The organism is Verrucomicrobiaceae bacterium (assembly GCA_016713035.1).
Taxonomy (GTDB): domain Bacteria; phylum Verrucomicrobiota; class Verrucomicrobiia; order Verrucomicrobiales; family Verrucomicrobiaceae; genus Prosthecobacter.
On sequence record JADJPW010000001.1, the window covers coordinates 1,094,287 to 1,151,125 of the forward strand.

A 56,839-nucleotide genomic window follows, 5' to 3' on the forward strand; every position below is an offset into this window, starting at 1 on the left:
TTCCACTGCCCACCGTCGATGCCGACCAAGCGCAGCCCGGCGAAAAAACACGCTGGATGCCGCTGCTCACAGGCTAGCGGCACCAGGGAGTGGCGCATGCAGGCATCGAAAGCTTGGGTGGATATCTTCAAACGACGCTGGCTTAGCGCCGCGGGAGCCTGATGCGCACAGCAAAATAACGACCGATGATCTGCTGTAGGCCGCCGCAAGCGTGCAGACTTTGGGCGACCATGCCGGCGATGAGTTGCCAACCGAGAAGTTTGCGTCGCGGCCCTTGGTGCGTTGGCTCTGCCCGCAGTTCCTCGGGCAACTGCTCGACGCCGAGTTTTTTGCGGATGCGTGCAGAGAGATGATGTTCGTATCGCGGTGGGCTGGATGGCTTTACCATCTACCGCTAGTTGACTCAGCTACTCAGTTGTACAGCACTCTTTTCGCTCCTCTTCGCTTTTTTGCTTAGCGGCATTGGGTCTAGACCGGTTCTCAAAAAGAATGTCATAAACGCGTCTTTGGGCGGCACTGGGACTGAAGGATGGATGGCTGGTCGAACAAAGAGCGTAGGGACTCGATGATACGGTCCTGAAGTTGCTCGGAAGTCTTGGCGATCCAGCCGTTGAACCAGTCGGCCTTCCTGCGCAGCCAGAGACGCTCGATGGCCTTGAGATCGGGCGAGCGTGGTGGCAGATACTCGGGCTCAAAGTGGTGCCAGTTAAGACTCTTGGTCTTGTGCCATGAGGCGTTGTCGAGCACCAGGATGGCGCGGCGTCCTGCCACGTGCGGATTCTCTTCGGCCAGAGTGTCGAGGAACACCTGAAAAGTGACGCTGTCGCATAGGTTGAAGAGCAGTGCGCCGAGCCTTCCATCTTTGGGCCGCACGGCACCAAACACATTGTAGCGGATGTGCTCACCGAGATACGGGGAGTGGCGCACCTTGCCGATCTTGGTCCAGGTGCGGCGCGGGCGCGGATCGCCTTCAAAGCCGCTTTCGTCGCTGAACCACAGGTCGACGCTCGGATCGGCCACCCAGCGCTGGAGCTTTTGGCAGAAGGCTTGGCGCTTGTCCTCATCCTGGTTGAGCGGCCAGGGGCGCGGAACTTTGAGGCGGTAATCGTGCTCGTGGAGATAGCGCACGGTGGTGCTGTAGCCGAGCTGCGTTTGCAGGTTCTGCTTGATCCAGCCGTGCAACTTCACCGCAGTCCAGTGGCTCTATCCAGCCAGCGACGGATCTTCGATGAGAGGTAGGATTTTACCGCTCACTTGTTCCTTGGGCAGGATTCGGCGACGGCCGCTGCTACACCCGGGAATGAGACCATCAAGGCCGGCGAGATTGAAGGCTTGGATGAAGCGCAAAACCTGCCGCAGGCTGAAGCCTGAGAGGTCAGCGACTTGCTCGCGGCTCTTGCCTTCATAAAGCCAGCGCAGCGCTTGAAGCCGACGAAAGCCCTTCTTCGTGGGTGAGCAATCCATCGCCACGCCGACCTCTTCCAAGGTCGCGTTTTCGAGATTGAGTGTGATGCACGGGCGGGCCACCGCCGCCTATTATTAATCCGGCACTAAGATAGCACATCAAGCTGCATATTGGGTTGAGGCAGATTTAAAGAAGGCACGGACTTGTTCTGGCAGCCTCTGGCATGAGCGCATCTGGCCGATGATCTGCTTTTGCAGCTCCCGCTCACTCCGGGCGGCGGGTAGCACTCCCAGTTTGCTTTTCAGCGCACGGTTGAGCCTCTCGTCGGGATTGAGCTCTGGACTGTAGCTGGGCAGGTGATGCACCGCGATCTGCTCCTGATGCTGCTCCAGCCACTCCTTCACCGGCTTGCTGTGATGCACCCGCAGGTTGTCGAGGATGAGATACACTTTGCGCCCCTGCATCGAGCGAACCATCCGCTCCAAAAAGCGGATGAGAAGCCGCGCGTCCAGTGCCCCTTTGTAAACCATCCACCGCGAACTCCCCCGGTTGCTCACCGCGCTCATCATCGAGCTACCAAAGCGCTTGGACATCTGCTTGATCTCGGGCGTCTCTCCGCGTGGTGCGTAGCCTCTCACGGCATTGGGCTGGTTGTTGACCCCGGTCTGGTCACCCCAATAGATCTCGGCCCCTTCCGCCTTGGCCTGAGCTGCGATCTGCGGATACTTCTGCTCCAGCCACGCCTGGACTTCCTTGGGTCGCTGCTCGTAGGCCTTCTTCAATGGCTTCTGGGGTGTGAACCCCCAGCGCTTCAAATACAGCCCCATGGTGCGCACGGGCAGCTTGAACCCGAAGCGCTTGTCCAGCAGTTGGGCGACAGCTTTGCGGGTCCATAGTGCAAAGGGCAGCTTCAACTGCTCGGGCAACCTGTCGGTGATGAGCCTGCGCACTTCCTTCTCCTGCTCGGCGCTCATGAGCCGTTTATCCCCATGTTTCCTGCCGCGCTCGTCGCACAGCAGGGCTGCGGTGCCGTGTTGGCGCTGGTGCCGCTTCCACTGCTGGACAGTGCGGGGATGCACCCCCACCGCCTCGGCAATGTCATGTTCACTCCAGCCTTTTTTGGCCAGCAGCATCGCCCGGCGACGTGCTTCCACCTGTTGTTCCTTGCTTAGTTTGCGTCCGTCTTCTTTCATGCGGACGCACCATTACCACATCCTCATAATGCGTGCTATCTATTTACCGGATTAATAATTACCGCAATTCTAAAAAGTACAGCCTCAATATGACATTATTTTTGAGAACCGGTCTAGCTGCAATGCCGCTAAGCAAAAAAGCGAAGAGGAGCGTAAAGAGTGCTGTACAACTGAGTAGCTGAGTCAACTAGCGGTAGATGGTAAAGCCATCCAGCCCACCGCGATACGAACATCATCTCTCTGCACGCATCCGCAAAAAACTCGGCGTCGAGCAGTTGCCCGAGGAACTGCGGGCAGAGCCAACGCACCAAGGGCCGCGACGCAAACTTCTCGGTTGGCAACTCATCGCCGGCATGGTCGCCCAAAGTCTGCACGCTTGCGGCAGCCTACAGCAGATCATCGGTCGTTATTTTGCTGTGCGCATCAGGCTCCCGCGGCGCTAAGCCAGCGTCGTTTGAAGATATCCACCCAAGCTTTCGATGCCTGCATGCGCCACTCCCTGGTGCCGCTAGCCTGTGAGCAGCGGCATCCAGCGTGTTTTTCGCCGGGCTGCGCTTGGTCGGCATCGACGGTGGGCAGTGGAACCTGCTTAACACCGTGCAGATCAACGCCCAAGTGCCCAAAAGCCGCAGTCGTCGTGCGCAGGCAGCCTTTGCCAAGCTCTCCATGAGCACGCTGGTCGAGCTCGGCACCCATGCACCGCTGGCCGTATCGATGTCACTGGGTGCGCTCAATGAGAAATCGCTGGCCGATCCGTTGCTCGCCGCGCTACCAACCTCGCAGCCTGCTCATCGCCGACCGCTATTACGGGCAGGCTCCGATGCTCAAAGAACTGCAAAAACATTCGCAGCGCACGCAGAGTCACTTTTGGTCCGAGTGCGGCAAAAGCTCTCCGTGCGAGTGCAAAGCGTGCATGCCGATGGCAGTGCGGAGGTGGTGGTGAGTCTGCGCGAGCGTGAGAGCCCATGCGCAGACTCGTCAACAACAGCTCCGTCCAAAGCTGACGAGAAGCAGACACCCGAGGCGAACAAAGCGCGAGGCCGCCCGCGCAAACATCCGCCGATGCGCCAGAGCGAGTTGCCAGTGCGCGAGATCGTGGGGCGAGTGCGCAACGCCGCTGGAGAGTGGGTGAAGGTGCGGCTGTGGACGAGCCTGAGCGTGCAGCAGGGCAGTGCGCGTGAGTTGTTGACGTTGTATGCGAAGCGCTGGGAACAGGAAGTCTTTTACAAAGAACTCAAGCTCGTGCTTCACGGAGGGCATTTGCTCAGCGCACAACGCACTGAGACAGCACAGCAAGAACTCGCCGCGCTCCTCATCGCCAGCTCACTGGTGGCTGAGGAGCGACTAGCCTGCGCACAGAGCAGTGAGGATGAAGAAGTCCGGCAGGCAGGAGCGCTGCGCATCAGCATGAGCCACTGTTTGGAGCACACCGTAGCGCTGCTACTGGTGCTGGAGGCAGCGCAGGGCCTCATGGACGAGGCGGCACAAGGAGTGCTGGTGCGCCGAGCGCGAGAGCAAATCGCCCAAGCCGCGTTGCCAGCGCGACGAAGACGTAGTTGCCAGCGCAAGGTGCGACAGCCCGTGAGCAAATGGCCACGCCTGCTCTCGACCTCTTCTCTCCAAGCCAGCGACGATCTCATCATCGACCCTTTTGCTTAGCGGCATTGGGTCTAGCTGGAAACAGTTGCAGCAGGTTTGCTTGATGACCTGAAGAAGCAAATAAGCAAAGGATTGCGCCCGGATTTGGTTTGCATAACCGGAGATATCATCAACCAAGGCCAGAACAATGAAGAGGAGTTCAAGCTGGCCAGAGAGCTTTTTCTTCTGCCTCTCGCAAACTTTTTGGACATCACCCCGAGCGATTTCTTCTACGTGCCTTGCAATCATGAGGTTGACTGGTCGAAAACGTCAGAAATCTTCGAAAAGGGACTCGCATCAACTGGAGGAAACCTCTGGATAGGGGGTGTTTTTTGAAGTCCGTTTTTGGGAGCGAAAAAACGATTTTTCGACCTTCCTGTCTTGTTTTGCAGAGGGCTTATTTCGCTTCGGGGCGCTGGGATTGGGTGGTTCTGGAGGCTTTGTAGGTGCCTTTTCTGGCTTTGATCACCTTTTACGGGTGCTTTCGCATGCTTTAGCGAACCAAACAGGCATAGCGGTCCATGTTGTAGACCAGATTGCTGAGGTGGTTGTGCTGTGTGGCTCGTTTCAATCCGATGCTTCGACATAGATCGGCTCCCATTTGCGCCATCCGCGCGAAGATGTGCTCTACCCTCACACGCATCCGGCTGATCGTATGGTTGGCGCGCATTTCTTTCTCGCTCAACGGGTGGCCTCGCGTGGCTTTGCGCATCAGGAACTCCTGCGCGTTGATCTTGATGAGATGCGCCTCGTGCTCCTCGCTGTGATAGGCCGAGTCGGCGAGCACGGCCTGATCTTTGTCATCAAGCAGTCCTTCAAACACCTGACTGTCGTGCACGCTGGCTGGCGTGGTGGTGGAGTTCAGGATGATCTTGGTTTTCAAGTCGGCCTTCACATGGTTCTTCCAGCCGTAGTGCGACTCGTTGTTCTTCTTCGTCCAGCGTGCTTCGCTGTCTTTCTGGCGGCCCACGGCGGGGTTCTCGTCGAACTCTTCAGGGCGTTCGCCCTGCTTGATGCGCTGGTTCGCCTCGCGGCTGTTGCGCTGGCGTGGGGCTTCCGTGAAGCTGGCGTCCACGATGCTGCCTTCTCGCGCGACGATGCCTTTGCTTTCGAGCATCTGGCCGAAGGTGTCGAAGAGTTTGCGACCGCCTTCGCGACCGTCCTCTTCGATGCGTTGCTTGAAGTCCCAGAGTGTTTTGGCGTCGTCGCTGAGGCCGTGGAACTTCTGTAGCACAAGGACTTTGAACATCAGCACCGGGTCGAACGGGGGCTTGCCGCCCTTGGTCCAGTCGCGGGTGGCGTAGCCAGTGAGATCTTCGAGCAGCGGGCGGAAACTTTCCCAAGAGATAACGTCGCGCAGCTTGAGGATGCCGAGGGTTTTGGCGGCGACGGCCTGCTCATGTTCAATGGCGGAGAACAGTCCGCCGCCTCGTTCTGTCTTGCGGTAGCGCTTCATGGCCCCTTTTATGGCCTATGTTTGCTCTCAATCAATGAATTGCCTGGGGAAAGGAGGTTTCCAGAGGTGCCCTTAACTCTTTCGGTTATAGTATTATTTAAATTGCTCTAGCCGTTAGGCAGCTTGCTCACGACACATTGCCATCGCCGTCTCTGCAGCAAGAAGCGACGGCGAAGGCGGGCTTCACACAGAATATTGACTTTAGGACGAAAATCTGCGCAAATAATCCACTTTCCATCCTCTCACCTCATGTCCTCACGCCGCACATTCATCACTCAATCTCTCGCTTTCACCGCGCTCTCGGCCAGCCGCGTTCTCGGTGCCAATGACAAAATCCGACTCGCTAGCATCGGCCTCGGCGGCCAGGGTAGTGGCAATGCGGCACGCATGGCAGCATTGCCCGGGGTGGAGATCGCATGGCTCTGTGATCCAGACACCGCCGCACTCGACCGTGCAAAGCTGAAATACCCGAATGCACAGACCACGCAGGACCTGCGCAAGGTGCTGGAGGACAAGTCCATCGACGGCGTCATCGTCTCAACGGGGAATCATTGGCATGTCCTCGCCGCGATCTGGGCCATGGAGGCCGGAAAAGACGTGTACGTCGAAAAACCCGTGTCGCATACCATCTGGGAAGGCCGCCAGCTCGTCCGTGCCGCTCGCAAACACAACCGCATTGTCCAAGGCGGCACGCAGCAGCGCAGTGACCCACTTCAAGACGAGATCAAAGCCTACCTGGACAGCGGCGTGCTGGGAAAAATCAAATACGTGCGCTGCAATCACTACAGCATGCGCAAGACCATCGGCAAACGCGACACACCGCTCACGCCACCGCCGACCGTGAATTACGATCTATGGCTCGGGCCTGCGAAGGATGAGCCGCTCTTCCGCGACAAATTCCACTACGACTGGCATTGGGACTGGAACACCGGCAACGGCGAAATGGGCAACTGGGGCCCGCACATTCTCGATGACCTGCGCAATGTGGTCTTCCGTGACCAAGTGCCTCTGCCAAAGCGTGTCATCGCCGGTGGTGGCCGCTTCGGCTGGAATGATGCTGGCGAGACACCGAACACGCACTTTGCCTACATGGACACGGGGGCTATCCCTGTGATCGTCGATTTCCACAATCTCCCACGCCAGAAGGGCATGAATGCGCCTGATGTGTATCTGCGCCGCCGCACGGCAGCCTTCCTGGTCATCGAGTGTGAAGACGGTTACTACACCGGCAATCGCGGCGGTGGCAGCGCCTTCGATGCCGAAGGCAAAAAGCTCCACACCTTCAAAGGCGATGGCGGCAAGACCCACGCGGCCAATTTCATCGCCGCCATGCGCAGCCGCAAGCCAACGGACCTGAAGGCCGAAGTCGAGGCCATCCACTACTCCAGCGCCTGGTGCCACCTGGCAAACATCAGCTACCGTCTCGGTCAGAAATTCAATCGGGAGCAAGCGGAGGCCGCTTTGAAAGACTTCCAGCCCTGGAATGACGTCATCGCTGACTTCCATGATCACCTCGGTCGCAATGAACTCGATGCCGCCACACTCGACATCAAAATGGGTCCCATGCTCGAGATCGACTCTGCCGCAGAGACCTTCACGGGTCCCACCGCGACACCCGAGGCTCTGGCCCTGCTCACTCGCGAATACCGCGCTGGTTTTGAAGTGAAGGCTCTTTCCTAAAGCCCACCTTTGCACGCACTACTTGGCCCGGCGTGATGATGTCCATCACGCCGCCACAGAGTGTAACCCGTAGCGGATAGCCTGCGTAATGCAGCGCAGCGATGACCAGCGTCGCGCAGGTGTAGCGTGGAGAGATATTATCGCCTTCATCGGGCTTCAGACCACGATTGCGCAGCCCCAGCGTGGCGGTCATGTCGTAGGCGGCCGCTTTTTCATCCGTCACGATTTGGCAAAATGCCCTGAGCCGCCCCAGATCAATATCCCCTGCCCTGGGACGAAATAGCGACCACGATTTATCCTTCAAATACTCACGCCCAGAGTTCATGTCCGCCTTTTGGCCCATGGCGATCTGTAGCAGCCGCCACTCGCCACCGCTCGGCACTACCAGCGCCACATGGCCATAGCGAAAGAGCTCGTATGGCAGCTTCTGGATCGTTCCGCGTCGCAAATAGGCCCGCGCTTCCGCATGGCTCATGTGAAAAGCCACCACATCCCCCGCACGCACAGCGGCGATCATCTCCTGCGAGCCTTTGTGCCCCGGCAAATGCATCCCGCAAAGCGAGAAAGCCGCTTCGCCGCCCGCTGGCACCGACTCCATCCAGCGGAAAGGCACACGACCATCATGCAGTGGTGCATCCGAAGAGCGACAGCTCGCTAAGCACACACACATGAGTGAAAAGAGGATGATCAAATGGTCACGAGACAGTTGGGTGCGTTTCATAGAGAAAAAGGAATCGGTAACCGCTGGTGGCACGCCACCGAGCAGGCACCCAGGCGGCATCAAAGACGAACAAATGCACCATCAGCATCCCCAGCGTCAGGTCAGCAAAATCAACCAGCATCAAAATGCCCAAGTGCATGCTCACCGCAGCGATCCAGGCCCATTTTCTCCCATTGGCAAAAGTGCATAGCGGCAGAAAAAGCAACTCCAGCGCCAAGGTGCCCCAAGTCAGCATTTGCAGCATCCACGCAGGCAGCGCCATCATCCAGACACGCGGAGACCAATCACGAACTAGTGGATTCTCCATCAGCCGTATCATCGCACTACCATCGATCCAGCTCGCACTCTCCAGCTTGGTGATGCCGCTAAAAGTATAGCCCACCGCCAGCAGCACCCAGGCACACACCAGCGCCATGCGCGGCAATGAACCATCTCGCCGCGCCAAAGCACATAACACCAGCATGAGCCCCAAGTAAGCCAGAGATGGGTTCGCCGTCAGATTATTGCGATGAAACAACGCTGTACTGCCAAACCACATCAATAGCGCCGCCATACGCGGCCACCAACCAAGCATAAAGCAGCCAGCCAACAGCGTCAGCGCCACGCACCACGGCGTCGCAATGTCCCACACCGCGAGCGGATTCGGAAACAGTCCATGCAATGGATTCAGCACGGGATCGGGGACCAATCCCGCAGAGCCAAATAACTCCGCAGCATATGGCACCAGCATACCAAAGTGCAGCACCAAATAAGCACCAAACACCACGCGAAAAACTGAATTGCCTCGTGCGTTCATGACTTTGGAGTGATGGAAAAATCCCATTCTTGGCCCTCACGGTCGTGTATGCGGATCGTTGCACTGATCCAGTCCTCCGGCAGCCCCAGCTCCCGCCACATCGTCGAGTGCGGACGCAAAGCATTCGCGTGCAGACTCTCACGCAGCGGTTGCGGCAGCTTGGGCGCAAAGACCAATGCCGCACCATACACATTCCTTCGCATGTAGGGACCTCGCAGCCGTGCATAGCGCTCTGGCGTCATTTCCAGCTCCTCGGTGCTACCATCTGCTTTTTGACCTCGCAGCCAAAAACGAGCCGTAAAGGCCTCATACCCATCTGCGGAGCAAAAAACCTTCGTAAACGGCGCAACACCGCTCACAGCCCCGATGCCCTGTAGCACCTGATTTCCCAAAAAGTAGCCTGTCATGCGAGTCAGGCCGATCATCAGCACCACCGCTGAAGCGACCTCCCTGAGTGAAAAGTATCGTTTCATGATTCAGTGGTCATTTTTTGCATCATGCAGGCTGTGCGCTTGCCACAGCCCATGCAGGTCGGCGGCAGCGGCAACTTATGAACATCTTTGAAAGCCAGCATCTCCGTGAACATCTGCTCTCTAGGCATCTCGAAACCGCACTCCGTCGGGTTTTCACGCGGATTTTCAAAAGTACCGAATAGCATGTCCCACACTGGGAGGTCTGCGTAATTACCGCTATGCCGCGCACGCTGATGATGCACCCGGTGCGACTCTGGCCTCTGGATGAAATGACCGATCCAGCGCGGCGTGCGGATGTTCCAATGGTAAAAATACTCTGCCACCGCCGTCAGAGCCGTATAGATGGCACCAGCCGTCGCATCACAGCCTAATAGACAATAAATCAGCGCCGCGCTGATGACCGAATTGATCCCAATCTCCAACGGGTGCTTATAAAAGCTCGTCAGCACCTCGATCCGCGATGCGGAGTGATGGAGCTGGTGGCACAAGCGCCAGAATAAAGCCGACTCATGCCGCAAACGATGCCATCCATAATAAACCAACGTGGAAATCACATACGCAATCCCAGCCGCCACCGGCGCAGAGAACTCCCGGGATAGATGCAGCACGCTGAACTCCTGAAACCAGCGATCCCAAGCCACACCTGCCAGCACCACGATCCCGGCCTGCACCGCATTGATGATCACGATCCTGCGCCACCACCCACGCACCACCGGCAGTTCCGCCCCAGGAAAAGGCGTTCCACAACAATGAAAAAAGCAGCGATAGCGATGAGGATGGCGATGAGCATGCACCATTTCTCGCGCTCCAGAGTCCAAAACGCGCATTGATAAAACAAAGTGCAGCATCAAGATCGTCAATAAGTGAAAAGGAGGAGGTTTCGTGAGCTTCGGCGACTTTTTTAGGCCATCAGGTTCTCTGAAATGCCTCCCACAGCACCCACGTTGCCATTGCCATCATGCTTACACGCCGCCATTTCCTCCACACTGCCGCTCTTAGCGCCATCGCATCGCCGAACATTCTGCGTGCGCAAGATTCGAAACAAAAAATCCGCGTCGCGTGCGTGGGCATCGGCCAGATGGGCAATGGCGCGGTGAAAGGCTCGCTCAAGGAGGAAATCGTCGCCTTTTGCGATGTCGATTGGCGCGATCTCGGTGCACGCAGCGCAGGAGCCATCGCCAAAGAGCACCCGAGCGTGCCGAAGTTCACCGACTTCCGCGAGATGCTCGACAAAAAGGGCTCCGAGATCGACGCCGTGCTCATCTCCACGCCGGATCACACCCACTTCGCCGCCGCCATGGCTGCGATGGAAGCAAAGAAGCACGTCTTTGTGCAGAAGCCGCTCGCCCACAACATCTGGCAAGTACGCACGCTGCAAAAAGCCGCGCACAAATACGGCGTGCAGACTGTCATGGGCAATCAAGGCCACTGCTGGGAGGGCATTCGCTTGGTCAAAGAATGGTTCGAAGCTGGCGTGCTCGGTGAGGTGAAGGAAGTGCATTGCTGGACGGATCGCCCCCTCGGCCACATGGGATTCATCCAGCCACCGCCCACCACCACGCCCCAGTCACAAGCTGTGCCCGAAGGCTTATCATGGGACCTCTGGCAAGGCCCAGTGGCCCCTCGCGACTACTCCGAACAATACATGCCCCAGCGCTGGCGCGGCTGGTGGGACTACGGCTGCGGTGGACTCGGCGACATCGGCTGCCATTGCCTCGATGCGCCATTTTGGGCACTTCAGCTTGGTTTGCCGGAAAAAGTCGAAATCATCGAACAACAGCCCACCACGCTCAAAGGCTACACGTCAAACAAATCGCACATCATCTTCCATTTCGCTGCACGCGGCACTTTGCCGCCCGTACAGATTCACTGGTATGAAGGCGGCTTGCAGCCCGAGCGTCTGCCAGGCATGGACAAGCCGCTGCCCTCCAACGGCATGATCATGAAAGGCAGCAAAGAAACCCTCTACTCCGACGGCATGCGTGTCCAAAGCCCACAACTCTGGCCCCGCGAGCGCATGACGCCTCTCCTGGACATCCTCCGCCGCAAGCCACTGCCGCGCTCTGTGGCTGGCGATCCGATTGGTGAGCTCTTTGCAGCCATTCGCGGCGAAATCCCACACGCAGGCTCCCACTTCGACTATGCCTGCCCATTGACCGAACTCGTGAACGTCGGCGTCTTGGCCATCCGCAGCGGCAAAACCATCGAATGGGACGCCGCTGCCATGAAAGTCAAAAACGCCCCCGATTTTGACACCTGGATCAAAGAACCCGTCCGCGATGGCTGGAACTACGGCGAGGACCTCTGGAAGGCCTAAGTCTTACTTCTTAAAGCGGGCGTTGTACTGAGCCTCCAGCTCACGGAACCTAGTTTCGAGGGCGGAAATTTCCATATCCATCAGCACAGAAGTGCCAGAAGACTGAAGTCCTAAAAACTGCTCGATCTTCCCAGACCAGACACCAAGATCCTGGCCTTCCAGTCGGCCTTCTTGGCGACCTTCGACACGGCCTTCGACGCGACCTTCGTTGCGGAGTTTTTGAGCGAGTGACATGGCTTCGTTTTTGAGTTCAGGTAATGCGGAAAGGGTATGAGAGATGCTCTCCACGTCAAGGTTGATGTCGATATGCACAGCGTAGAGCAGGCAGGGGAAAGGGTTCCTCAATAGAAGCGTGAGCCCACATTACCGGCCAAAAACCCATCAGGCGTTTTCCATTGCAAAATGCCGCATCTGAGGACGCGTTGCTCGGATCAAACTGGCTCAGACGGGAGCGGCGGAAACTGGGCAAAAACGGCCCAGCAGACTCTCCAGATCAGGCGGAAGACGAAAGCGCTCACCAAGGCAAGCGGAACGCTTTCTGAGCCAACAGAAGATACGCTTCACTGTGAGAGTAGTCCGGGATTGTTGGAGATTCTGCCGAACAAACGAAGCGGGCTGCAACGCCAACGTGCTCCAATCCGCAGCGGCGACGATGTCTGCCGGCAAATGCCCCTGGAAGAATTCCATCGCTTTTTTGGGATCGGAAAGCATGCACCGCGCAAAGGCGTCGTGCGGCTGTGAGGCCAATTCTTGCTCGAAATCACTCATTACCGCATCCAAATCTCTCTTCGGCATCTTTCAACCACTCTTCCATATGCATCGTTTCTTGATCCTCCTTTCGTCGCTCGTGCTCCTGCATTCGTCGTTGGTGGCAAAGCAGCCCAACATTCTCTGGCTCATCGGCGAGAACCTCAGTCACGATCTCGGGTGCTACGGAGCGAAGGGCGTCCACACGCCTCATCTCGACAAGCTCGCGGCTGAAGGAGTGCGCTACACGCGGGTGTTCTCGACCAATCCTGCCTGCGCACCGAGTCGCTCGGCGTTTTTCACCGGCATGTATCAGACCACGATCGATACGCATCCGATGCGATCACATCGCAGTGACGCCTTTCGACTACCCGCAGGTGTGAGACCAATAACGCAGCGCTTGCGTGATGCGGGCTTTTTCACGGCCAATATCAAGACCGCCAATGGCGAAAGCGTCGGCACGGGCAAGCTCGACCTCAACTTCGTCAATGAAGGCCCCATCTATGATGAAAACTCGCAGGACTGGAGCACGCTGAAGTCTCACCAGCCCTTCTTCGCGGTCGTGAACAGCGAGGAAAACGAATACGACATCTATGACCGCAAAAGTGCCGAGAAGGACCGCGTGAAATGGGTGGGCGAGGATATCCATGTGCAGCATGCCAAGCCGGAAACCGTCACACCGCCGCCTTACTACCCGGATCATCCAGTGGTGCGGCAGGAGTGGTCTAGATACCTGAATTCCGTCTCCGGCATGGATCTGCGTTTTGGCAAAGTGCTGGCGGAACTCCGTGCTGATGGCCTGGAGGAAGACACGATCATCATTTTCTTCGGTGACAATGGTCGCTTGGAGCCACGCGGCATTCATTGGTGCTACGATAATGGCCTGCGTGTGCCCATGATCATCCGGTGGCCGAAAAATCATGCCGCACCGCCAAAATGGAGACTAGGCAGCGTCGATGACCGCCTGCTGAGCCTCATCGACGTCACCGCTACCACGCTCGATCTCGTGGGCATTGAGCATCCGTCGCTCATGCAGGGCCGCGTTTTCCTCGGTGATCACACTGCTCCACCCCGCCGCTTCGTATTCGCCGCACGCGACCGCATTGATGAGGCCGTACAGCGTATTCGCAGCGTGCACGACGAGCGTTTCCACTACATCCGCACTTTTACCTCCGGCCCCACCTTTGCCTCTCTGAATCGCTACAAAGAAAAATGCTTCCCCATTCAGTCCCTCATGCGCAAACTTCACTCCGAGGGCAAGCTCAGTGGCTCGCCGCTCGCCCTCATGCAGCGCACGGGTCCATGTGAGGAGCTGTTCGACACGCAAGCTGATCCGCATGAAATCCACGATCTCTCCAAGTCCACCGCCCCAGAGCACCGCGAGGCGCTCACTCGCCTGCGTGCTGCGCTAGACACCTGGATCATCGAAACCAATGACCGTGGTGCCATACCGGAGCCACCTGGGATCATCGCACCGTTTGAAAAGGAAATGCACGATTGGTTCGGCACGCCCTCTTGGGTGACGAGGCCATAAGACTTGATACCGTAGTGCGAATCACGCCTTCCGTGCCCAGCGCAGCTTCGCAGGTGCTGAGCGTGGATTGGAGCGTAATTCGTCTGCGGATGGGCGAATGACCTCATCGTTGGTCTCGCTAAATATGCCCCCACGTAGGCCATCGCGAAACAGGTGCTTCACGCGACGATCTTCGCCACTGTGAAAGGTCAAGATGGCGACTCTGCCGCCGGATCGCAGACAATCTGGCAAACGAGCCAAAAATGCATCCAATGCGGTGAATTCCTCATTCACCGCGATGCGTAGCGCCTGGAAAACGCGGCGCACGGCGGCTTCTCGCTCCTCAGTATCGAGTTGGCGTGGCAAGGCGGCTCGGATCGACTCTGCAAATGCGAGTGTGGTGGCCTGATCTGTGCCAGCGAGTGCGACAGCGAGCAATTCCGCGCGGGGCTCATCTGCATTCTCTGAGAGGATGCCGCGTAGTTTCTCAGCCGAGAGCCTTTGCAGCATCTCACGGGCTGTGATGCCGCGCTGTGGGTTCATGCGCATATCCAGCGGGCCATCATGCTTGAAGCTGAAGCCCCTAGAGGGATTATCGAACTGCATCGAAGAGCAGCCCAGGTCCGCCAAAATCACGTCTGCACCATCCGACCAACCGATTTGGTCGATAGCCCGGCGCAGGCCCGCGAAATTCATGCGCTGGATGATGAGTGCCTCTGGGGCTGCCTTTTCACGCAGACGTGCCTCCGTGCGCACGATTTCGACTGGATCTTGATCGAGCGCGAGGAGTGTGACTCCGGCCTCTAGCAAAGCTGCTGCATGGCCGCCATGCCCGAGTGTGCAGTCCACTGCACGCTCACCCGGCTGCGGTGCGAGCACCTGCATGATCTCTGATAATAAAATAGGCACATGACGGCCAGCGGGCGTCTTGCCTGCCGCGCGGACCTTTGCCAGCGTCTCAGCATCCCCTGCGTGCTCCTTGTATTTTTGATCAAAGCGGCGCGGATTTTTGCCCGCATAGCGTGGTCTGCGGCGATGCGGAGGCATCAGCGGTGGTGGAGGGGCTTCTTCGCTCACAATTCGTTGTACTTGGCGTTACTACCGCGTGCCTTTTCCACCGGATAGCGTGTTTCATTGCGCTCGAGTTTCGCGAGCATGGCACTACCCAGATCGACGCCCAGATTATGCGCTAGTTCAAAGAGCAAGATGCCCACATCGGCCATCTCATCTTTGAGCTCCGGCAGTTTTTCCCGTGTGCGTTGTTCGAGCTGCTCTGGCTGCTGCCAGACAAAGTGCTGGAGCAACTCCCCTGCCTCCGCTGTGATGGCGACGGCGAGCTCTTTCGGGTTATGGAATTGCATCCAGTCACGAGCGTCGCGAAAGGCGATGATGCGTGCAGTGATGTCGGAGATGGTCATGGTTTGGGTGGGCAAGATATGCACAAAGTGGGGTATTGACGGACTTCTGCGTATCGGAGATGCTGCGGGGTATGAAAGCAACCGTCTTCCTCATCACGGGCCTCCTCGCCTCATTTGCTACCACGGGTTTCACAGCAGAGCCACCGGTGGATTTTGTGACACAAATCAAGCCCATCCTGGCAGATCGCTGCATCGAGTGCCACCACTCCGGCTCCATGCTCGGCGAGCTGAATCTGCAAAGTCGTAAGCTCGCCTTTGGCAAGCGCAGCGGCGGCCCCGTCATCGCCCCTGGCTCACCAGAGCGCAGCCTGCTCTACATCACGCTGACTTTGCCCGCGAAAGAGAAGAAAGCCATGCCTGCCACGGGCCACCGTATTCCCAAAGATGAAGTCTCGCTCATCCGCAGATGGATCGAAGAAGGCGCGAAATGGCCTGAGGGCGAGGAAGGCCATATCCCCGCAAAAAAAGCCAGCAAAGACAAGCAAGTGTGAGCCCTAGACCATGCGCCGCCGCAGCCTGCTGACATCCCTATGCCTCATCCCCGCCATCCACGCGGCGGAAAAGCCCACGCGTAAGCTAGAGAGCATGCTCATGCTGCCAGAGCCGCGTGTGCTGCGCAGCCCCCTCTCCCTCACGCCAGAGAATGCTCGGCACACCGTCCTCACGCCTGCCCGTGAGACCGAAAAAGGCGGGATCGAGGCCTATCCTGCTGCCGAATTCACCAAACTCGGCATCGGCAGTGAGACCTTTGCCAAACACGCAGCGAAAGCTGCTGACAAACGCCTCGCCACACTGAAACCGGACATCCTACGTGATGACAAAGGCCGCGTGACCTACGCCGTCTATCGCGGCGAGCAGCCACTTTACGCCTCACTTTTCATCGCGCCTTCACTTCCAAAAATCTTCGAGCCCATGTTCGGCAAGGAGCTCTGGGTCGCTCTACCAGATCGGCATTCGCTCTATATTTTCCCAGCGCATTCAGCTGCGCTCCAAGATTTCAGTGCAGACTTAGCCGAGCGTTTTGCGGCAGAGGCATTCGCCGCGAGCCCTGAGATTTTTTCACTCATAGCTGGCCAGCCACCGAAGGTGATCGGCTCCTTTGCTGGCAGCGATGAGTGAGTCTGCATCTCTGTTCTCAGCGCATCGGTCCCACCATCTTTTGCGGCACCTTTGGCACAGGCATGGCATCTGGGATGCATTGATCACGCGGGATTTTTAGCAGCAGTTCAGCCGTCTTGAGATGCTCGATCAGCCCAGGAGTCGCCCGGCCGCGATCGTATTCTTTTTTGAGGATATCGTAACCTTTGCGCCAAGAGACAGCATCCAGCGCCTTGACGTAGTTAAAGCCAGCCGCATGCAGCGTGTAATTCGGAGCGCCATGCTCATAGGCCTGCATGTAGGCATCACCGGCCTTCGCGTTTTCACCACTGCGCCTGTAGTAGAGATCTGCTAGCCGGTCCCACAGCCTCCAGCTATCGGGTGAGAAGGTGAGCCCCTCTTTCAGAATCTCCTCCCCGCGGCGGATGTGCTGTTCACGGAGGCGTCCGCGCAGTTGCGGTGTCATTTCGGCGCCTGGAGCATTGTAGAGATAATAGCTGGCTGCATTCCAGGCCATGTGCCAGGCGGCTTCGTCCCAATAGGTCTCATTACGCGGCTGGAGCCGTGTCACGATACGGTAGAGGCTGTCCACCTGTGCCCAGTTTACCCGTTTGAATTCCGTATAAGCACGGAGCTGCAGCATCGAGGCCACGAGGCCGCGCAGACCACCGAGGATGGCCGTGAGACCACTCTGTCCCATGCTCTCCAGCGCACTCACAGGCACCGGATCATCCAGCAGCCGCGCGGAGCGTAGATGATTCGTCGCACGCTGCTCCAGTGGCAGCTTCACGATGCCGATGAGGAGCAGGAGGCAGATGGCCTGGACTTTTCGCTTCATAGTTCCTTTTCCACAAAGAGGAGATGCGCCACCGCGAGATAACCGGCGATGTACAAAGCCGCTGCACCACTCATGTCCGCCACCGCACCCCAGGACACGATGCGCCCACTCACCACCCCATCCACGACATCAAACAGGGCAAGGTCCGGGAACACGATAGCCAGCGCCAGTGCCGCGCCGCGCTCTGCCATGCCGCCCAGATGCGGATGCAGGAAAAACTCACGCAACAAGGCCTCACCATGCCCGATGATCACGACGCAAAAAGACACCACGATGGTGAAAAGCGTCGAGCTAGCCACACAACTCAGCACCAACGACAGCGTCGTCACCACGGCGGCCTTTAAAAAAATGGCGAACACCGCCCAATGCATGTTCCAGGTGAGCCCCTGTCGTGCCACGATCTCACGCACACGCTGCTGCGTCTCCGCATCCTCACGGCCCTGCATCACCAGAGTGCGCATGGAGTCATCCAGCACCTGCCCCTGCCGCGCCCAGATCACCAGACTGAGCACCAGGTCCATCAAGATCAATCCGCCGCCGATGAGCAACAGCACACCCAAGAGCTTCCCTGCGAGGTAATCGAAACGCGGCACTGGCCGGGCAAGAATCGTGTAAAGCGTGCGATCCTCCATATCCTTCGGCAGTAAAAGCGCCGTAGAAACGACACCGATGACAATGCTGAAAATCTGCAACGCCCCCAGTGAGACCGACTTGATCAGTGAGAGCTGCTGATCGGGATTGATGACCGAAAAAGCAAAACCAGCCCCTACTGCCAGCACGCAAAAGATGACCAGAAAGAACAGAATCTTCATCCGCACGAGCTGAGTGACCGTGGCACATGCCAGTGTCCAAATGCGACGCATCCGCAGGCCGATACCACCGGACTGCCTGCCCATCGAGTGTTGTGCATTCTCTGCCATACAGTTTTAGACCTCTGACCTCCGATCCCCGGCCTCTGTGGCCTCCAGAAAGAGTTTTTCCAATGTAGTGCGGGGTTTGCCGTGATGGATGAGCTTGGCCCCAGAGCCTTCATTGGCGACGAGTTGCTGGATTTTCGCGATCAGATCAGCACTCGCATTCTCCAGCGTCAGCTCGGCTTGGTTTTCCACAGCGATCAGCTCATCGAGGCGCCCCTCTCGGACCATTTTGCCCTGCGCCATGATGCCCACCCGGTCACAGACCTCCTGCATCTGCTCCAGTAGGTGTGAGGTCACTAGGACCGTCAGCCCACGCATCTTCATCTCCAGGATGAGATCGCGAATCTTCCGCGATCCCGCCGGATCGACACCTGCCGTAGGCTCATCGAGCACCAGCAGACGCGGATCGTGAATGAGTGCCTGCGCCAGCCCCAGTCGCTGGAGCATTCCCTTGGAGAAACCGCCCACACGCCGATCAGCGGCGCTCTCCAGCCCTGTGAGGTGCAGCATATCCTGAGCACGTTTTTCGAGCTGCGAGCCACCTAGGCCACTCAATCGACCAAAAAAGCGCAGCGTCTCCAGCCCAGTCAGATGCTTATAAAAATACGGATTCTCCGGCAGGAAGCCCACCTCACGGCGACTCGCCACCTCCGTGCTCGGACAGCCAAAAATGCTCGTACTGCCCTTAGTCGGTGCCAGCAGGCCCAGGATAGCCTTCATCGTGGTGGACTTGCCACTCCCATTCGGCCCGATGAGGCCATACACCTCACCTGCGTTCACCTGAAACGACACATCCCGCACCGCAACGAAAGCCCCTTTGACCAAAGTGCCCTTGAACACCTTGGTCAGCCCGGAAACAGTTACTGCGGCAGTCACATCGCTCATCACGCGTACTTCTTGAACGAGAATTCACCCGCTGACAACTGCCCTGTGGCCTTTGTCAGCAATCCAACCTCCGAAAAAGCACCGCAAGAGCAGAAAGCACAGCTCACAGCCCCGCCCTCGACCAATTGCCTCAAATACCCGCCATTTAGGCTTTCAAGTGACTGAAAAGCCCTCGTAGTCCAACATGAACCAACTTATTTGAGCCATATGACTAAACTCTCATTCCTGGCGGTCTTCGCCCTATGTTCCTGTGTTTCAGTCAAACACCCACCAAAGGCTTCAAGCGATGATAACGAGGCTCTAATCGTCGAAGCCATGAAAAAGCCGGTCGAACAGGAATCGGGCACTCGCGTGACTTTTTCAGGCACGACCAAAGTCTCGGGTGATTGGGCTTACTTTGATGGCCATGCGTTTCCCGCAGATGGTTCTGAGCCTGCTGGCGACATGACCTTGGATTTCGCTGCGTTGCTTCGCCGTGATTCGAGACGTGCCTGGCAAGTTCTCGATCATGGCTTTTCCGGCGATCCGTCGTTGATCGTGCATCTTCGAAAAACGCATCCTGAGGCTCCAGTCTCGATCTTCCCGAGCAATACAGACCAACTCGTGAAACTCTGGCCGATGAATCACAGGGCGATGGGAGCGAACAGTAGGCGCTCGTGGTCAAGAAACGCCAGGTTCTAAAGCACAGAGATGTCAGCGACAAAGATCACGCGTTGAGCAATTGGTCCTAAGCAGAAAGATCGGCATCTAAATCGAACGGCCGGGTGTCGTTGGAGAAGCTGCGAGCGTATAACTCGGTTTCAAAGGCCTCCGAATCCATGTGGCTCAACGCGACGTGTTCACACGCCTACCCACTATGACAAACCTGAGCAGTATTAGGAGGATAATGCCAGAAACCTTGGCTAAAGCCAGACAAACGGTCAAAAGTTAGCGCTGCAAGTCACCGTAGCCACGCTCATAGTGGCTGCCGCTGCGTAAGGTTGATCTGCGGTGACTCCTACCAAGCTTTAGCGTTTTGGCCGTATCATTCGCGACCAGATCCAAGCGTCTGCAAATGGGTCCGTTACAGCGATCAGCAAGCGACGAAGTAAGCGAGTTCTTAGCCGTGGGGCCTACTACTCCTGGCCATGGGTAAAGGATTGAGTCCGGCTTGAAACAATCCCCTGAACAGTAAAGAAAACGGTTCTTCGGGCAAAAGACTGGGATTGGAATCAGGCAGGTAGCATGTCGAGCTTTTGAGGTGCTCTAACTTTCTGGACCAGGGGCTATCGGAAACCCAACATGCCAGAAGCCATGAGCAAGAAAGCTTATCAACGTTGCACCCAGGAGTTCAAAGACAAGGCCGTAGGCCTGCTCAACCTTGGTAAACCCGTCGCCGAAGTCGCCCAGGAGTTGGAGGTTAGCACCTCCATGCTCTACGAATGGCGGCACAAGGCCCAAGGTACGCAAGGCGGTAGCGCAGGACTGCGAGCCGGAGGCGAGCAGTCCGAAGCGGACGCCTTGCGTGCCTTGCGCCGCCAGGTGGCCCGCCTCCAGGCTGAGAACGACATTTTAAAAAAGGTGTTGGCCATAGTAGCCCAGCAAGAAGCCAGCGCTACGCCCTCATCCAAACCCTCCACTACGAGCAGCCGCGCATGAACCTCGCCCAAGCTTGCCAGACCCTCGGCGTCAGCCGCAGCGGCTACCATGCCCACCTGCGCAAGCACCAACGCCCACGCCGCCGCCAGGACGCGCAGCTCGCCACCGAGATCCGCGCCGCATTCACCGCCAGCCGGGGCACCTACGGCTCGCCACGCCTCGTGCGTGCCTTGCGCGACAAGGGCCTGCGCCACGGCAACAACCGCATCGCCCGGCTCATGCGTGAGCAAAACCTCCGCGTGCGCCAGAAGCGCCGCTTCGTGCCGCGCACCACGGTGACTGACAAAACGGCGGCAGTCGCTCCCAACCACCTCCTCCAACGCAGCGCCCCCAAGCGCCTCAACGAGGTCTGGGTCACCGACATCACCTACCTGCCGACTCGCGAAGGCTGGCTCTATCTCGCCGCTGAGATGGACCTCTGCAGCCGCCGCATCCTCGGCTGGAGCACGCGTGAAGACCTCGCCACGACACTGCCCAACGCAGCTCTCGAACTCGCCCTGCAAACACGTGGATCAAAGCCAAAAGACCTGCTCCACCACAGCGACCGTGGCTGCCAATACACCAGCAGCGAGTTCCGCCAGCGTCTCAAACTGCGTGGCATCACCGCCAGGATGAGCCGCACCGCCAACTGCTACGACAACGCCACCATGGAGTCCTTCTGGGCCACGCTGAAAGCTGAATGCTTCGGCACCACCGTCCCGGCCACCCGCGCCCAAGCCCGCTCCATGGTCTTCGACTACATCGAGACCTTCTACAACCCCGTGCGCCTTCACAGCGCCCTCGGCTTCAAATCACCTGTGGCCTTCGAACAATCCATCCAAAACAACTAACCCAACTTTCCGTGTCCACGTTTTCGACGAAAGATCACATCAGCGCTCATATCAATGCTGCGGTGGACCGTGTGCGCAAAGACGATCTCAAGCGGCTCATTGGTAAGGGGGATGACACGCTCAAAGGCAGCAAATACCAATGGCTGCGCACCCATGCCGACAAGCGCAGTAGCGAGGCGGTCAGCTTCCGCAAGCTGCACGAGTTGGATCTGAAAATCAGCCGAGCGTGGCACTACAAGGAAGACTTCCGCCACTTCTAGAACTACCTCTATGCCGGAGCTGCGGAGCGGTTTTACAAAGGCTGGCGCAAAGCAGTCATGAGCAGCAGGCTGGAGCCAATCAAGAAGGTAGCACGGCTCATCGACGCGCACTGGCAGGAGATACTCAACTACATCAAGCACCGCATCACCAACGCAGCGAGCGAAGGACTCAACAGTCGAATCCAAGCTATCAAAAGCGCCGCAAGAGGGTTTCGCTCATTTGCGAACTACCGCCTACGCATCCTTTTCCATTGCGGAAGGCTCGATCTCAAGCCCGCTTCCACCCACTAAAAACCGCGTAGAACCAAATTGTTTTGAGGGCACTCCCGAAAACATTTTTTACGCAACCTGACTTCCGCAGGCAGAAGTCATTTTGAAATTACTCGAGTGACTTCAAGGGCCAATTTAGGGTGTTCGGAGTCGTTTTCATTTCTGAAGGTCTGATCTGGGCACAGCTCACGCTGCGGCATTGAGATTGAGGCGCTTGATCTGCTCAAGACGCAGCATGTTATACACGAGATTGGTCAGTTGCAGGCAGGCCACGTTGCGCTTCATGCCGATGCACCTTTGATAGAGAGCTTTCATGCTCCCGCTCATCTGCGCAAACACATGCTCCACTCGTGACCGGGTGCGCGACTTTTCGCGGTTGCTGGCTTTTGCTCGTCAGTGAGCGGATGGCCCCGCATACCTTTTGATTCGCTGCGCTCACCCTTCGGGCAGCCTGCGGCTGTCTATCTCCGCTGCGCTCCGGTTCATTGATCTGTGGTTCGACGTTCTTGGTGGCCAGCGCGGCCTCGATCGGCGCTCCCGAGTAGGCGCAGCCGAACGGAGTGAGACAGATGCGACGTAGGAGCACCCGCAGGGCGAGCGGGAAGGGTGGCGGGAGCGAGTCAATCGGCATACACGACGCGATCTCCCTCTTCGATGAGTTCTTCCAACACTTGGCTGTCATGCACGCTCGCGGCGGTGATGACGGCTTTGAGGATGTGCTTGTCCTTCACATCGACTTTCACATGGTCTTTGTAGCCATAGTGCGTCTCGTTGTTCTTCTTCGTCCAACGTGCGTCGAGGTCTTTGTGCGCTTTGATCTTCGCGTTATCCTGCAGCTTCTGCGGCACTCCCCCCCCTCTTTAATCAGGACATTGTCTTCGCGGCTGTTGCGTTGCTTGGGCACTTCGGCAAAACTGGCATCGACCGTCACGCCTTCCTTTGCCAGAGCCAGCCCGTATACCTTTTGCAGATGCGCGAGGAAGGTGTCAAACAAGCTTTCGAAGGTCTTTGTTGCGATGAGCAGTTCGCGAAAGTCGCTGATGGTTTGATTCGCTGCGCTCACCCCTGCGGGGCAGCCTGCGGCTGTCTATCTCCGCTGCGCTTCGGTTGACCATCGGGCACTGCGTCTGCTGGGGTCAGACCTAGGAAGGCGCGGAAACTGTTGCGGTCAGTGATCTGAAGCTCGTAGCGTCATCGGCCAGGCCGTGGAGGCGCTGCAACACGAGCACCTTGAACATGAGCATGGGATGAAAGCGTGGCCTGCCGCCAGGACCTTTGGGCTCACTGGTGAGAGCACTCATAATGAGCGGATCGAAGACCTCCCATTGAACGAGCTTGCCTACTCGCATCAAGGGCGTCTCGAAGGCTGCCACATCAAGGTTTTGAACGAACTCATCGAAGAGACCAGGATTGCCAAAAGGAATAAAACTTGCCACGCCTTTCCTTGCCGCAACTCATCGCGCGACGCCACTCTTTGATCGGGTTTGGTGCAGATTTTGAGTTTCCAGGAGTGCCCTTTAGCCATTAGCTTTCGTTGACCTGAAAGGGCCGAACCATTTTCCGCATTCCTTTTTTTTGCTCAATTCCTCTCCAAATTTTCATCCCTCGCTTCAGCAGACTGCGGTACATCTTCGAAAACCAGTCGCGTCCTTGAAGTGGACATGGGCGTAGCAGGAGATTTGGACGCATCCCGTTTTTTGCAAGGTAGTCAATGCCTTCGGGCTTCCAGAAGCCGCCTTTCACACTCTCCACGTAATCAAGCTCCGGGTGGCTACAATTTGTGTAGAACATCCTTTCGCCCTGTTCTCTGTTTAGGCGTCGAACCTCGGCATCCACTTTCCAAATGGTTCTTCCTGGCACACAGGCCTTAGCCAAGAAATCTTTTCTCCAATAGGCACAGTTAATTCCAGCAATTAACGATGTGTCTGGGATGTGCCTTAGTCGGCCGCCTCCCGCTTCAGGTTCAAAATCCTGCCGAACGTGCAATTCGCAGAAGAGTCCCTGACGTTGGATGAATTCTCTGTAAATCTCAGCTAAGCTGTCGGTATTCACCACTGTGTTTAAAAACATGTCATCGAGCATGAAAATCACATAATCAGCCTGGATGGAAACTAGAGAGTCTCGGATGTTGTCTGACCACGCACGATCTGGACCGGTATGTATAGTCTTGACCTTTGGCGAATCGAACGTGGTATGATTCGTGATGAGATACACTGGGGTAGGAACTTCCGGCCAGAACCGCCACAGAAAATGGAAAAAATAGGGCCACAAGTCTTTGTTTCCATCGTGTGAAGCGATAACTAGCTTCCACTTGGGCATCGGGGACTCGTTGGGGGGGGCGGCAGGCATCGTATATGGACTGGATATTCTCTCGAATACCAGTATGCACAACCCATTTTCAATCATGATCCAACGCAAAAAATGTCCTGCCTGCGGTTCCACGCAGATGCGCGCTCTCCTCAGTCTGCCCTATACAGAGAAGCTCTCCCCCCTCGGATTTGGCCACCCAGTTCTGGCGACTGCGCTAAGAAACATTCAATTCACGGTCGTGCAATGTCTTGGCTGCACATGTATCTACCAGCAGGATGTATTTGATGATCATGAAGCAAAAATTGCCTACAGCCAGTTGTGGGCGGGTTCTACCGGCTTTTTAGACATAAGTAGCAATGCCCACCTAGTCGAAGAAATCATCATCCTGAAGAAGCTGTGCCATCGTGCTGATCCTCAAGTACTTGACTTCGGTGCCGGCGGCGGTCACTGGCTCAAGCACGCCCAAGCTTGGGGCTGCCATGCCAGCGCCTGCGACATAGACATCAGTAGCCTGGAAGCTTGTAGGAGGTTCGGCATCCATACGCTTGGATTGGCGGATCTGCGCCCGGGAAGCTATGATTTTATCAACCTGAGTGAGGTGGTCGAACACCTGAGCGATCCGCAGCAAATACTCACCCAGCTTATTGAGGCACTCAAGCCTGGAGGCTACCTCAAACTGAGCGCTCCTGGAGATCGGAGGATGCTGAATAAGCTTGCCTCACTTGCTAAATCACCCGAAAATTTAGGTGAAGGGGAGATGGCCCATAAGTTTTCCGCCATAGAGCCGCTGTTTCATGTCAATTTGTTCAACGCTCGCTCTATGAAAGCCATGGCGGCCTTGCTCGGCCTCGAGCCACTGAACATCAGCCTGCTTGTTTCCTACTCCGCCGTCGTGCTGACAGATAGCTGGAAGCAGGTTAATCGAAACCTCTACCATCCTTTCAAACGCTGGCGCAGTCAGGGGACTTGGCAGTATTTTAAAAAACCTCTTCAGAGCACCTCTTGAAACTTCCTTTCCCCAGGCAATTCATTGATCGAGAGCAACCATAGGCCATAAAAGGGGCCATGAAGCGCTACCGCAAGACAGAACGAGGCGGCGGACTGTTCTCCGCCATTGAACATGAGCAGGCCGTCGCCGCCAAAACCCTCGGCATCCTCAAGCTGCGCGACGTTATCTCTTGGGAAAGTTTCCGTCCGCTGCTCGAAGATCTCACTGGCTACGCCACCCGCGACTGGACCAAGGGCGGCAAGCCCCGTTCGACCCCGTGCTGATGTTCAAAGTCCTTGTGCTACAGAAGTTCCATGGACTCAGCGACGACGCCACCGAGGAGCAAATCTTTGACCGCACCAGTTTTAAAGCCTTCCTCGGTCTGCGCATCGGCGACGACATCCCCGACGCCAAAACACTCTGGGACTTCAAGCAACGCATCGAAGAGGACGGTCGCGAAGGCGGTCGCAAACTCTTCGACACCTTCGGCCAGATGCTCGAAAGCAAAGGCATCGTCGCGCGAGAAGGCAGCATCGTGGACGCCAGCTTCACGGAAGCCCCACGCCAGCGCAACAGCCGCGAGGCGAACCAGCGCATCAAGCAGGGCGAACGCCCCGAAGAGTTCGACGAGAACCCCGCCGTGGGCCGCCAGAAAGACAGCGAAGCACGCTGGACGAAGAAGAACAACGAGTCGCACTACGGCTGGAAGAACCATGTGAAGGCCGACTTGAAAACCAAGATCATCATCAACTCCACCACCACGCCCGCCAGTGTCCACGACAGCCAAGTGTTTGAAGGACTGCTTGATGACAAAGATCAGGCCGTGCTCGCCGACTCGGCCTATCACAGCGCGGAGCACGAGGCGTATCTCATCAAGCTCAACGCGCAGGAGTTCCTGATGCGCAAAGCCACACGAGGTCACCCGCTGAGCGAAGCTGAAATGCAGACCAACCACACGATCAGCCGGATGCGTGTGAGGGTAGAGCACATCTTCGCGCGAATGACGCAGATGGGAGCCGATCTGTGTCGGAGCATTGGATTGAAACGAGCCACACAGCACAACCACCTCAGCAATCTGGTCTACAACATGGACCGCTATGCCTGTTTGGTTCGCTAAAGCGTGCGAAAGCACCCGTAAAAGGCGTTCAAAGCCAGAAAAGGTACCTGCACAGCCTCCAAAGCGCCGAATCCCAGCGCCACAAAGCGAAACAAACCCTCTGCAAAGCAAGACAGGAAGGTCGAAAAATCGTTTTTTCGCTCCCAAAAACGGACTTCAAAAAACACCCCCCTATCCAGAGGTGCCCTTAAGATTTGAACCCGGAAAACAAGTGTGGCTATCAATCGAACCAACGAATTCAGCAAGACATAAAATAATTGTCGAGGCGAACCCTGGACTTCGCTTTCAACTGAATGTGCTCAGAACTGAGTCCGGTGATGTTATGCTAAAGGAGGTTCCGGTCGTCGATCTTATGAGGATGGCTTTTGGTGGTGTATCACGGTGGCTGACGAAATACTATGATTGGAATATCCAGGAATCAGCCATTGATGCCTTGTCAGCCAAAACAGAAAATACTTATTCTAGGGACTTGCTGAAGCAGTTTGGTGAAATAACAGGGCACACCGCCCGCACCCTGGCCGGCTTCGATCTTCAAGAAGTAAAAAAGCAGATCGACCAAGGCCATCCCGTGGTTATCGAGCGAGTACTTGCACCCGAAAGGACTAACCAATTGATGACGCATGCCCGCGCAAGAGTTGAGAATCCTGCCTATGAGCTACCCTCTGCAGATGACTCAGAGGAACAAAATAAATGGGGCAAGCAAGGGCTAGGCTTGAGAGTTTGGCTATGCGTGATTGTTGGTTATAGGGCACCTCTGGATAGGGGGTGTTTTTTTGAAGTCCGTTTTTGGGAGCGAAAAAAACGATTGTTCGACCTTCCTGTCTTGCTTTGCAGTGGGCTTGTTTCGCTTTGTGGCGCTGGGATTCGGCTCTTTGGAGGCTGTGCAGGTGCCTTTTCTGACTTTCAGCACCCTTTACGGGTGCTTTAGCGAACCAAACAGGCATAGCGGTCCATGTTGTAGACCAGATTGCTGAGGTGGTTGTGCTGTGTGGCTCGTTTCAATCCAATGCTCCGACACAGATCGGCTCCCATCTGCGTCATTCGCGCGAAGATGTGCTCTACCCTCACACGCATCCGGCTGATCGTGTGGTTGGTCTGCATTTCAGCTTCGCTCAGCGGGTGACCTCGTGTGGCTTTGCGCATCAGGAACTCCTGCGCGTTGAGCTTGATGAGATACGCCTCGTGCTCCGCGCTGTGATAGGCCGAGTCGGCGAGCACGGCCTGATCTTTGTCATCAAGCAGTCCTTCAAACACTTGGCTGTCGTGGACACTGGCGGGCGTGGTGGTGGAGTTGATGATGATCTTGGTTTTCAAGTCGGCCTTCACATGGTTCTTCCAGCCGTAGTGCGACTCGTTGTTCTTCTTCGTCCAGCGTGCTTCGCTGTCTTTCTGGCGGCCCACGGCGGGGTTCTCGTCGAACTCTTCGGGGCGTTCGCCCTGCTTGATGCGCTGGTTCGCCTCGCGGCTGTTGCGCTGGCGTGGGGCTTCCGTGAAGCTGGCGTCCACGATGCTGCCTTCTCGCGCGACGATGCCTTTGCTTTCGAGCATCTGGCCGAAGGTGTCGAAGAGTTTGCGACTGCCTTCTCGTCCATCTGCCTCAATGCGTTGCTTAAAGTCCCAGATGGTTTTGGCGTCAGGGATGTCGTCGCCGATGCGCAGGCCGAGGAAGGCTTTAAAACTGGTGCGGTCAAAGATTTGCTCCTCGGTGGCGTCGTCGCTGAGGCCGTGGAACTTCTGTAGCACAAGGACTTTGAACATCAGCACGGGGTCGAACGGGGCTTGCCGCCCTTGGTCCAGTCGCGGGTGGCGTAGCCAGTGAGATCTTCGAGCAGCGGGCGGAAACTTTCCCAAGAGATAACGTCGCGCAGCTTGAGGATGCCGAGGGTTTTGGCGGCGACGGCCTGCTCATGTTCAATGGCGGAGAACAGTCCGCCGCCTCGTTCTGTCTTGCGGTAGCGCTTCATGGCCCCTTTTATGGCCTATGGTTGCTCTCGATCAATGAATTGCCTGGGGAAAGGAGGTTTCCAGAGGTGCCCTATAATCAAAAAAAGGGCGAGATCATTTTCAGCCATCCAGGATTCGGGGTTGAATTGAAAAATTTGCGCATGCGAGTCGAGGAAGCGGGCGTTTCTATTTCAGAGACAACCCTTTTCAACCATCCTTAGATCATTTTAAATAATAATGTAGAATAGTGTCAAGGTGGTGCTATAGGAAAGCATGGCCACTCTCTCCCTAGATCTTCGTCAACGCATTATCAGCACCTGCGACCGCGGTGAAGGCACGCAGGAACAGATTGCCCGGCGCTATGGGGTCTCCTATGGCATTGAGATGCCAGCTCTTTTTGGACCGGAGGGAGATTTAGTTAGCGAGTGCGATTTCTGACTCGAAGAGGGATGGGGACTTGTAGTTGAGGGAGGAATGCAGACGACGGGTATTATAGTAGCCGTCGATGAAGGCAAAGAGTTCGTGGGCAGCATCCTGTTGGCTGGCGAAGCAGCCATCGCGCAGCATCTCGGCCTTGAGCGTGCCGATGAAGGACTCGGTCAGGCGTTGTGATAAGGGTTGGCTCTGGCAGACATGCTTTGCTCCATGCCTGCAGCGCGCAGCCGTTGACGGAAGGCGCTGCTGCCATTCTGGCTGCCACGGTCGCTGTGAAAGATGATGCCGAGGGTGCCACGTCTGGCGGCCAAGGCGGAGTCGAGCGCTTCGACGACGAGGTCGCTGCGCAAGTGGTCGCGCAGACACCAGCCGACGATGCGTCGCGAGCACAGGTCGATGACCACAGCCAGGTAGAGCCAGCCCTGCTCGCTGGGGATGTAGGAGCCGAGCGCAGCGAGACAGCCAGCCGCAGGCTGCCCGAAGGGTGAGCGTAGCGAAGCAAATGTCGCCCTCCCAGACTTCGTTGGGTTTGGCGGGCCGAGGGCGGCCTTGCAGCAGGTTGTCCGAAGGCTTGTCTGCACGCCCATCGCTGGTTTGGGGCACATAGGTCTTGGGCTGAAGAGCGATGAGTGCTGCCTCACGCATGAGCCGTCTGACGCGATCTGACGAAACAGTGATGCGCTCCGCTCGCAGCAGGTGGTAGATACGCCGATAGCCATAGCGGCGTTGATGTTCCCTGAAGATGGTTTCGATACGCGGGCGCAGCTGGGCATCAGAGAGCTGCCGGGTGCAGGGCACGGCAGCGTGATGGTAGCTGCTGCGAGGCAAGTCCAGCGTCTGACAGATGAGGCGCACGCTGTGACCGGTGGAGACATGGATGCTCTGGATCATGGTGCGAAGTTGCCGGGTGTTTTGGTGCCGAGGATGATCGCGGCCTTTTTTTGTTGATATCCAATTTGGCAACCATGTCGCACTTCAGGATTGAATCCAAGAGCTCAAACACCTCGTCACCGAACACCTCACATGAAAAACCAAGCCATCGAAGAACTGAAATCCTCCATCCGCGAAGCCGGGGCTGTGCGCCGTGGTGAAAAAGCGCCTGCCCGCGTGTGGCGGCTGGTGAAACAGGCGGACGGCAGCATCAAGCGCGTGCTTGTAGAGCCCAAAACCTACCAAGCACGCCGCAAGGCCAACACCGCCGCATCAAGCGAGGTGACATCCGCCCGCGCTGCCCTGGCGATGTCGCAAACCCAGTTCGCCGGATTCCTAGGGATCAGTGTGCGCACCCTGCACCACTGGGAACAAGGCAGCCGCCAGCCATCCAGAGCCGCACAAGTGCTGATCCAAGTCGCTCGACGCGAACCCAAAGTGCTAAAACGTGTTTTGGCGATGGCTTGAGCATTGCAATGCTACCACGGATCAGACGGCTCAAGAGCCTGAAAATGCTCAACCTCCAAACAAGTAATCAGGCCACAGCCATCCCATAGCCCTCGGAAACTGACGGGCAAGCGAGTGGTTTGCGAAGGGAGGGCGGCTTAAAAGCGGAGCAGGGCGAGTTGAGTTTTTACGGCCTAAAGCGCGGTTATGCAGGCATATCACGCGGGTGCTGTCCCATGAGATTGCGTGCCCGCAGGCTCAAACCCTGGCAACCACGAGGTATGCGGACTGCCCAGTATTTTGAAACTGCCACCTGCTGTCCCATAGCTTTGTAAAACGCCAAGCAGATCGAGCCGTTCCCACATCGACGCGCGGGCCACAGCAAAGAGCCGCGTGAAGCTGTGGCCCCACTGGCTCATGTGTGCGGCGAAGCGCAGCAGCACATACACCAGCAGCGCCGTCCACACCTGCCAGCGGATCGCGTTGGCGTTGTGCCCCAAAAAGTCGCCGAGCTTGAGTGTTTGCTTCACCTGTTTGAAGAACACCTCAATGTCCCAGCGGGCGCGGTAGAGGTCGCAGACGCTGCGAGGACTCCAATGGGTGTTGTTGGTGATGAAGACCATCAGGCGCTTCTCGCCATCGACCTCCACCCATGCCTCGACCCGCCGCACGGTCCAACCGGAGAGCGACTTCCACTTCGTCCCGGTGAGCTTGACGATCTGATCCTTCACAATGCCGCTGCCTTTGACCACCGGCAGGTTGCGAAGGGCGCGGTAGCGGAGGTTGTCCTTGGCGCGGGTGACCCACTGCACGCCGCGCAAATCGAGATCATGCAGGTGGGCGAAGTCCACATACGCCTTGTCAAAGACGACCACTTCGCCCTCTTTCAATCCGGCGCAAAGCTCACGGGCGCGCTTGTTGTCATGCTCGCCGGCGCTGCCCACGATGGCGAAGGTGGGCAGGAAGCTGTTCAAGCTCAGGCGCAGGTGCATCTTGGCGGCGGCCTTGCGGCGGCGGTGCCTGGCCCAGCCCATGCAGTTGGCCACCAGTTCCATCACAGTGGAGTCAACCGCGTGAATCCTCACTTTGAAACGGTGAAGCGGAGCGCGTGAACTGCGGCCGGGCCGCTGAGAGCAAAAGCTCGCATCGCAATGATGCAGATGTTCGAGCGTGCGCCAGAAGACCAGGCTCGGTGAAGCGAGCGTCGCGCTCCTTGTTGGCGTGGGAGAGGTTGTTGCGCGAGGGCGGGGTGAGGCCAAAGGCGGCGATGGCGCGGGGCTTGAGCCGCAGCCAGTCGCAGATGTCGTTGAGGCTCAGGGCGTGGGCGAGCTGGGCGAAGATCATCGTGCCGAGGTGGCTCATGACACTAAAGGTCCGCGCCTTGGCGTCCACGCCGGTCTCCCTGGCAGCGGTGCTGATGATGCTGCGCGGTATGAGCTTGAGAATCTGGCCGAGAACGTTGATGTGATGGCGTGCTGGCTGGGTGGCTTGGGTGTGTTTTGGTTTTGACATCGCAATCCAAATCAAACCACTTCCCGCCCTCAGTCAGCACACTTCACACCCCTCTACCTAGCCGCCTTATGGGATGGCTGTGTAATCAGGCTTAAAGTTGGCTCATTGAAACAAAGAAGGCGGCTTTTAACTCGGCTTCTTTTCCGAAAGCCCCCAAGCCCCCCCGCTCTGGCGAATGGAGGCAGAGGGCTGGTCTGTATTGTGGGGATAACTTCAGGCATTCTCAATATCTTGAATGAGCCTCTCGGCGATCCACACGCCGTTTTCTCGCATCTGCCGCGCGATGCCAGCGGGGTCTGGATCAAGGCGGCGGCGCTTCACTGCAATCAGCACGCCCACGATTCCAGTGATCGGCAGCCCAATGTGTTGCGCCATTTCGCGCCCCAGTTTTTCATCAATGAGCAGCATAGCGGGCTGGAGTTCCTGAGCTAGGGCGATGGCCTCTGCCTCGCCACGATCCAGGCTGACCCGCAGTACTTGCACCACCGAGGCATGCGTCGTCACCGGGCGAAGTTCGATCCACGATGCATTTAGAAGATCCTCGCTGCCCGACCTTAAATGACCATCCAGCACCAGTTCATCCCACACAGCTTGCGGCACGACCACTTTGCCAAAGAGATCACCCAGCAGGTACAGTCTGCCCACACGAGCCAGACTGATCAGGGGGTGATGAATCAGCGACGATGATCATGCAGGCACGGGAAAGAAGGCATCAATCCGCGCCGCGTCTTCCAGAGCCTCCACAGAGTCCGCATGGATGCCGATCTTTCTTGCCGAAAGATGAGTCAAAAACTCGCCCACCGGCAGAACCGCAAAAGAAGCCGCTTTTCCGAGTGAGCAACGTTCACGCTGAAAAAGAATGATTGCCAATTCCAGACGCAACTCGTTCAAAGTCATCCTGGCGGTGTAAAGAAGGTCCTGCGGCACTTCAATGTTCAATGAGGCATTCATGAGCCGAATGTAGCACACCCCTCCCGCCGCTGTCCACTTCTGCCAGGTCCATTGAGGCTAAGGGAGTGCCACGATCACCGCCACAGGAGTTTGGAGACGTACCAGTCGAGGATGATCTGGCCCCAGAAGACCCAGATGAGGGCTCCCATGGCTAAGTAAGGTCCAAAGGGGATTTTAGCGCCCCATTCTGCCCGGCCGGTGAGCCGTGGCACGAGTGCTAATACACTGCCGAGCACGGATGCGGCCAGGACGGTGAAAAGCACTGCTTTCCAGCCGAGGAAGGCACCGATCATCATGAGAAAGAATGCATCCCCCTTCCCCATCGCTTCACGCGGGATGACTAGATGCGTGATGCGGCCTTTGAGTGTGGTGACTTCTTCGTTTTTGAAGTCATGTGTGGTGCCTGTGGTATCGGTGACTTGCAGGGTCTCCATGCGCAGGACGGCTTTGCTATTCTCAAAGGTCTTCACATTAACCTGAAGACTGTGGCAGGTGATTTCCATGCGGTCGGTGGGGCGCAGGGCTCCGAAGACCTCCCACCACTCCAGTTTCTTGCCGTCGAATTCGATGATCGGTGGTTCATTTTCATCTGGCTGGCTGACCTGCCAGTTCACGGGCTCTTTGAACTCATGCTTCAAGCGGCCAAAAGCCAGCTTCCCGAGCTCTGAGATGACCCAGAGCAGGCCGATTCCGAATGCGGCACTGCCGAATGAGACACCGAGGCCACGCCAATGATCCCCCAGCGGTGCTCCGACGAGCTGTGGCACCCAAAAGGCAGAGAGCAGCCCCGCTGCCGTGCCACCGAGTGTGATGGTGAATGGCAGAATAAAATGCTCGATGTCAATGAAGCTGCCAGAGACGAGAAAGGCTACCAGCACCCACAGACAGAGCACCTCTGGCCCCCAAACCACGAGCTGTGACCACGGCCCGAGATGGAGGCGAAAAATCGCGTAAAAGAGCACTCCCGTGAGCAGCTCCACACCAATGTACCGCGCCGCGATGGGGGAGGCGCAGTTCGCACAGCGCCCACGCAGCGCCACCCAGCTAAAGATCGGGATGTTTTGCCATGCGGGTATCTGCTTCTTACAGGCGGGGCAGAATGAACGGCGCGGATTGTTCACCGAGATGCCCAGGGGCAGTCGGTAGATGACCACATTGAGAAAGGAGCCTATCCCTGCGCCCATGAAGAAGGCGAGAAAATGCAGCATCGAATCGAGGATTTCATAACGGGTCATGTCGGGGAGGTCGGGAGAGACTGATTAAGCGGTGTAAACTAACCTTGCGACAGACCGAAACGGAAGCGAAAAACTCTCCATGTCAGCATTTTTCCTCCGATGAGCACCTCCGGGCCGCAGGACATCCGAAACGACCCGCACTTCACCGTCATCGACGAGACGGACGACTACATCGTGGTGAATAAACCAGCCCCGTTGCAGATCCACCCCGGTGCCCCGAATGGCGCACGCACCCTCTGGCATGGGCTGTGTGACATCCTCGCCTACGAGATCGCCAATGGTGGCCAAGTCAGCATCATCAACCGGCTCGACCGGGAGACGAGCGGTGTGGTGCTCGTGGCGAAGAGTGCCTCTTGGGCACGGCTTTTCGGCATGGCGATGCAGAACCGGCAGATTCACAAAACCTACGTCGCTCTGGTGCATGGTAGCCCAGACTGGGATGCGCAGGTGCTGGATGCGCCGATCCTCCGCGCAAGCGAAGTGATGCCCTGCGACATCTATGTGAAGCAAGCGGTGCATCCAGATGGCGCGGCATGCCGCACGGCCTTCCGTGTGCTGGAGCGGCTCCCTGGCGATGTCACACTGATCGAGGCGCAGCCAGAAACGGGCCGCATGCATCAAATCCGCGTGCATTTGCAGCACCTGGGACTGCCGATGGTCGGTGATAAGCTCTACGGTCGGGATGATCGCTGTTACCTCGAATTCATCGAGACGGGCTGGACGCCTGAGTTGGAGAAAAAACTCCTCCTGCCACGCCAAGCCCTGCATTCCTGGAAGCTGCGCATCGACTGCGAAGCCTTCCAGGCTGCCTGGGAGGCTCCGCTGCCGGATTGGGGGCTCACATTCGGCAGATGAGTAGCTCCCGCTCGTAAATCATCTCCTTCGGCAGATGGGTGCGCAGATCGAGGAAGAGCTCTTCATGGCTGAGGATCTCTGCACGCCATGCATCGCGGTCAAAGCGCTGCAATTCATCGAATTTCGCCTCTGAGAAGTTCAGGTCCGTCCAGTCGATGTCTTTGTAATGGGGCACCCATCCCACAGGCGTCTCTTTGGCCACTCCGCGGCCATTGGCACGATCCACGATCCATTTCAGGATGCGCATGTTTTCGCTGAAGCCGGGCCAGAGGAATTTCCCGTCAGCGTCTTTGCGGAACCAGTTCACATGGAAGATGCGTGGCGTCTCTGTGATGCGGCGCTGCATGCTGATCCAGTGGCGGAAGTAGTCGCCCATGTGGTATCCACAGAATGGCAGCATGGCCATCGGATCGCGGCGCACCTTCCCCAGCGTGCCAGCGGCAGCGGCGGTCATCTCACTGCCCATCGTGGCACCGGCATAGACGCCGCAGCTCCAGTTAAAGGCCTGATAGACGAGTGGCATCGTCGTAGCACGCCTACCGCCGAAGATGATGGCGCTGATCGGCACCCCTTCTGGCTTTTCCCAGTCGGCATCAATGGTCGGGCACTGCGAGGCTGGTGCGGTGAAGCGCGAGTTCGCGTGCGCAGCCTTCACCCCGGTCTCCTGGGCCAGTTGCGGCGTCCATTCATTGCCCTGCCAGTCGATGCATTTCGCGGGGGGCACATCGGTCATGCCTTCCCACCACACTCCACCATCAGGAGTGTAGGCGACATTGGTAAAGATGGTGTTTTTCCGCAGTGCGGCCATGGCGTTCGGATTGGTCTTGTCACTCGTGCCCGGTGCTACACCGAAGAAGCCTGCCTCTGGATTGATGGCGTAGAGTCGGCCATCCGCGCCAGGCTTGATCCATGCGATGTCGTCACCCACGGTCCATACTTTCCAGCCCTTGTTGGCGAAATGCGGTGGCGGGATGAGCATGGCAAAATTCGTCTTCCCACAGGCACTGGGGAAAGCGGCAGCGACGTAGGTTTTCTCACCCTTCGGATTTTCCACCCCGAGGATGAGCATGTGCTCTGCCATCCAGCCTTCATCACGTGCCATTGCGGAGGCGATGCGTAGAGCGAAGCATTTTTTACCCAGCAGAGCATTCCCGCCGTAGCCACTGCCATAGCTCCAGATCTCACGCGACTCGGGGAAGTGGACGATGTATTTCTCCTTATTGCACGGCCAGGCGACGTCCTTTTGGCCTTTTTTCAGCGGCGCACCCACAGAGTGCATGCAGGGGACGACTCGTTTTTTCGTCGTATCAATGAGTTGGAAGACCTTGGTGCCGATGCGGGCCATGATGCGCATGTTCACGACTGCATAGGCTGAGTCTGTGAGCTGCACTCCGATCTGCGACATCGGCGAGCTGATCGGCCCCATGCTATAGGCCAGCACATACATCGTGCGCCCACGCATGCATCCATCGAAAAGGCCACGCAGCTTGTCCTTCATCTCCTGGGGGTCCATCCAGTTATTCGTGGGGCCAGCATTGTCCTTAGCGAGGCTGCAAATGTACGTCCGCTCCTCAACGCGTGCTACATCGCTCGGATGCGAGCGTGCCAGGAAGCAGCCTGGCCATTTCTTTTGATTGAGCCGCGTCAGCGTGCCGCTAGCCACCATTTCATCGCACAGGCGATCATATTCCGCTTTCGATCCATCCACCCAGTGAATGCGGTCCGGCTTGCACAAGGCGACCATTTTATCGACCCAGCGAATGAGGTGGATGTTTTTGCTGAGGACGGTGTTCGAAGGGATGCGTGTGTTCTTTGAGACTTTAGACATGGTCTCTAAAGGAGGCTGATTACGTGCCAAGAGTCCAACAAACATACTGTGACGATTTTGGGAAACACCGTGCCGACTTCTTACTCGAAAGCACTCTGGGAACCCAAACACCACCTACCCTCTCTGGCTGGGACAACTGATAAGTCCGTGGGAGCCGACTCAGGGCGTCATGAGCCGTGCCTCCACGCGGTAAAAGCGGGCAGCGAGTGTGGTGGGGTCATGGATGGTGATGCCACTACCAGTGCCGGCTTGATCCGTGGTGATGGGGGTCCAATTCACGAGATCTGCGCTGGCGAAGATGCGATACCAGCGGTCTGGGATGGTGGTGAAGCTGATGTCAAAGCCGCCCGCGACTTTGGAGGGCACGGGGAGGTAATTGTCATACACAGCCGGGTTCAGTCCGAGGATGTATTCATGCAGATTCGAGTAACGATCTCCATCAGCATTGCCGTTGTCGCCATTCACACCGGTCGGATCGGTGTTGAGGAGGCCATTGGCGGCTTCCCAGGTGTCTGGCAGGGCATCACCATCGGTGCTTTCGCTCAAAGTGGGACCGGTTTCAAAGCCGAGATCGAAGGTGGCACCATTGGTGAGGGCAAACTCGACTTGCTGCGTCTGGGCTTGGTTGCGCATGTTGAGGGTGTCAAAGGTGAGAGCGGCGTCATCGTCGATGGCGGCGGGATTGTAGCTCGTGGCACTGATGGCGCGTAGGTAGGTGCGCACGGCAGCGTCCGGGGCGAAGTTGGTCAGCGAAACGATACCGCCGACATCACTGACATTACCGAGGTGCGTTTGTCCTTTGATGAGCAGATTCTGCAAATGAGGGCTGAGGCCGTGACGCTGGTAAAGGGTGGTCACTCCGCCCGTCAGCGCGAGGCTTGCGTGCAACGCATTGGCACGCGGAGCTAGAGTGATCGTTTTGGCGATCTTGCCATCAGCACTGGTGAAGGTGTAGCCGTTGGTCGTAGCAGCCGCAGTGTAGAGATCGTTGTTGTAGGCGATGCTACCGGTGCCTCCAGCATACCAGTCCTTGAAGCCGCTGGTGCGGTAGCTGCCAACGGCCCCGCCCGCGACATTCACATTGCCTTCCTCTTCTGTTTCAAAGCCTGAGTAGCTGTGCGGATTGCCGACGACTTGCAACACGCGGCCAGTGGTCAAATCGCGGACGAAGGCACAAGTCATGCGGCCACCGATGCGCTCGAACATGGCAAAGACGCGGTCGTTGAAGATGAGATACTCGTTTTCGCCATCGAGATCAGCGTCCTCACTCGTCGCGGAGCTAGAGTTCGCGAGTGTGGCGGCGCTCGCGGCCCACTGCGAGACTCTCTTATACACGGAGGCCCAGCGGAACTGGCTTTGTGCGGCTTTGGAGAAGCCAGCGAGGTTGTTGTTGGTCGTGTCGGGGTAGATGTACTCGCCCGTGCTGTATTTGCTCAAATCAGCAGTCGGTTGGTCGTGAAAGGCGGTGAGCCACATGGCACCGTGGAAGGCGTTTCGGGCCAAAAAGCCGAGGTTTGGCTCCGAAACGGCCAAACTGGTGCCTGCGGTCCATGCATCGTTCACGAGGCCAGAAACGCCGATTTGGCCGAAAGCACCTGGAAGAGCCACACTGGGCCTCACATTGAAGATTTTCGTGCTCAAGCCCTCTTCGCGACCGCTTTGGCCGAAGTACCAGTTGTCGTAGTTTTCCTGCGTGGCGTAGTGGACGAAGTCTTTGCTCACCAGCGGCAGCGCAGGTGTGCCGCGCTCGATAAACGGCCAGGCCTCGACTGTGCCGTCACGATTCGAATCGACCTCACCGGCGGCGATGGCCTCAGGCGTGGTGAGTTGAATCCACGGATGGCTGGCCATCCAGGCAATATTGACGTCGTAGGCGTCGGCGCTGGTCTTTGAGGTGAAATCGGTCCATCCGCTGCCGAGGATCACGATCTGATCCTGCGTGGCACTGCGGGCTTTGCGGTTCAAAAGCTCGCGTAGGGAGCTGTGCAGGCCACTGTCGGTGTTTTGGAAACGGAACTGTGTGGCCTGATCGCTGATGGCGAAGGTATTGACGCCTCGGATGCGATTGAGCCGATACCCGTCATTGCCGAGCGCCGTGGTGCGACCGAACCATTTTTCAATGTGCCGCGTCTGCTCGACGATGGTGAAGAAGTAGCCTGCTGCTTTAAAATCCTCGTATGTCTGATCCTCGACGACGCTCTCAGGCGGCGGAATGACGAGGGGACTGGCGTGGTAGATGGTGGCCATCGCACTATTGGCATCGGCAATGTTGGTGACGTTGTAGCTGGTGGGGAAATACGGCAGGATGTGGCCACCGTAGGTCGTGCCGGTGAAGCGCACGGTTCCGAGAGCGCTCATTTGATCGAGTCGCGTATTCAAAGCGGGCCCATCGAGCCATGGTTTTGCCACAGCGGGATCGACCTTCGCCCATTGGATCGCGTGTGCCATGACAGGCGTGATGTTGAGCGCCATCGGCGCTGCAAAAGCCTGATGCACATCCAACGGGCGATACCAGCCTGCGCCTGCACCGTTGTTGATGAGCGCGTGGATTTCACTCCCTGCCATGAGTGGTCGATTTTCCTGAATGAAACTGGCCACTTTTACTCTCTTCCACATGTCATTGGTGCCGCTGGGGCCGAAGCGGGCACTCAAAACACTGCCTGCGCCGCTGATGGTGCTTTGATCACGCCAGTAATCGCTGGCGATCCAGTCATCGGCGATGCTGTCGCGGATGTCGCTGCGGCCTGCGAGATCGCCTGCGCCGCGAGTGGGCGTGTTTTGCGTGCCGTCTTTGGTGGTGAAGACTTGGTAGTTGAGCGTATTCACGTTGCCGTTCCATCCGGCGTCGAGCAGCGCTTTGCGGCTGATGCTGAACTCCACGGCGTCCATCGCACTGCTATACCAGCTCTTTTTGAAGCCATCTGCGTCTAATTGGCTGCGGCGCACGACTCCGGTGGCGGTGAGGTCTTGATTGATGCTGGTGGTGTTGCTGGCGACGTTGGTATCGACGAGCACCGCTCCATTATCCGTCTGATAAGCGGCCACGCAGACCTCCCACTTCATGTTCGTGCGGGTGTCGATGCTGTCTGGCAGCGCCGATTCGCCGATGGTGGGCGAATTGAAGTCGATGGCGACATAGAGATCGAGATTCCCTTCTTCGGCGAGAGCTTTGAGATCCTGGAAATCCGCGCGGAAGTAAAACAGACCATCTCCACCATTCGCCACCGCACCGCCATCATGCGCATAGAAGGCCACGAGATCGCGGCTGCTGTCAAAACCGTCGTAGGCACGATAAAGGTCGGTTCCTTGGTTGTTGGTGCCATCGCCATTGTATTCATCCAGTGCGATGAGGTCGTGGATCTGCCAGTCGGTGAATTCGCGGTTATTCGTCACACCGCCGACGACTACTGGCGTCTGTGGACCGATCACGATCTGTCCAGGCGGTGGGGGCGGAATGGTATTGTCCTCGACGGGGTTGGTGCCGTTGGTCAGCTCCTGGAGATTGCTGAACAAATCGCCATCAGGATCGCCCGCAGGGCCATTGATGGCGAGCGCGGTGGCATTGCGCAGGCTGACGGTGCCGCTATCGAGCGGATCGAGGCCGTAGCGCAGCTCCCAGCCATCGGTGAGGCCGTCGCCATCCGTATCGGCCTTCAGCGGATCGGTTTCTGTCCAGATTTCACCCGCAGCCCACACGCGGTCAGTGCCCGTGTCACCGTCGATGATGCCGTTGCCGTTTTTATCTTCACCCGTGCCATCGCGAGCACCATCGCCGTCGGTGTCAGGGTTGTTGGGATCGGTCTCGGTCCAGGTCTCGCCGGCATCACGGATTTTGTTCGGCCAATTCCGAGCGAGTGTGGGTGCCACTCCGGGTGCGAGGCTAGCGCCATCGCCATCGAGCCAGCCGTTTTTGTTCATGTCTTCAAAGCCGTCCTTGATGCCGTCGTCATCGCTATCGGCATCATCTGGTCGGGTCATGGAGCCGCGCTGGACCTTGCCGCGATCTCCCCCTTCAGCGGCCGTATTGATGCCCGGCACGCTGCCAAGGTTATCGAGCGTGTTGAAGAACGGCGGATCGATGTCGCCACGGAAATTTGTCACGCCGTCTCCGTTCGTATCGGCACTCAAAATGGTGCCGAAGTCAAATTTACCATCTGTATCGCCATCGGTGAAGGTTTCACTCGCTTCACCGACATCATGGACGCCATTGCTATTCGTATCGGCCCAATCAAACACGCCATTTCCTGCCCCGACGAGCGGTGTGCCGAATCCAGTGTCTGAATAGGATTCGCCGATGATCAGTGCGAGCCGCCAGCCGACCTCCAGCGCATCTGGGAGACCATCCCCGTCCGTATCAGGATTGCGCGGCTCAGATTTACCAAAGGCATTGGCGATGTGGACTTCACCATTGGTCCATTGCTCTGCATTGGGCTTGTAGCGCGGATCATCGGTGGGAAAGCCATTGGGCAGCGGAGTGGCGGTGCCCTCATCGGTGTCGAGGAGGCCGTCTTCGTCGTCATCGGGGTCCGCCGCGCTTGCGGGGACTATTTGACGAAAAAAAACGCGTGCATTCCGTGTCTCGTGATTTTCCAGCGTGTTGTCAAAAACAGTGGCGGTGAATTGGAATTCGCCCTGCTGCATGCTTTCCCAGGTGAAGTCCCAGAGCTTGGAGTTGCCGTCGATGCTCGTCACGGGACCCGTGATCGTCATGGGGCCATTATTGACCGTCAAAGTGACCGAATCAGCCGCGACGGAAGTACTGACGCGAATGGTGAACTTCCGCTGCTCGGCCGTGGGTGATGGCACATCTGGCAAGATGATCTCGTAGGGCTTCCCAGAGCTATCGAGCTCTGGTGGGCTGACGATGCTGATGCGCGGGGTGATGGAGGGCTCTGCTCTGACCAGCCGCGTGGCTAGCAGGTCAGGATTCGGCGATGGGCGATCATGGGAGACCTCGATGCGGTGCAAGTAGTCTGGCTGGTCGTTGTAGAGATTCGGCAGTGTGAAAGCGAGGGCGTGGTAATCCGCCGTTTCATCGTAGGTGATGGTGTAGAGGTCGCGGGCGTAGCTGGTGTATTGATTCGTCTCATTGGAGCCGATGCGGATGGTGAAACGATCACGCAGCTGCGTCATGCTGAGGCCATCGGCGAGCGATTTGGAGAAATACACCTTCATCACATAGCCAGTGCCGACGAGATCACCGTCATTCGGTGGCCAGGCAACGAACATGCGAATGTCTGGCCCGGCGCAGTTCACCGTGCGCTCCAGCGTGGTATAGTGGCCACTCTCATCACTGAAGGAGAAGTCTTTGAAGCCAACACTGCTGACCTCACGCAGCCTGACTTTGACCGTGGCGGTGCCGCTGGCGGGGATATTGGCATAATTGAAGCGCCATTCTTTGGTGTAGGCAATGTTGGTCGGCTCGACGGTCGGAGTGACCTCGGTGGCCTTCACCCACGAGGTGGCGATGGAGCTGTCCCAGGTGCCGTTCTCATTCAAATCGGTGAATGTCTCGCTGGTGTCGCGGGTGCCATTGCGATTCGAGTCCGTAAAGGGCTCGAAGCCGCCGCCATTGCCATTTTGGCTACGCGTGATGCTGTCATCGTTGCTACTGCTACCATCGTCGATGTGATACCACACTTCGGTCACGCTAGGGTCCGTCCGCACGACCATACCGTACTCGCTGCCACCCACGGTGTCGCCGTTGTTCTCTGGAAAGCGCACCTCGCCAGTCGTGCGCTGCGCATCGTAGTAGAAGGACTGGGTGAAGGTGTTGTAGATGCTGGCCTTTCCATCACGCTGGAGAAAGGCGCGGGCACGGAGGACGTGCATGCCTTCGCTGAGGCCCGTCTGTGACACACCATAGTCAAAGTGTGGGCGGATGGGCAGTGTGGCCAGATTGAGCGCATTCGTTTCATAGGTGGCCATCATCTTCTGCTTCCGCGCCACGGCGTCTGCATTGCCCGGCCACCACGGATCACCCGCATCTTTGTAGATACCGATCTTGTACTTTGAGGTGGTGGTGAAGTCACCCGGCAGTGGCACCGCGCTCCACCAGTCGCTGGCCCCACTGTCGTCATTGTGGCGATAGAGCATCTCTACGACCTTGGTGCTGCCAGCGCCGCGTCCTGCGCCACCCTCGGGGCTCGATCCGTCCGTGGTGTAGTACAAATAAGCGTGGTAGCCACCGCCGACGCTGTTGGCCTTCACCCACATCTCATTGCGGGTAGCATCGTATTGATTGCGGGCGGGAGTGATGTTCCCGACTGGAGTCGCAGGATCGTGATAAAGGAACGCAGCCGTATTGGCATCCGTGAATTTCGGCGAGGTGCCATTCACGACGGAGGAACTGGTAAAAGTCTCTGCCCCGGCGCTACCAGTGGCATTGCGTGCGGTATCCTGCGCTGCGAATAGCTCAGGGTGCACGCGATTGATGAAATTCGGCTGCTCATAGCCCATGAATATCTCATTCGAGAGAGCAGGCGGATAGTCACGGAGGGCGGGATCGGTGTTGCCGCCGGGCACGGTGCCATTCAGGTCGATACCGCCATCGAGCTTCATCAAAACATTCGCGGTCGAGCCATCCGTGCGGGCCACGAAGCGCACACCGCTGGTGCTGGTGACACGCGGAATGTCCACGCTGTAGGTATAGTCCGTCGTATTCGTCTCTGGAGCGAGCGTGGGCCGTGAGGCCTCGGGCAGCGTGCTGCCATTGAAGGCTTTATCGCCATTTGGGCCGTCTTTGCGCTTCACACGCACCATTTTGGCCTCCACGCCGTTTTCGGTGATCGTGATGGGCCTGCCGCCATGGTTTTTCCACAGCTCACTCGGATCTGGATTTTTCCACGAGAAGAGGAAGTACCCACCCGCTGGCAGCACCGTCGATGAGAGCTCCTCTTTGAACTTATAAAAGCCACCACCATACCACGAGTAGTTGTACAAATAGGCTCCCGTCGGAAAGGCGCTATCAAAGCCGCGAGCCTGACCACTGCCGTAGTTATCACTGAGCATGACGAGCAGCGTCACGGCATCCGCATCGCTCATGCCGCCATTTTCGCGCTTATCGAGCCGCTCCCACACCACGACATCACTGTCACTGAAGCGACCGAGCTGGTAGCCACGGGCGAACTGGTCATGCACATAGAGCAGATTTGGCACACGACCATCTCCCCACTGGCCGAGGAAGCTGGTATTGGCATGGCGTGGGAAAGCACCGCCGCTCTCCCCCAGCGTCTCCGCCTGATAATTCCCGTCCGTGTAGAGCAGCCCCAGGCCCTGACGCAGGAAGTAGAACGCATGCTGGAGCTCTTTGCGAGCGGCGTAGTCGTTGTCATGGCTCTGTGCATGCGTGACGCCGTGATCCGCCGGAAAACCGCCCACACCAGCCCAGTCGTAGCCTTGCAGTCCACTCGATGGATTGCCGAGACGGCTATTGAGCTGGCTGCGCAGATCATTATCGACCAAACGCATGCCTGCGTCGATGTAGGGACCGTACGCTGGCGGTTCACCGAGATGCTCGCCAAACATCATGGCATCATCTCGCCCCCCATCGAGGCTGAAAACCGTGTCTCGGTGATTCGTATCGCTAAAACCGCGGGTGATGTTGAACTGCCGCTGCACCTGGCCCGTGTAGCCGTAGTCGCTGCTATCCTTGTCCGCTCCGTAGGTGGCACCGAAGAAGTCTGCTTTGACATGTTTCACCGCATCGAGGCGCAGGCCATCCGCCTTCGTGCGGTCGATGAGCCAGCGTGCGGCGCGGTTCAGGTAGTCTTCCACACGCTCGGAGTAGTAGCCCGAGTTCGCCTGCAAAGAGGCGGTGGTGATGCCATTGCCAGCTCCAAAGCCCACGTAGGTTCCATTCGGCAGGTAGCAGTATTGCTCTGGCCGAGTCAGATCGCGGATGAACTGAATTTTGGGTGCCGTGGAGCCCTCTGTAAGTCCGAAGTTGTAATTTGTCATGCCTGGCTCCTGTGCCGTATCGATCAAGTCCGCGAGGCCTAGATTCTGCACCTGCCATGCATCACTCCAGGAGCGTGTGTTGTCCCACTTCCGGTAAAAGCCGTCCTGCGTCTTGCGCAGATGAAAATCCTCTGGTACGAGGCCCGGATAGATGTCGATGGGCGTGCTCTCATTGTATCCCGGCACATCAAAGGCGCGGTGATTCATGATGTTGTCAAAATACACGCGAATGCCGAAGCGATGCGCCGTCTCCACTAGCCGCAGCAGCTCTGCCTCTGTGCCATACCGTGTCCGCACCGAGTTCCGCTGATTTTTGGAGCCCAGATCAAAGGGGTCCCACATGTCATAACCGACCGAGAGGCCGCCAGAGCCCTTTGTGGGCGGTGGCAGCCAGAGCGAGGTGTAACCCGCCTCCGCCAGCTCCGGCATCTTATTGGTGATCTCCACCCAAGAGGTATTGAAGTACTGCAACATCGTCTCCGCGCGGAGGGCGGAGGTGCAAACCAAGAGAAACAGGGCAATAGGAAATAGGAACCGGGGCATGAGCGGCAGACCAGGGTGAGACATCCAAGTGGACAAAACCATCAAAATTGCCGCCCTCTCGGGAGTATGGGGGCGGCTCTTTTGATGCCCTAGAGCATGCCTGTTCACCCAGTCATGTCAGCTAGACACATGAATAAAGAAGGCCCCTGAGCCAGGGCCTCACTGCCGCCAGCTTGTCACGTCATCCGCTGTGAATGCCACGCCATCCTTCCCCACGCTGTAAATGGCGAGATCGAGGCTGAGGAACTCCCCCGCAGGCTTGCCGCCGGGCTGGGAGATGGCTGGATCGGTGTTTTGCGTGTCGGGATTCTTGATCTGGTGGTCGCCACTGGTGTCCAGCAGCACACGCAGGGGATGGCCCCAGTAGTCGTGCAACTTGTGCGGACGTGCGGTATTCACCACGCCATCGCGCTCATTTTTCGCGATGGAAAATTCGCTAAAGCGAGTGCCTTTGGGGTTCAGGGCAGCCTGCTCGCCCTCGGTGGCAGGTAGGCCCATCAAAGCGTCGATGAGCGGCGTGCTACCATCGGTCAGCAGCTCCATGTCCTCGTCTGCGGGCGGTGCTTCGGCGAGAGGTAGTCGCCCGTAGTCGGTATGGAAGGAGCCGATGCCGTTTTTGAGCTCCTGCATGAGTGCCTGTGTTTTCAAAACATGGCCCTCATGAATGACGCGGACGACTTGGGGGACCAGAATGCTAGCCAGAACCGAGATGATGACGATGACCACCAGGATTTCGACCAACGTAAAAGCCCGGATAAGCCGGGCGCTGAGTGCGGGTGACGTTTTCATAAGTTTGAATGACCTCCACCGGTTGGAATTAATGGCAGAATACCAGACCGCACGGCCTGACGTCAATGTGGCGGAGGCCCGCTCAAAATTTTCTTATCGGCTCAATGAGCCGCGTTACTCGGTCTCGCTGTCATCATCGCACCCCTCCGCGCAGCAGGAGCCACGCTCGATGTAGCAGGCATCACAGATGTAGCCATCCGCGAAGCGCTGCGACTCTGGCCGACCGCAGTGGTCACAGGGACCAGTGGGCTCCAGCGTGGCAGGGCGTGGTGGGCAGGTTTCGTTCATGGTGCACATGCTCGCCATGCAGAGGGCTGGCGCAAGTCTTCGCTCTGGCCGGGCGTAGTTTGTGCATCATGCTTCGTTGCTTTTTATCCCTGCTCCTCATCACCTCGCTCGCCACGGCTGAGGAGGCTCAAATACGGCCCGCCCAAGCCATGGGCATCCTGAAAACACAGTGCCTCAGTTGTCATAATGCGGAGAAGAAAAAGGGCGATCTCTCCCTAGAGACACGCGAGGCCGCGCAGGAGGTCCTCCAAAGCGGAAAGCTCATCTCCTCTCTGCAAGCGGAGGGCGATGAGCATATGCCGCCGAAAAAGCAGCTCCCGGAAAAGCAGATCAATCTGCTCAAAGCCTGGGCCAATGCGGGTGCTGCATGGGATTTGGCCGCGCTGAAGAAATTCGGTGAGCTGACGCCGGCAGAAAAGCTCGCGGCACTCCCCGCAGGCCATGCACCGTCGATGACGGTGGCTTGGAGTCCTGATGGCAAACGAGCCGCCTACGGCAGTGGCAATCAAGTCCTCATCCACGACTTCGCCGCTGCGAAAGTCACCGCGACGCTGGAAGGCCACCGCGATGTGGTGCAATCCATCTCCTGGAGCCACGATGGCACCCGCATCGCCGCAGGTGGTTACCGCGAAGTGCTCGTATGGGCCACAGCAGACGGAAAACGGCTCTTTTCGCTGCAAAAGCCCATCGAGGGCCGCGTGACGGCTTTGACGTTTTTCGGCGGAAATGAGGTTTTACTGCTCACAGACGGTGCCGTGGCCCAGCGCGGCCTTTTGCACCGCTGGCGGCTCGGAGAGGCCAAACCAACGCAAACGGTCGAAGCCCATTCGGACAACATTTTGAGCCTCGCCATGAGCCGAGATGGCAAACAAATCGCCACCGGCGGCGCGGACAACCTCGCGAAAGTATGGGACGCCGCGACGCTGAAGGAAGTCGCGAAGATCGAAGGCCATGTGGGGCATATTTTGGCCCTGGGATTCAATGCAGACGGCAAATGGCTCGCCACTGGCTCCGCTGACAAAGAGCTGAAAGTCTGGGACATCGCAACCAAGGAGATGCTCATGCTGCTGGGGGATAAATCCACGCCCATCACCGCCCTGCATTGGTCCCCAGACGGCACCAAGATCACCTACGCGACCGAAAAAGGCGAACTCAAGGAAGTCAGCGAGCTCAAATCCCACGATGGCGTGCGGCTTGCCTTCACCAGCGGTAAAGACCGCAAACTCAGCACCCTCGAAGCCGTGCCACAGGCCACGGCACTCTCCGCCGACGGAAAAAACCTCCTCATCGCCACCCAATCCGGCGAACTCCAGCAGCTCGATGACAAAGCAAAACTCACCAAGCTCACCACCCCACCACCAGCAGCTCCACCGGCCACCCTTTCCTACACGCGAGACATTTTGCCCATCCTCACCAAAGCAGGCTGCAATCTGGGCTCCTGCCATGCGAAATCGAGCGGCCAAGCTGGCTTCCGCCTTTCCATCTTCGCCTTTGATCCGCAGAGCGATTACCTCGAATTTGTGAGTGACTCGCACGGGCGGCGTGTCTTCCCTGCACTGCCAGAGGACAGCCTCATTCTACAAAAAGCCACCGTCCGCGTCGCACATGAAGGCGGCCAGCGTTTCGAGCCGGATAGCGCCTGGGCACGCACGGTGGCAGACTGGATACGCCAAGGCATGCCCTACGAGACACCCGCGCAGCCCACACTGACCCAGATCGACCTCACACCGTCTGAAAAAGTCTATCGCAAGCACGAGGAGATCGCCCTGAAAGTCACCGCACGATACAGCGATGGCAGCACGCGTGATGTGACCGATTTGACCAACTACATCTCCTCTGAAAAAGCCATCGCCAGTGTGGATGAGGCCGGAAAAGTCAAAACCAGCAGCGAGAGCGGCGAAACCGTCATCGTCGCCCGCTACATGGGCCAAGTCGCCATCTCACGCGTGGCCGTCCCTGCGGAAAAGCTGCTGCCAGCAGAGCGCTACGCCGGCCTACCTGTGCGCAATGAGATCGACAAACTCGTCTATGCCCGCCTGCAAAAACTAGGCCACCTCCCCAGCGATGCCTGCACGGACTCCGAATTCCTCCGCCGCACCACCTTGGACGCTGTGGGCATGCTACCGACCGTGGAGGAAGCCCGCGCCTTCCTCGCAGATAAAAACCCATCGAAGTACGAGCAATGGATCGATCAGTTGCTCGAACGCCCCGAGTGGGCCGATCACTGGGCCATCAAATGGGGCGACCTCATCCGCCCGAATCCCTCCCGCGTCGGCGTCAAACCTGTGTACCTCCTCGATCAGTGGATCAGGCAAAGTTTTCGCGAAAACAAGCCCTGGAACCGCTTTGTCACCGAGCTGCTGACCGCTGAAGGCAACACCCACAAACACGGCCCCGTCGCCATCTGGCGAGATAAACGTGAACCTGTCGATGCGGCTACCTTTGTCGGCCAGATTTTCCTCGGGGTGCGACTGGAATGCGCCAAATGCCACCATCACCCCACCGAAAAGTGGGATCTCACGGATTACTACCAGATGGCAGCCTTCTTCACCCAAATGAAGCGCAAAGGCCAAGGCATCTCCGCCCCGATCAGCGGCGAGCCCGAGCAGTGGTGGTTCTCACCCGGCCCCGCCAGCATCGAGCACCCAGTGACCAAAGTCTCCCTGAAGCCCCGTCCACCCGCAGACAAAGAAATCGCCATCGCCGAAACACAAGATCCACGTGCCGTGCTCGCCGCATGGATGACGGACCCGCAGAATCCGCATTTCGCCCACGCCATCGTGAACCGCGTGTGGTCCAGCTTCATGGGCCGTGGCATTGTCGATCCGGTGGATGACTTCCGTGCCTCCAATCCGCCCACCAATGGCCCACTGCTCGATTGGCTGGCACGCGACTTCGTAGCGCACGGCTACGATTTAAAGCACCTCATGCGCACCATCATGCGCTCGCACATTTACCGCCTCAGCAGCCTCCCCAATGAGACAAACATCGCGGATCTGAAAAACTACAGTCGCAGCTACCGCCGCCGCCTCCCCGCAGAGGCACTCATGGACGCTGTGGGCAGCGTCACAGGCACCTGGTTCAATTTCACCGGCATGCCACCGCGCTCGCTCGCGAAGCAGACATGGAATCACAAGCTCGAAAGCGAGTTCCTCGATGCCTTTGGCCGCCCAAACAGCAGTGCCGAGTGCCCCTGCGAGCGAGACGCAAAACCCAGCGTCGTGCAGGCACTCCACCTCATGAACTCCACCACGCTCCAAGGAAAACTCTCTACGGAAGGAGGCCGAGCCCACGAACTGGCCAAAAGCCCAAAAACACCGCCTCAAATCATCGAGGAACTTTATCTCGCCTGCTACGCACGCCCTCCAGAGCCGACTGAACTAGCCATCGCCGAAAAAGCCTTCACCGCAGCCGGAGCCACACGCCAAACAGCCATCGAGGACATCCTTTGGAGCCTCCTGAACTCTGCCGAATTCGTCTTCAATCATTGACCTGCTGCCGTCGCAAGACGGATTCGGCACCATAAGCAGTAGAAGCTGCGGAGAACAAGGCCCCTCAGCCGCCGCGTAGGCCCTGAGGCCGGCCCGTTTTGGCAAAAGAGGTAGTACGCCGGGGCAGATCCGACTGCGCTCTGCTACCCGCGACGATGCTTAGTCGATCTTTTTGGGCCGTCACCTCCACTTGATCCCCTGCATTTAAAGAGGCGTGTTTCAGGATCGCAGCGGGTAGGAATAGATTCCCCGCCGCATCCAGAATGAATGTCGTTGTCATATCGCTAAGCTCGCCGCCAATGGCATGCGGCGCAAGGGATCATCTTTGTTTAAGCGCTGCCCCTAAGCTTCAACGAGCCACCTTCAGCGCCGCTTGAGCCGTCTTGAGAGCGGCGTCTGGCACGCTCAGGGGCGACATATTCGCCCGCATGCGGCGGCCAGCGGCACCGGCATTGGTGAGGATGCTGTGCACGGCCTGCGCAGTCTCTTGCGGTGTGTGCGTGCGGATACCACAGTCGCGGGAGGTGAGCATCTCCGCATTCCCCTCCTCCTGACCGGGGACGACGTAGTCGATGACTGCGGGGATTTTTGCCGCGAGCACCTCATGCAGTATCGCGCCGCCAGCTTTGCAGATGACGACATCATGGGTGCGGAGGAATTCGGGGATGCGTGTCGTCCAGCCGATGATGTCGATGCACTCAGGCGGTAGCGAGTCCGTAAAACGCCGCAAAACATGGTACAGGCGTGAGCGATGCTTCCCCACCGGCAAAGTAAGCCGCACCCCATCCAGCAACAGAGGCCGCAAAGCCTCCAGCGTGGCAGCGACGTGTCTGCCCGGAGTCGATGGCAGGTAAAGAATACGCTGGCGCTGGGAATCCCAGACTTCCGGTGGAAGCTCTTTGGTGAAGGCCAGGCTCACTGGAAAGCCAGTGACGCGGATTTTTTCCTTCGCCACCCCCAGTCGCTCCACGACATGCAGCGTGTCCTCATCCGCGACACAGTAGCGCTCACTGGGCTGCTGCACCCAGATCGGATGTACACTGACAGAGTCGGTAATGATGGTGACCAGCGGAGGGACCGCACGCTTTGCCCGGAGGGCCTGCAGAATGCCCGCATAAACGGGATAAGTGCTCACAATGAGCCGTGGAGCCTCTTTCTCGATTTTCTCCTCCACTGCGCGGATGAGAGGGATTTGCCAAGTGGCGTCAGGGCCCGTCAGCTTCGGATTTCCCAGCATCTTATAAGTCAGCCGCCAAGCTGAAGGGCAATGAATGATCGCCGCCTGATAGGCCGCCTTCAGCACAGTGGCGGTGCGTGGCTGTACCTCGCTGATGAGATCGCAGACCTGGACGGATTCCCCAGGATGCAGGCGGGTAAAGGCCTCCGCCACCGAGTGCGCTGCTGTATTGTGCCCGTCACCGAAGCCTGCTGTCAGTATCCAAATCACTCCCGCATGGCTGGCGGAGAAAAATATCTTCACAAGCAAAAATCTCTGGAGCGAGGCGTATATGTTGATTATCTAGACTCCTTAATAAAAGTCGAGTTCGCCATGAAAAGTCGCCGTTCACATCCCCGCAGCCAGCTTTGCGCCGCAGCAGTCACCATGGCTGCGGTCGTGGCCCTGCTCGCCCCCCTGCGGCAGGGGCCGTCTGAAATGCGCACGCAGCATGCGTCCTTTATCCCGCTGCTGGCGGCTAGCGGCGTGGCAGAGTCGGCATCCTTCCACCGGCTGGCCACGGCAAAACCCGAAAACGCGAGCACCACGCCCCAAGTACGCGTGCCAGCCACTCGGGTGAAACGGTCCCAGACCCGCAAAGTGGCTCCGGCGGCCCTCACGCATGATTTTCAGTCACCACGCGTCCGTTGGCAGCATTTGGATGCAGACACCCGTGAGGCGCTGGATCGCAGAATCGCCTCGATGAGCCGGATTCAGGCCATCGAGCTGCATGGCAGCAGCATCGGCACGACCAGCCAGCTCCACCGCATCCACCGCCTAGTGCGTGGGCATCGAGCTGGGCATCCCTACCACTTTGTGATCGGGGATCGCGTGGAAGCACATGCCACCGCTCCAGACGGAGACGTGCTGCATGTGTGCGTGCTGGGAGATTTTCATACCACGCCCCCATCTAGCGACAAACTAGCGGCACTGGATGAGGTGCTCGACTATCTATCCATGAAAATCGGCGACTTACCCCTGCGCATGCACGACCCGGAATGCCTATGAGCAGCCTTCCCAGCACAGCAGATTCTCAAAGCGGTGCAGGCACGATGAAGCCGCAGCACAGGCTCCCTGTGCCGCGTTTGAATAGCCCCCATCATCCACCCGCATGAATCTGAACCTGCAAAATCAAACTGTCGCCATCATCGGAGCTGCACGCGGCATCGGTCGAGCCATCGCCGAGGGATTCCTGGCCGAAGGCTGCCAGGTGCGTGCCCTAGACCGCGAAAAATCCGCCGACTTCATCACTGTGGGCGATGTAGCAGATTATTCCGCCGTGCAGGCCTTCGCCGCATCTTTCGAGAGCATTGACCACGTCATCTTCTGCGCAGGAATTGGCTCAGGGAAATTCGGCTTTCCCTTTTGGAATCTGGAACCCAGCGATTGGCCGCGTGTCTTGGAGGTGAACCTCATCGGTGCGGTAAACACCGCGCATGCCTTCGCCCCGCGCCTCATCCAGCGCGGCGCAGGCAGCATGCTCTTCCTCACCAGCGTCGCGGGCCAGATCGGCTCGCAGACAGACCCGCCCTACAGCGCCTCCAAGGCAGCACTCATCAATTTCATGCAATGCGCCGCCAAAGACCTCGGCCCGCACAACATCCGCGTCAATGCCCTCGCACCAGGCATGGTGAAAACAGAGCTCAATCAGTCCATTTGGGCCGCCAGCCAGCTCAAACTGCCAGAAAACCAGCGTCAAAGCTTTGACCAATGGGCAGCCGCCAAGATCCAAAAAGTCTCCCACCTCGGCCGCTGGCAAATGCCAGAGGAATATGCCGCCATGGCCTGCTTCCTCGCCTCAAACCACGCCCTCAACATCACTGGCCAGACCCTCAATATCGACGGCGGACAGGTCATGCACTCATAAACCACCGCATCGGTGCCAGACCACTTGCTGGATGGGAGCGAGAGGCTTTGTTTGTGCTCTGCTTTCACCATCCATTCGACTTTCTGAGTTCGTCAGCCAATTTGGGGTGATGTTTCGTGCTTTATCCCATCTGCTTTTGCCTGGCCTCTGCTTTTCCTCTGCTTTGATCGCAGGGGTCGTGGATAGGGCAGATTATTTGACGGCGCGGCAGGCTCTGGCGGATGGGCTGCCAGAGGTCGCAGCAGTGAAGGTCGAGCGTCTTTTAAAAGACAAGGGCCTGTCCAAAGAGGATGCTGCTCTATTGGCTCAGTTTGCAACGGAGGCATGGATTCGAGCAGGCGATGGAGCCAGAGCTTTGGATGTGGCAGGGGCTTATGATTTTGTGGGCGAGCCATTTTGGCGAGCACAGGCCTATACTCTGCTGGGGCGGTTGTCCGAGGCTCGCGAGGAGCTCGCCAGCTCCTCAGCACCGCTGGATGAGCACTCTCAGTTGCTCCTGGGACGCATCCTGCTGGCGCTAGGCGAGGCAGAGGCCGCACGAGCAGAGGCCCAGCCCCTGTTTGAAAATGGGATACCTGAGATTCGACGGCACGCCGGGCAGTTGCTGGCAGAAATCGACCTCCGCAGTGGGCATGCCGATCAGGCTCTGAAGCTGATCGAATCCGCCCAGATGCCGAAAGGCCACGCGGAGGGCGATCTACTGCGTGCGCGTGCCTTGTTAGATCTCGGCAGGCTGGCAGAGGCCCGTGAAGCGCTTCATGTAGTGCTAGGAGCCAGTGGTGGCGGGCAGCAGACACGCGATGCCGCAGAGACTTTGATGGCTGAGATTTGGATGCGTGAAAAACAGCCAATCAAAGCCTACGAGCATCTGATTCAGCTCCTAGATGACTCCGTCGAGAGTAACATGTGGACCGAGATGTTTGATGCTCTGGATCGGACATGGCGTGCACAGCCTCCACCTCATAGATTGCCATCCGCAGTGCTTTTATGGGCAGCACAGGGCAGCCAGGCGCAGCAGAGTGCTGATCCGCCACCGGCTTTGCAGCGGGCGATCGACCATTTTCGAGGCCATGCGTGGTACATCGTCGCCCGCTGGCTCCAGGCAGAAAATAGGCCTGTGGAGGCCGTCAGTATGATCGAGGCTCTTTTGCGCCTCCAGCCTGACCACCCGCGCACCAGTGCTGCGATGCGCATGGCGATGGATCTGCATGCTGCGGCAGGCGTGGACTCGCGTGTTTTGGAGTTGGCAGACAAATGGCGTGAGCGCTTCAGCGGTGCAGAGGGCAGTGCTGGTGTCGATTTCCTCGCAGGCAGCATCCTTTTTCGACTGGGAGAGCACCAACAGGCGGAGGAGTCTTTTCAAGCGGCATCCAATGTGACGCTGGATCTTTCAGAGCGCCGTCGCTCGCTCTTCAATGCGGCGGTCGCTGCATCGAAGGCGGCAGATGCAGTCCTTTTCCTGGGGCTCATGGCCCAGCTAGAGGCGACGGGTGGTGCGCATAGCGGCACGGGGGACAGCGCCGCAGATTTGCAGCTCGAAAAGGCTCTCGAAGCCGCAGCAAAGCGCCGCGACGGTGCGGGCGATGATTTGCGTGCCTTCATCAATAGTCGCAGCACGCATCCCCGCATCGCAGAGGCGCAGGTGGCACTGGCAGAGTGGTTACTGATCACACTCCCACCACGAGTGGATGAGTCACGGGCGATCCTGGATGCGATTCGCATCCCAGCGGGTGAAAGTGTCCAGGCTGAGGCTCTGCGTCAGCGTATCGACTACACTCGCCTTTGGATGATCGAGGTGGGTGGAGACATCAAGGGTCTCGTCACGGCTGCATCGGATTTCATCAAAAAATGGCCCCAGAGCAGTCTCGTCCCCGATGTGCTCATGAAGCAAGCCGCGTCCTATTACCAACTGGAGGACTTTGCCAATGCACGAGCCGGTTTTGAGCAAGTAGCACGCGATTATGCCAAGACTCCTCATCACGATACCGCACTCTATTTTGCCGCGCTCTCTGCGATCTCTGTGATGAGTGATGATGGACGCAAGCGTGCACTGACGATCTGGGAGGAGCTAGCGGCCAAGGGAGGCTCCCTGGCGCTGCCCTCCCGGAGGCAGCAGGCTCTGGCGCATCGTCGCCTGGGTGAGCTACCAGAGGCGCTGAAGGCGCTCGATCAGATTCTCGATGTAAAACTGCTCGATGAGGACACGCGGCGTCTGACGACATGCGAAAAGGCAGAGGTGCTGCTCCTCCTCGGCAAGACGGATCCCACACGACTCGAAGAAGCGGTGAGCTTGCTGAATACCTTCATCTCCTCAGAGCACGAGACCGATTTCCTCTGGAAGGCCCGTGCTGGCTACACGCTGGCGGTGGCCTTGCATGATGCGAAGCGTGACACCCTTGCTCTGGAGGCCTGCTATGATGTGCTGCGGGCGGCTGATGAGACACCGCCGGCCAATCCGACGGATTACGCTTGGTATTCAAAGGCTGGCTTCTTCGGCATCGACTTGCTTCAGGCCACGCATCAATGGGAAGCCGCCGCAAGACTGGCCGAACAGATTTCTCAATTCCCCGGTGGTCGTGCTGAGGATGCCCGACAGCTCGCCACGAAGATCCGATTGGAGCATTTCCTATGGGATGGCCCGAAGCCAGTCCCACCGCGCATCCCGGAGACTGCAAAGCCGGAAGAATCCAAGTCGGAGACGATCAAGCCAGAGAAAGGGAACTGAGAAAAAGGCCTCACATGGCCAAAAGGATCGTGGCGGTGCGATCTGTGGCTCCATCGTGTGCGAGCAACGCCGCCTGACCGCGTGTAGCGAGTGCTTCTGCCTCTGCTGGCTTTGCCAGAAGCGCTGCGGCTTGCATTTCTAGCTCGCGGAAGTCATGCACCTGCACCGCGCCTTTGTGGCTGAGGAGCATTTCCACTAGGGGGGTGAAATTCTCCATGTGCGGGCCGAAGAGCACCGGTTTCCCCGCCATGACGGCCTCCGCTGGATTTTGGCCACCTTCGGCCAAAAAGCTTTTCCCGATGACGACGAGCGTGGCGAGATGCATCCAGGCAGCGAGCTCGCCCGTGCTGTCGATCAGCACACAGCGCGAGGCGGAGTCCACACGCGTCGCGGCATCGCTACGCAGTGCTGGGTGCAGCCCGGCTTTTTTTAGCTCGGCGGTGATTTCAGCGCGTCTTTCTGCATGACGTGGCACGAGGAGTAGCGCGAGGTCTGCGTGACTCTGCTGCAGCTTTTGAAACACCCGCGCTAGCTCCACTTCCTCGCCCGCGTGTGTGCTGGCAGCGAGCAGCACGGGCTGCTCAGGAGCCACACCACGCTCAGTGAGCACGCGGCGCATCTCGGCCACTCGATCTGGCGGCACGCTGGCACCTTGTGGGTCATATTTCACGCTGCCGGTGTGGGTGATGCGATCCCGCAGGACACCGAGAGCGGCCCAGCGGTCCACATCCTTTAGCTCCTGCACACAGACACGCGAGAGTCGGGCATAGATCGGTGCCACGAGGCCGCGCAGCATCGTCAGACGCCTCTCACTGCGTGGGGAAAGCCGCGCATTGATCAAAGAAACCGGAATTTTCTGTCGGGAGCACGCATGGAGCAGATTTGGCCACACTTCTGCCTCGACGAGCACGAGCTGACGTGGCCGCAGGGCCTCCAGGACTCGACTTGGCACGCCTGGGAGGTCCACGGGGCTGTAGATCGCGACGACACGGTCTGGATGCTTCGATTCACACTCTTTGGCCAAGGCATAGCCAGTGGGTGTGGTGGTGCTAAGGACGATGCCGCAGTCTGGCGCTAGCGAGAGCAATCTCGCGATGAGCTTCCTCGCGACATTCACCTCCCCCACGCTGACGGCGTGCATCCAAAGGCGCCTCGCGGGCAATCGCTCCAGAGAGATGCGCAGTGCTTGGGGGTAAAAGCCCAGGCGCTGCGCCAGATCGCTCCACTTTCCACCGCGTCGCCACATTTTCACAAAGGCACCCGGCAGCATGATGAGCAGACCGAGCGGGAGTAGCAGATTGTAGATGAGAATAGAC

54 protein-coding genes and 3 pseudogenes (2 of these 57 running past the window's edge) are annotated in these 56,839 nt (G+C 58.0%); 23 read left to right on the plus strand and 34 right to left on the minus strand.

Going from position 1 to position 56,839, the window contains the following annotated elements:
- The 5 genes from IPK32_04720 to IPK32_04740 all read right to left on the minus strand — a co-directional run.
- A protein-coding gene (locus IPK32_04720) for an IS4 family transposase (protein MBK8091299.1) crosses the window boundary here: on the minus strand, positions 1 to 131 show its beginning. The gene continues 1,075 nt to the left of window position 1, outside the view; the window shows 131 of its 1,206 coding nt (coding positions 1–131); the start codon lies at positions 129 to 131; the stop codon falls past the left edge of the window.
- Positions 132 to 142: 11 nt separating this feature from the next.
- Positions 143 to 388 carry a hypothetical protein gene (locus tag IPK32_04725; protein ID MBK8091300.1) on the minus strand — a complete coding sequence of 82 codons (246 nt, stop codon included), beginning with the start codon at positions 386 to 388 and terminating at the stop codon, positions 143 to 145.
- Between the two features lie 104 nt (positions 389 to 492).
- Positions 493 to 1,188: an IS630 family transposase gene (locus IPK32_04730; GenBank protein ID MBK8091301.1), complete on the minus strand. Its 696-nt coding sequence runs from the start codon at positions 1,186 to 1,188 to the stop codon at positions 493 to 495.
- A gap of 15 nt (positions 1,189 to 1,203) precedes the next feature.
- Entirely contained in the window at positions 1,204 to 1,527 is a 324-nt protein-coding gene (locus IPK32_04735) for a helix-turn-helix domain-containing protein (GenBank protein MBK8091302.1), read from the minus strand.
- A gap of 36 nt (positions 1,528 to 1,563) precedes the next feature.
- Positions 1,564 to 2,598 carry an IS630 family transposase gene (locus tag IPK32_04740; GenBank protein ID MBK8091303.1) on the minus strand — a complete coding sequence of 345 codons (1,035 nt, stop codon included), beginning with the start codon at positions 2,596 to 2,598 and terminating at the stop codon, positions 1,564 to 1,566.
- Between the two features lie 197 nt (positions 2,599 to 2,795).
- On the opposite strand from IPK32_04740, the gene IPK32_04745 reads away from it, so the two are divergent.
- The 3 genes from IPK32_04745 to IPK32_04755 all read left to right on the plus strand — a co-directional run bounded on the left by IPK32_04745 (position 2,796) and on the right by IPK32_04755 (position 4,572).
- On the plus strand, positions 2,796 to 3,041 hold the full coding sequence (locus tag IPK32_04745) for a hypothetical protein (GenBank protein MBK8091304.1): 246 nt from the start codon (positions 2,796 to 2,798) through the stop codon (positions 3,039 to 3,041).
- A gap of 91 nt (positions 3,042 to 3,132) precedes the next feature.
- Positions 3,133 to 4,257 (plus strand): hypothetical protein, encoded by a 1,125-nt coding sequence (locus IPK32_04750; protein ID MBK8091305.1) that lies wholly within the window; start codon positions 3,133 to 3,135, stop codon positions 4,255 to 4,257.
- A gap of 36 nt (positions 4,258 to 4,293) precedes the next feature.
- On the plus strand, positions 4,294 to 4,572 hold the full coding sequence (locus IPK32_04755) for a metallophosphoesterase (GenBank protein ID MBK8091306.1): 279 nt from the start codon (positions 4,294 to 4,296) through the stop codon (positions 4,570 to 4,572).
- A 157-nt stretch (positions 4,573 to 4,729) separates the two neighbouring features.
- On the opposite strand, the gene IPK32_04760 is transcribed toward IPK32_04755, so the two are convergent.
- Positions 4,730 to 5,692, minus strand: coding sequence for an IS5 family transposase (locus IPK32_04760; protein ID MBK8091307.1), 963 nt, complete (start codon positions 5,690 to 5,692; stop codon positions 4,730 to 4,732).
- 249 nt (positions 5,693 to 5,941) lie between these two features.
- Here IPK32_04760 and IPK32_04765 point away from each other — a divergent pair, with 249 nt between their 5' ends.
- Positions 5,942 to 7,372 carry a Gfo/Idh/MocA family oxidoreductase gene (locus IPK32_04765; GenBank protein MBK8091308.1) on the plus strand — a complete coding sequence of 477 codons (1,431 nt, stop codon included), beginning with the start codon at positions 5,942 to 5,944 and terminating at the stop codon, positions 7,370 to 7,372.
- On the opposite strand, the gene IPK32_04770 is transcribed toward IPK32_04765, so the two are convergent.
- The 4 genes and pseudogenes from IPK32_04770 to IPK32_04785 all read right to left on the minus strand — a co-directional run bounded on the left by IPK32_04770 (position 7,326) and on the right by IPK32_04785 (position 10,152).
- Entirely contained in the window at positions 7,326 to 8,093 is a 768-nt protein-coding gene (locus IPK32_04770) for a hypothetical protein (protein MBK8091309.1), read from the minus strand. The genes IPK32_04765 and IPK32_04770 overlap by 47 nt on opposite strands.
- Positions 8,068 to 8,889 (minus strand): HTTM domain-containing protein, encoded by an 822-nt coding sequence (locus IPK32_04775; GenBank protein ID MBK8091310.1) that lies wholly within the window; start codon positions 8,887 to 8,889, stop codon positions 8,068 to 8,070. The genes IPK32_04770 and IPK32_04775 overlap by 26 nt, the downstream gene beginning before the upstream one ends.
- Positions 8,886 to 9,362, minus strand: coding sequence for a hypothetical protein (locus IPK32_04780; protein ID MBK8091311.1), 477 nt, complete (start codon positions 9,360 to 9,362; stop codon positions 8,886 to 8,888). The genes IPK32_04775 and IPK32_04780 overlap by 4 nt, the downstream gene beginning before the upstream one ends.
- Positions 9,359 to 10,152: pseudogene (locus IPK32_04785) on the minus strand (sterol desaturase family protein). The gene IPK32_04780 and the pseudogene IPK32_04785 overlap by 4 nt, the downstream one beginning before the upstream one ends.
- Positions 10,153 to 10,320: 168 nt before the next feature.
- On the opposite strand from IPK32_04785, the gene IPK32_04790 reads away from it, so the two are divergent.
- Positions 10,321 to 11,679 carry a Gfo/Idh/MocA family oxidoreductase gene (locus IPK32_04790; protein MBK8091312.1) on the plus strand — a complete coding sequence of 453 codons (1,359 nt, stop codon included), beginning with the start codon at positions 10,321 to 10,323 and terminating at the stop codon, positions 11,677 to 11,679.
- A 3-nt stretch (positions 11,680 to 11,682) separates the two neighbouring features.
- On the opposite strand, the gene IPK32_04795 is transcribed toward IPK32_04790, so the two are convergent.
- A complete protein-coding gene (locus IPK32_04795) occupies positions 11,683 to 11,991 on the minus strand; it encodes a hypothetical protein (protein ID MBK8091313.1) in 309 nt (102 codons plus the stop codon).
- Between the two features lie 129 nt (positions 11,992 to 12,120).
- A complete protein-coding gene (locus IPK32_04800) occupies positions 12,121 to 12,390 on the minus strand; it encodes an Rpn family recombination-promoting nuclease/putative transposase (protein MBK8091314.1) in 270 nt (89 codons plus the stop codon).
- Between the two features lie 103 nt (positions 12,391 to 12,493).
- On the opposite strand from IPK32_04800, the gene IPK32_04805 reads away from it, so the two are divergent.
- Complete coding sequence (locus IPK32_04805) at positions 12,494 to 13,960, plus strand: sulfatase (GenBank protein ID MBK8091315.1); 1,467 nt, start codon at positions 12,494 to 12,496, stop codon at positions 13,958 to 13,960.
- Between the two features lie 21 nt (positions 13,961 to 13,981).
- Here IPK32_04805 and rsmH read toward each other — a convergent pair whose 3' ends face one another.
- Positions 13,982 to 14,986: a 16S rRNA (cytosine(1402)-N(4))-methyltransferase RsmH gene (gene rsmH / locus IPK32_04810; protein MBK8091316.1), complete on the minus strand. Its 1,005-nt coding sequence runs from the start codon at positions 14,984 to 14,986 to the stop codon at positions 13,982 to 13,984.
- A gap of 26 nt (positions 14,987 to 15,012) precedes the next feature.
- Positions 15,013 to 15,357, minus strand: coding sequence for a nucleotide pyrophosphohydrolase (locus IPK32_04815; protein ID MBK8091317.1), 345 nt, complete (start codon positions 15,355 to 15,357; stop codon positions 15,013 to 15,015).
- 71 nt (positions 15,358 to 15,428) lie between these two features.
- On the opposite strand from IPK32_04815, the gene IPK32_04820 reads away from it, so the two are divergent.
- Both IPK32_04820 and IPK32_04825 read left to right on the plus strand, forming a co-directional pair.
- On the plus strand, positions 15,429 to 15,848 hold the full coding sequence (locus IPK32_04820; GenBank protein ID MBK8091318.1) for a hypothetical protein: 420 nt from the start codon (positions 15,429 to 15,431) through the stop codon (positions 15,846 to 15,848).
- Positions 15,849 to 15,858: 10 nt separating this feature from the next.
- Positions 15,859 to 16,476: a hypothetical protein gene (locus IPK32_04825; GenBank protein ID MBK8091319.1), complete on the plus strand. Its 618-nt coding sequence runs from the start codon at positions 15,859 to 15,861 to the stop codon at positions 16,474 to 16,476.
- A gap of 16 nt (positions 16,477 to 16,492) precedes the next feature.
- Here IPK32_04825 and IPK32_04830 read toward each other — a convergent pair whose 3' ends face one another.
- From IPK32_04830 to IPK32_04840, 3 genes are all read right to left on the minus strand, one after another.
- Positions 16,493 to 17,293, minus strand: a complete 801-nt coding sequence (locus IPK32_04830; protein MBK8091320.1) for a hypothetical protein — start codon at positions 17,291 to 17,293, stop codon at positions 16,493 to 16,495.
- Positions 17,290 to 18,105, minus strand: a complete 816-nt coding sequence (locus tag IPK32_04835; protein MBK8091321.1) for a hypothetical protein — start codon at positions 18,103 to 18,105, stop codon at positions 17,290 to 17,292. The genes IPK32_04830 and IPK32_04835 overlap by 4 nt, the downstream gene beginning before the upstream one ends.
- Positions 18,106 to 18,219: 114 nt before the next feature.
- A complete protein-coding gene (locus IPK32_04840; GenBank protein ID MBK8091322.1) occupies positions 18,220 to 19,095 on the minus strand; it encodes an ABC transporter ATP-binding protein in 876 nt (291 codons plus the stop codon).
- Between the two features lie 207 nt (positions 19,096 to 19,302).
- Here IPK32_04840 and IPK32_04845 point away from each other — a divergent pair, with 207 nt between their 5' ends.
- The 5 genes and pseudogenes from IPK32_04845 to IPK32_04865 all read left to right on the plus strand — a co-directional run bounded on the left by IPK32_04845 (position 19,303) and on the right by IPK32_04865 (position 22,114).
- Positions 19,303 to 19,776, plus strand: a complete 474-nt coding sequence (locus tag IPK32_04845) for a hypothetical protein (protein ID MBK8091323.1) — start codon at positions 19,303 to 19,305, stop codon at positions 19,774 to 19,776.
- Between the two features lie 612 nt (positions 19,777 to 20,388).
- The gene (locus tag IPK32_04850; protein MBK8091324.1) at positions 20,389 to 20,733 is read left to right on the plus strand and encodes a transposase; all 345 of its coding nucleotides are present in this window, start codon (positions 20,389 to 20,391) and stop codon (positions 20,731 to 20,733) included.
- Positions 20,649 to 21,563, plus strand: a pseudogene (locus IPK32_04855) (IS3 family transposase). The gene IPK32_04850 and the pseudogene IPK32_04855 overlap by 85 nt, the downstream one beginning before the upstream one ends.
- A gap of 11 nt (positions 21,564 to 21,574) precedes the next feature.
- Positions 21,575 to 21,823, plus strand: coding sequence for a transposase (locus IPK32_04860; GenBank protein ID MBK8091325.1), 249 nt, complete (start codon positions 21,575 to 21,577; stop codon positions 21,821 to 21,823).
- A 57-nt stretch (positions 21,824 to 21,880) separates the two neighbouring features.
- The gene (locus IPK32_04865) at positions 21,881 to 22,114 is read left to right on the plus strand and encodes a transposase (GenBank protein MBK8091326.1); all 234 of its coding nucleotides are present in this window, start codon (positions 21,881 to 21,883) and stop codon (positions 22,112 to 22,114) included.
- 599 nt (positions 22,115 to 22,713) lie between these two features.
- On the opposite strand, the gene IPK32_04870 is transcribed toward IPK32_04865, so the two are convergent.
- The 3 genes from IPK32_04870 to IPK32_04880 form a co-directional block, all read right to left on the minus strand.
- Positions 22,714 to 22,941 (minus strand): transposase, encoded by a 228-nt coding sequence (locus tag IPK32_04870; protein ID MBK8091327.1) that lies wholly within the window; start codon positions 22,939 to 22,941, stop codon positions 22,714 to 22,716.
- Between the two features lie 294 nt (positions 22,942 to 23,235).
- Entirely contained in the window at positions 23,236 to 23,529 is a 294-nt protein-coding gene (locus tag IPK32_04875; GenBank protein MBK8091328.1) for a hypothetical protein, read from the minus strand.
- A gap of 88 nt (positions 23,530 to 23,617) precedes the next feature.
- Entirely contained in the window at positions 23,618 to 24,442 is an 825-nt protein-coding gene (locus tag IPK32_04880; GenBank protein MBK8091329.1) for a hypothetical protein, read from the minus strand.
- 55 nt (positions 24,443 to 24,497) lie between these two features.
- Between IPK32_04880 and IPK32_04885 the strand changes: the two genes are divergently transcribed.
- Genes IPK32_04885 through IPK32_04900 form a run of 4 tightly spaced genes read left to right on the plus strand, consistent with a single transcriptional unit; the run spans position 24,498 to position 27,436 of the window.
- Positions 24,498 to 25,409 (plus strand): class I SAM-dependent methyltransferase, encoded by a 912-nt coding sequence (locus IPK32_04885; GenBank protein MBK8091330.1) that lies wholly within the window; start codon positions 24,498 to 24,500, stop codon positions 25,407 to 25,409.
- Positions 25,410 to 25,468: 59 nt separating this feature from the next.
- On the plus strand, positions 25,469 to 25,675 hold the full coding sequence (locus IPK32_04890) for a hypothetical protein (GenBank protein ID MBK8091331.1): 207 nt from the start codon (positions 25,469 to 25,471) through the stop codon (positions 25,673 to 25,675).
- Positions 25,675 to 26,508, plus strand: a complete 834-nt coding sequence (locus tag IPK32_04895) for an IS5 family transposase (protein ID MBK8091332.1) — start codon at positions 25,675 to 25,677, stop codon at positions 26,506 to 26,508. Before IPK32_04890 ends, IPK32_04895 begins: the two co-directional genes overlap by 1 nt.
- A complete protein-coding gene (locus IPK32_04900) occupies positions 26,489 to 27,436 on the plus strand; it encodes a hypothetical protein (GenBank protein MBK8091333.1) in 948 nt (315 codons plus the stop codon). Before IPK32_04895 ends, IPK32_04900 begins: the two co-directional genes overlap by 20 nt.
- On the opposite strand, the gene IPK32_04905 is transcribed toward IPK32_04900, so the two are convergent.
- From IPK32_04905 to IPK32_04915, 3 genes are all read right to left on the minus strand, one after another.
- Complete coding sequence (locus IPK32_04905; protein MBK8091334.1) at positions 27,433 to 28,266, minus strand: IS5 family transposase; 834 nt, start codon at positions 28,264 to 28,266, stop codon at positions 27,433 to 27,435. The two genes, IPK32_04900 and IPK32_04905, sit on opposite strands and share 4 nt — an antisense overlap.
- Positions 28,266 to 28,472, minus strand: a complete 207-nt coding sequence (locus tag IPK32_04910) for a hypothetical protein (protein ID MBK8091335.1) — start codon at positions 28,470 to 28,472, stop codon at positions 28,266 to 28,268. Before IPK32_04910 ends, IPK32_04905 begins: the two co-directional genes overlap by 1 nt.
- Before the next feature lie 394 nt (positions 28,473 to 28,866).
- Positions 28,867 to 29,778 carry an IS3 family transposase gene (locus IPK32_04915; protein ID MBK8091336.1) on the minus strand — a complete coding sequence of 304 codons (912 nt, stop codon included), beginning with the start codon at positions 29,776 to 29,778 and terminating at the stop codon, positions 28,867 to 28,869.
- A gap of 132 nt (positions 29,779 to 29,910) precedes the next feature.
- Here IPK32_04915 and IPK32_04920 point away from each other — a divergent pair, with 132 nt between their 5' ends.
- Positions 29,911 to 30,285 (plus strand): helix-turn-helix domain-containing protein, encoded by a 375-nt coding sequence (locus IPK32_04920; protein MBK8091337.1) that lies wholly within the window; start codon positions 29,911 to 29,913, stop codon positions 30,283 to 30,285.
- Positions 30,286 to 30,482: 197 nt separating this feature from the next.
- Here the strand turns inward: IPK32_04920 and IPK32_04925 are convergent.
- The 4 genes and pseudogenes from IPK32_04925 to IPK32_04940 all read right to left on the minus strand — a co-directional run bounded on the left by IPK32_04925 (position 30,483) and on the right by IPK32_04940 (position 33,962).
- Positions 30,483 to 31,776: pseudogene (locus tag IPK32_04925) on the minus strand (IS4 family transposase).
- A gap of 213 nt (positions 31,777 to 31,989) precedes the next feature.
- Positions 31,990 to 32,421, minus strand: a complete 432-nt coding sequence (locus IPK32_04930; protein ID MBK8091338.1) for a DUF3368 domain-containing protein — start codon at positions 32,419 to 32,421, stop codon at positions 31,990 to 31,992.
- A 42-nt stretch (positions 32,422 to 32,463) separates the two neighbouring features.
- Positions 32,464 to 32,727 (minus strand): UPF0175 family protein, encoded by a 264-nt coding sequence (locus tag IPK32_04935; protein MBK8091339.1) that lies wholly within the window; start codon positions 32,725 to 32,727, stop codon positions 32,464 to 32,466.
- 74 nt (positions 32,728 to 32,801) lie between these two features.
- Positions 32,802 to 33,962: a prepilin peptidase gene (locus IPK32_04940; GenBank protein MBK8091340.1), complete on the minus strand. Its 1,161-nt coding sequence runs from the start codon at positions 33,960 to 33,962 to the stop codon at positions 32,802 to 32,804.
- A 99-nt stretch (positions 33,963 to 34,061) separates the two neighbouring features.
- Between IPK32_04940 and IPK32_04945 the strand changes: the two genes are divergently transcribed.
- Positions 34,062 to 34,817 carry an RNA pseudouridine synthase gene (locus IPK32_04945; protein MBK8091341.1) on the plus strand — a complete coding sequence of 252 codons (756 nt, stop codon included), beginning with the start codon at positions 34,062 to 34,064 and terminating at the stop codon, positions 34,815 to 34,817.
- Here IPK32_04945 and IPK32_04950 read toward each other — a convergent pair.
- From IPK32_04950 to IPK32_04965, 4 genes are all read right to left on the minus strand, one after another.
- Complete coding sequence (locus IPK32_04950; GenBank protein ID MBK8091342.1) at positions 34,801 to 36,645, minus strand: phosphoenolpyruvate carboxykinase (GTP); 1,845 nt, start codon at positions 36,643 to 36,645, stop codon at positions 34,801 to 34,803. The two genes, IPK32_04945 and IPK32_04950, sit on opposite strands and share 17 nt — an antisense overlap.
- A 159-nt stretch (positions 36,646 to 36,804) precedes the next feature.
- Complete coding sequence (locus IPK32_04955) at positions 36,805 to 45,111, minus strand: hypothetical protein (GenBank protein MBK8091343.1); 8,307 nt, start codon at positions 45,109 to 45,111, stop codon at positions 36,805 to 36,807.
- Positions 45,112 to 45,306: 195 nt separating this feature from the next.
- The gene (locus IPK32_04960; GenBank protein MBK8091344.1) at positions 45,307 to 45,936 is read right to left on the minus strand and encodes a prepilin-type N-terminal cleavage/methylation domain-containing protein; all 630 of its coding nucleotides are present in this window, start codon (positions 45,934 to 45,936) and stop codon (positions 45,307 to 45,309) included.
- A 114-nt stretch (positions 45,937 to 46,050) separates the two neighbouring features.
- Complete coding sequence (locus tag IPK32_04965; protein ID MBK8091345.1) at positions 46,051 to 46,224, minus strand: hypothetical protein; 174 nt, start codon at positions 46,222 to 46,224, stop codon at positions 46,051 to 46,053.
- Between the two features lie 68 nt (positions 46,225 to 46,292).
- On the opposite strand from IPK32_04965, the gene IPK32_04970 reads away from it, so the two are divergent.
- A complete protein-coding gene (locus IPK32_04970) occupies positions 46,293 to 49,715 on the plus strand; it encodes a DUF1553 domain-containing protein (GenBank protein ID MBK8091346.1) in 3,423 nt (1,140 codons plus the stop codon).
- 64 nt (positions 49,716 to 49,779) lie between these two features.
- Here the strand turns inward: IPK32_04970 and IPK32_04975 are convergent, their stop codons facing one another.
- Together IPK32_04975 and IPK32_04980 are read right to left on the minus strand one after the other, a co-directional pair.
- Positions 49,780 to 49,995, minus strand: coding sequence for an AbrB/MazE/SpoVT family DNA-binding domain-containing protein (locus IPK32_04975; protein MBK8091347.1), 216 nt, complete (start codon positions 49,993 to 49,995; stop codon positions 49,780 to 49,782).
- 69 nt (positions 49,996 to 50,064) lie between these two features.
- Entirely contained in the window at positions 50,065 to 51,195 is a 1,131-nt protein-coding gene (locus IPK32_04980; GenBank protein MBK8091348.1) for a hypothetical protein, read from the minus strand.
- A 69-nt stretch (positions 51,196 to 51,264) separates the two neighbouring features.
- Between IPK32_04980 and IPK32_04985 the strand changes: the two genes are divergently transcribed.
- The 3 genes from IPK32_04985 (at position 51,265) to IPK32_04995 (ending at position 55,523) form a co-directional block, all read left to right on the plus strand.
- Positions 51,265 to 51,939 (plus strand): hypothetical protein, encoded by a 675-nt coding sequence (locus IPK32_04985; GenBank protein MBK8091349.1) that lies wholly within the window; start codon positions 51,265 to 51,267, stop codon positions 51,937 to 51,939.
- Between the two features lie 103 nt (positions 51,940 to 52,042).
- On the plus strand, positions 52,043 to 52,798 hold the full coding sequence (locus IPK32_04990) for an SDR family oxidoreductase (GenBank protein ID MBK8091350.1): 756 nt from the start codon (positions 52,043 to 52,045) through the stop codon (positions 52,796 to 52,798).
- Positions 52,799 to 52,976: 178 nt separating this feature from the next.
- The gene (locus IPK32_04995) at positions 52,977 to 55,523 is read left to right on the plus strand and encodes a tetratricopeptide repeat protein (protein ID MBK8091351.1); all 2,547 of its coding nucleotides are present in this window, start codon (positions 52,977 to 52,979) and stop codon (positions 55,521 to 55,523) included.
- A gap of 10 nt (positions 55,524 to 55,533) precedes the next feature.
- Here the strand turns inward: IPK32_04995 and IPK32_05000 are convergent, their stop codons facing one another.
- Positions 55,534 to 56,839 carry the 3' portion of a hypothetical protein gene (locus tag IPK32_05000; GenBank protein ID MBK8091352.1) on the minus strand. 2 nt of this gene lie beyond the right edge of the window, so only the last 1,306 of its 1,308 coding nucleotides appear in the window; its start codon straddles the right edge of the window (only 1 of its three bases is visible, at position 56,839); its stop codon occupies positions 55,534 to 55,536.

Coding starts and splice junctions, on each gene's coding strand:
- IPK32_04920 (MBK8091337.1), top strand. CDS start 29,911: ATGAAAAACCAAGCCATCGAAGAACTGAAATCCTCCATCCGCGAAGCC.
- IPK32_04915 (MBK8091336.1), bottom strand. CDS start 29,778: ATGATCCAGAGCATCCATGTCTCCACCGGTCACAGCGTGCGCCTCATC.
- IPK32_04845 (MBK8091323.1), top strand. CDS start 19,303: ATGACTAAACTCTCATTCCTGGCGGTCTTCGCCCTATGTTCCTGTGTT.
- IPK32_04905 (MBK8091334.1), bottom strand. CDS start 28,266: ATGTTCAAAGTCCTTGTGCTACAGAAGTTCCACGGCCTCAGCGACGAC.
- IPK32_04890 (MBK8091331.1), top strand. CDS start 25,469: ATGAAGCGCTACCGCAAGACAGAACGAGGCGGCGGACTGTTCTCCGCC.
- IPK32_04960 (MBK8091344.1), bottom strand. CDS start 45,936: ATGAAAACGTCACCCGCACTCAGCGCCCGGCTTATCCGGGCTTTTACG.
- IPK32_04895 (MBK8091332.1), top strand. CDS start 25,675: ATGTTCAAAGTCCTTGTGCTACAGAAGTTCCATGGACTCAGCGACGAC.
- IPK32_04820 (MBK8091318.1), top strand. CDS start 15,429: ATGAAAGCAACCGTCTTCCTCATCACGGGCCTCCTCGCCTCATTTGCT.
- IPK32_04805 (MBK8091315.1), top strand. CDS start 12,494: ATGCATCGTTTCTTGATCCTCCTTTCGTCGCTCGTGCTCCTGCATTCG.
- IPK32_04825 (MBK8091319.1), top strand. CDS start 15,859: ATGCGCCGCCGCAGCCTGCTGACATCCCTATGCCTCATCCCCGCCATC.
- IPK32_04865 (MBK8091326.1), top strand. CDS start 21,881: ATGAGCAGCAGGCTGGAGCCAATCAAGAAGGTAGCACGGCTCATCGAC.
- IPK32_04815 (MBK8091317.1), bottom strand. CDS start 15,357: ATGACCATCTCCGACATCACTGCACGCATCATCGCCTTTCGCGACGCT.
- IPK32_04940 (MBK8091340.1), bottom strand. CDS start 33,962: ATGACCCGTTATGAAATCCTCGATTCGATGCTGCATTTTCTCGCCTTC.
- IPK32_04850 (MBK8091324.1), top strand. CDS start 20,389: ATGAGCAAGAAAGCTTATCAACGTTGCACCCAGGAGTTCAAAGACAAG.
- IPK32_04770 (MBK8091309.1), bottom strand. CDS start 8,093: ATGAAACGCACCCAACTGTCTCGTGACCATTTGATCATCCTCTTTTCA.
- IPK32_04965 (MBK8091345.1), bottom strand. CDS start 46,224: ATGAACGAAACCTGCCCACCACGCCCTGCCACGCTGGAGCCCACTGGT.
- IPK32_04760 (MBK8091307.1), bottom strand. CDS start 5,692: ATGAAGCGCTACCGCAAGACAGAACGAGGCGGCGGACTGTTCTCCGCC.
- IPK32_04910 (MBK8091335.1), bottom strand. CDS start 28,472: ATGAAGCGCTACCGCAAGACAGAACGAGGCGGCGGACTGTTCTCCGCC.
- IPK32_04745 (MBK8091304.1), top strand. CDS start 2,796: ATGGTAAAGCCATCCAGCCCACCGCGATACGAACATCATCTCTCTGCA.
- IPK32_04840 (MBK8091322.1), bottom strand. CDS start 19,095: ATGAGCGATGTGACTGCCGCAGTAACTGTTTCCGGGCTGACCAAGGTG.
- IPK32_04790 (MBK8091312.1), top strand. CDS start 10,321: ATGCTTACACGCCGCCATTTCCTCCACACTGCCGCTCTTAGCGCCATC.
- IPK32_04945 (MBK8091341.1), top strand. CDS start 34,062: ATGAGCACCTCCGGGCCGCAGGACATCCGAAACGACCCGCACTTCACC.
- IPK32_04725 (MBK8091300.1), bottom strand. CDS start 388: ATGGTAAAGCCATCCAGCCCACCGCGATACGAACATCATCTCTCTGCA.
- IPK32_04830 (MBK8091320.1), bottom strand. CDS start 17,293: ATGAAGCGAAAAGTCCAGGCCATCTGCCTCCTGCTCCTCATCGGCATC.
- rsmH (MBK8091316.1), bottom strand. CDS start 14,986: ATGCCTCCGCATCGCCGCAGACCACGCTATGCGGGCAAAAATCCGCGC.
- IPK32_04835 (MBK8091321.1), bottom strand. CDS start 18,105: ATGAAGATTCTGTTCTTTCTGGTCATCTTTTGCGTGCTGGCAGTAGGG.
- IPK32_04950 (MBK8091342.1), bottom strand. CDS start 36,645: ATGTCTAAAGTCTCAAAGAACACACGCATCCCTTCGAACACCGTCCTC.
- IPK32_04885 (MBK8091330.1), top strand. CDS start 24,498: ATGATCCAACGCAAAAAATGTCCTGCCTGCGGTTCCACGCAGATGCGC.
- IPK32_04780 (MBK8091311.1), bottom strand. CDS start 9,362: ATGAAACGATACTTTTCACTCAGGGAGGTCGCTTCAGCGGTGGTGCTG.
- IPK32_04935 (MBK8091339.1), bottom strand. CDS start 32,727: ATGAATGCCTCATTGAACATTGAAGTGCCGCAGGACCTTCTTTACACC.
- IPK32_04985 (MBK8091349.1), top strand. CDS start 51,265: ATGAAAAGTCGCCGTTCACATCCCCGCAGCCAGCTTTGCGCCGCAGCA.
- IPK32_04775 (MBK8091310.1), bottom strand. CDS start 8,889: ATGAACGCACGAGGCAATTCAGTTTTTCGCGTGGTGTTTGGTGCTTAT.
- IPK32_04975 (MBK8091347.1), bottom strand. CDS start 49,995: ATGACAACGACATTCATTCTGGATGCGGCGGGGAATCTATTCCTACCC.
- IPK32_04990 (MBK8091350.1), top strand. CDS start 52,043: ATGAATCTGAACCTGCAAAATCAAACTGTCGCCATCATCGGAGCTGCA.
- IPK32_04800 (MBK8091314.1), bottom strand. CDS start 12,390: ATGCTTTCCGATCCCAAAAAAGCGATGGAATTCTTCCAGGGGCATTTG.
- IPK32_04900 (MBK8091333.1), top strand. CDS start 26,489: ATGCCTGTTTGGTTCGCTAAAGCGTGCGAAAGCACCCGTAAAAGGCGT.
- IPK32_04970 (MBK8091346.1), top strand. CDS start 46,293: ATGCTTCGTTGCTTTTTATCCCTGCTCCTCATCACCTCGCTCGCCACG.
- IPK32_04880 (MBK8091329.1), bottom strand. CDS start 24,442: ATGCCTGCCGCCCCCCCCAACGAGTCCCCGATGCCCAAGTGGAAGCTA.
- IPK32_04740 (MBK8091303.1), bottom strand. CDS start 2,598: ATGAAAGAAGACGGACGCAAACTAAGCAAGGAACAACAGGTGGAAGCA.
- IPK32_04765 (MBK8091308.1), top strand. CDS start 5,942: ATGTCCTCACGCCGCACATTCATCACTCAATCTCTCGCTTTCACCGCG.